At 66.6% G+C, this 53257-nt stretch carries 56 protein-coding genes (2 of these 56 cut by a window edge); 17 read left to right on the top strand and 39 right to left on the bottom strand.

Annotated features, from left to right (window positions below; genetic code table 11):
• Window positions 1–832 carry the 5' portion of a rhodanese-like domain-containing protein gene (locus ACTG4X_RS26060; protein WP_440532275.1) on the bottom strand. 749 nt of this gene lie to the left of the window's left edge, so 832 of the gene's 1581 nt are visible here — the first part of the coding sequence; it begins with the start codon at window positions 830–832; its stop codon lies off the left edge, out of view.
• Window positions 833–918: 86 nt separating this feature from the next.
• The gene (locus ACTG4X_RS26055) at window positions 919–1509 is read right to left on the bottom strand and encodes a cysteine dioxygenase family protein (protein ID WP_093058092.1); all 591 of its coding nucleotides are present in this window, start codon (window positions 1507–1509) and stop codon (window positions 919–921) included.
• A gap of 106 nt (window positions 1510–1615) precedes the next feature.
• Between ACTG4X_RS26055 and ACTG4X_RS26050 the strand changes: the two genes are divergently transcribed.
• Window positions 1616–2494, top strand: coding sequence for a LysR substrate-binding domain-containing protein (locus ACTG4X_RS26050; protein WP_093058093.1), 879 nt, complete (start codon window positions 1616–1618; stop codon window positions 2492–2494).
• 15 nt (window positions 2495–2509) lie between these two features.
• Here ACTG4X_RS26050 and ACTG4X_RS26045 read toward each other — a convergent pair whose 3' ends face one another.
• The 9 genes from ACTG4X_RS26045 to ACTG4X_RS26005 all read right to left on the bottom strand — a co-directional run bounded on the left by ACTG4X_RS26045 (window position 2510) and on the right by ACTG4X_RS26005 (window position 11622).
• Window positions 2510–4033 carry a diguanylate cyclase domain-containing protein gene (locus tag ACTG4X_RS26045; RefSeq protein WP_440532274.1) on the bottom strand — a complete coding sequence of 508 codons (1524 nt, stop codon included), beginning with the start codon at window positions 4031–4033 and terminating at the stop codon, window positions 2510–2512.
• A gap of 34 nt (window positions 4034–4067) precedes the next feature.
• Window positions 4068–5330 carry a lysophospholipid transporter LplT gene (lplT, locus tag ACTG4X_RS26040; protein WP_440532273.1) on the bottom strand — a complete coding sequence of 421 codons (1263 nt, stop codon included), beginning with the start codon at window positions 5328–5330 and terminating at the stop codon, window positions 4068–4070.
• Window positions 5327–6148, bottom strand: coding sequence for a GNAT family N-acetyltransferase (locus ACTG4X_RS26035; protein ID WP_440532272.1), 822 nt, complete (start codon window positions 6146–6148; stop codon window positions 5327–5329). Before ACTG4X_RS26035 ends, lplT begins: the two co-directional genes overlap by 4 nt.
• Window positions 6149–6166: 18 nt before the next feature.
• Window positions 6167–7261 (bottom strand): hypothetical protein, encoded by a 1095-nt coding sequence (locus tag ACTG4X_RS26030; RefSeq protein WP_440532271.1) that lies wholly within the window; start codon window positions 7259–7261, stop codon window positions 6167–6169.
• Window positions 7261–8205: a methyltransferase gene (locus ACTG4X_RS26025; protein WP_426389849.1), complete on the bottom strand. Its 945-nt coding sequence runs from the start codon at window positions 8203–8205 to the stop codon at window positions 7261–7263. The genes ACTG4X_RS26030 and ACTG4X_RS26025 overlap by 1 nt, the downstream gene beginning before the upstream one ends.
• A complete protein-coding gene (locus ACTG4X_RS26020) occupies window positions 8199–9092 on the bottom strand; it encodes an iron-containing redox enzyme family protein (RefSeq protein WP_093178062.1) in 894 nt (297 codons plus the stop codon). The genes ACTG4X_RS26025 and ACTG4X_RS26020 overlap by 7 nt, the downstream gene beginning before the upstream one ends.
• Before the next feature lie 117 nt (window positions 9093–9209).
• Complete coding sequence (locus ACTG4X_RS26015) at window positions 9210–10040, bottom strand: urease accessory protein UreD (RefSeq protein ID WP_440532270.1); 831 nt, start codon at window positions 10038–10040, stop codon at window positions 9210–9212.
• A 32-nt stretch (window positions 10041–10072) separates the two neighbouring features.
• Entirely contained in the window at window positions 10073–10597 is a 525-nt protein-coding gene (locus tag ACTG4X_RS26010; protein WP_440532269.1) for a nucleoside deaminase, read from the bottom strand.
• On the bottom strand, window positions 10594–11622 hold the full coding sequence (locus ACTG4X_RS26005) for an ABC transporter substrate-binding protein (protein WP_093080619.1): 1029 nt from the start codon (window positions 11620–11622) through the stop codon (window positions 10594–10596). Before ACTG4X_RS26005 ends, ACTG4X_RS26010 begins: the two co-directional genes overlap by 4 nt.
• A 345-nt stretch (window positions 11623–11967) precedes the next feature.
• Here ACTG4X_RS26005 and ACTG4X_RS26000 point away from each other — a divergent pair, with 345 nt between their 5' ends.
• The gene (locus ACTG4X_RS26000; RefSeq protein WP_093058101.1) at window positions 11968–13050 is read left to right on the top strand and encodes an aromatic ring-hydroxylating dioxygenase subunit alpha; all 1083 of its coding nucleotides are present in this window, start codon (window positions 11968–11970) and stop codon (window positions 13048–13050) included.
• Between the two features lie 12 nt (window positions 13051–13062).
• Here the strand turns inward: ACTG4X_RS26000 and ACTG4X_RS25995 are convergent, their stop codons facing one another.
• Complete coding sequence (locus tag ACTG4X_RS25995; protein ID WP_093080613.1) at window positions 13063–14364, bottom strand: D-amino acid dehydrogenase; 1302 nt, start codon at window positions 14362–14364, stop codon at window positions 13063–13065.
• Between the two features lie 128 nt (window positions 14365–14492).
• On the opposite strand from ACTG4X_RS25995, the gene ACTG4X_RS25990 reads away from it, so the two are divergent.
• The 3 genes from ACTG4X_RS25990 to ACTG4X_RS25980 are packed head-to-tail and all read left to right on the top strand — an operon-like array spanning window position 14493 to window position 15889.
• Complete coding sequence (locus ACTG4X_RS25990; protein ID WP_440532268.1) at window positions 14493–14960, top strand: winged helix-turn-helix transcriptional regulator; 468 nt, start codon at window positions 14493–14495, stop codon at window positions 14958–14960.
• Between the two features lie 4 nt (window positions 14961–14964).
• A complete protein-coding gene (locus ACTG4X_RS25985; protein WP_440532267.1) occupies window positions 14965–15459 on the top strand; it encodes a GNAT family N-acetyltransferase in 495 nt (164 codons plus the stop codon).
• A 28-nt stretch (window positions 15460–15487) separates the two neighbouring features.
• Window positions 15488–15889 carry an OsmC family protein gene (locus ACTG4X_RS25980; protein ID WP_093058105.1) on the top strand — a complete coding sequence of 134 codons (402 nt, stop codon included), beginning with the start codon at window positions 15488–15490 and terminating at the stop codon, window positions 15887–15889.
• Window positions 15890–15904: 15 nt separating this feature from the next.
• On the opposite strand, the gene ACTG4X_RS25975 is transcribed toward ACTG4X_RS25980, so the two are convergent.
• Both ACTG4X_RS25975 and ACTG4X_RS25970 read right to left on the bottom strand, forming a co-directional pair.
• Window positions 15905–17080: a serine hydrolase domain-containing protein gene (locus tag ACTG4X_RS25975; protein ID WP_440532266.1), complete on the bottom strand. Its 1176-nt coding sequence runs from the start codon at window positions 17078–17080 to the stop codon at window positions 15905–15907.
• Between the two features lie 22 nt (window positions 17081–17102).
• Window positions 17103–17456: a winged helix-turn-helix transcriptional regulator gene (locus ACTG4X_RS25970; protein WP_093058107.1), complete on the bottom strand. Its 354-nt coding sequence runs from the start codon at window positions 17454–17456 to the stop codon at window positions 17103–17105.
• A 136-nt stretch (window positions 17457–17592) separates the two neighbouring features.
• On the opposite strand from ACTG4X_RS25970, the gene ACTG4X_RS25965 reads away from it, so the two are divergent.
• On the top strand, window positions 17593–18465 hold the full coding sequence (locus ACTG4X_RS25965; protein WP_440532265.1) for an NAD(P)-dependent oxidoreductase: 873 nt from the start codon (window positions 17593–17595) through the stop codon (window positions 18463–18465).
• A 16-nt stretch (window positions 18466–18481) separates the two neighbouring features.
• On the opposite strand, the gene ACTG4X_RS25960 is transcribed toward ACTG4X_RS25965, so the two are convergent.
• Entirely contained in the window at window positions 18482–19642 is a 1161-nt protein-coding gene (locus tag ACTG4X_RS25960) for an alpha/beta fold hydrolase (RefSeq protein ID WP_093058109.1), read from the bottom strand.
• A gap of 244 nt (window positions 19643–19886) precedes the next feature.
• On the opposite strand from ACTG4X_RS25960, the gene ACTG4X_RS25955 reads away from it, so the two are divergent.
• The 3 genes from ACTG4X_RS25955 (at window position 19887) to lpxO (ending at window position 22984) form a co-directional block, all read left to right on the top strand.
• A complete protein-coding gene (locus ACTG4X_RS25955; RefSeq protein ID WP_093058110.1) occupies window positions 19887–20570 on the top strand; it encodes a response regulator in 684 nt (227 codons plus the stop codon).
• Window positions 20567–21994 (top strand): sensor histidine kinase, encoded by a 1428-nt coding sequence (locus tag ACTG4X_RS25950; protein ID WP_440532264.1) that lies wholly within the window; start codon window positions 20567–20569, stop codon window positions 21992–21994. The genes ACTG4X_RS25955 and ACTG4X_RS25950 overlap by 4 nt, the downstream gene beginning before the upstream one ends.
• A 93-nt stretch (window positions 21995–22087) precedes the next feature.
• Window positions 22088–22984, top strand: coding sequence for a lipid A hydroxylase LpxO (lpxO, locus tag ACTG4X_RS25945; protein ID WP_093058112.1), 897 nt, complete (start codon window positions 22088–22090; stop codon window positions 22982–22984).
• Window positions 22985–22994: 10 nt separating this feature from the next.
• On the opposite strand, the gene ACTG4X_RS25940 is transcribed toward lpxO, so the two are convergent.
• Window positions 22995–23879: a LysR family transcriptional regulator gene (locus ACTG4X_RS25940; protein WP_307616532.1), complete on the bottom strand. Its 885-nt coding sequence runs from the start codon at window positions 23877–23879 to the stop codon at window positions 22995–22997.
• Between the two features lie 105 nt (window positions 23880–23984).
• Here ACTG4X_RS25940 and ACTG4X_RS25935 point away from each other — a divergent pair, with 105 nt between their 5' ends.
• Both ACTG4X_RS25935 and ACTG4X_RS25930 read left to right on the top strand, forming a co-directional pair.
• A complete protein-coding gene (locus tag ACTG4X_RS25935) occupies window positions 23985–24974 on the top strand; it encodes a Bug family tripartite tricarboxylate transporter substrate binding protein (protein ID WP_440532263.1) in 990 nt (329 codons plus the stop codon).
• Window positions 24971–26020, top strand: a complete 1050-nt coding sequence (locus ACTG4X_RS25930) for a threonine aldolase family protein (protein ID WP_440532262.1) — start codon at window positions 24971–24973, stop codon at window positions 26018–26020. The genes ACTG4X_RS25935 and ACTG4X_RS25930 overlap by 4 nt, the downstream gene beginning before the upstream one ends.
• Before the next feature lie 19 nt (window positions 26021–26039).
• On the opposite strand, the gene ACTG4X_RS25925 is transcribed toward ACTG4X_RS25930, so the two are convergent.
• The gene (locus ACTG4X_RS25925) at window positions 26040–26729 is read right to left on the bottom strand and encodes a phosphatase PAP2 family protein (protein WP_440532261.1); all 690 of its coding nucleotides are present in this window, start codon (window positions 26727–26729) and stop codon (window positions 26040–26042) included.
• 121 nt (window positions 26730–26850) lie between these two features.
• Between ACTG4X_RS25925 and ACTG4X_RS25920 the strand changes: the two genes are divergently transcribed.
• From ACTG4X_RS25920 to ACTG4X_RS25910, 3 genes are read left to right on the top strand one after another with little or no spacing between them, the layout of a single operon-like run.
• Window positions 26851–27534, top strand: a complete 684-nt coding sequence (locus ACTG4X_RS25920) for a response regulator (protein WP_093058116.1) — start codon at window positions 26851–26853, stop codon at window positions 27532–27534.
• 1 nt (window position 27535) lies between these two features.
• On the top strand, window positions 27536–28888 hold the full coding sequence (locus ACTG4X_RS25915) for a sensor histidine kinase (RefSeq protein WP_097198438.1): 1353 nt from the start codon (window positions 27536–27538) through the stop codon (window positions 28886–28888).
• Window positions 28889–28901: 13 nt separating this feature from the next.
• Window positions 28902–29123 (top strand): oxidoreductase-like domain-containing protein, encoded by a 222-nt coding sequence (locus tag ACTG4X_RS25910; protein WP_093058118.1) that lies wholly within the window; start codon window positions 28902–28904, stop codon window positions 29121–29123.
• A gap of 4 nt (window positions 29124–29127) precedes the next feature.
• Here ACTG4X_RS25910 and ACTG4X_RS25905 read toward each other — a convergent pair whose 3' ends face one another.
• Window positions 29128–29733 carry an isochorismatase family protein gene (locus tag ACTG4X_RS25905; RefSeq protein ID WP_093058119.1) on the bottom strand — a complete coding sequence of 202 codons (606 nt, stop codon included), beginning with the start codon at window positions 29731–29733 and terminating at the stop codon, window positions 29128–29130.
• A 26-nt stretch (window positions 29734–29759) separates the two neighbouring features.
• Complete coding sequence (locus ACTG4X_RS25900) at window positions 29760–30830, bottom strand: alkene reductase (RefSeq protein WP_440532260.1); 1071 nt, start codon at window positions 30828–30830, stop codon at window positions 29760–29762.
• 108 nt (window positions 30831–30938) lie between these two features.
• On the opposite strand from ACTG4X_RS25900, the gene ACTG4X_RS25895 reads away from it, so the two are divergent.
• On the top strand, window positions 30939–31829 hold the full coding sequence (locus ACTG4X_RS25895) for a LysR family transcriptional regulator (RefSeq protein ID WP_440532259.1): 891 nt from the start codon (window positions 30939–30941) through the stop codon (window positions 31827–31829).
• Window positions 31830–31845: 16 nt separating this feature from the next.
• Here the strand turns inward: ACTG4X_RS25895 and ACTG4X_RS25890 are convergent, their stop codons facing one another.
• The 13 genes from ACTG4X_RS25890 to ACTG4X_RS25830 form a co-directional block, all read right to left on the bottom strand.
• On the bottom strand, window positions 31846–32760 hold the full coding sequence (locus ACTG4X_RS25890; protein WP_440532258.1) for a LysR family transcriptional regulator: 915 nt from the start codon (window positions 32758–32760) through the stop codon (window positions 31846–31848).
• A gap of 90 nt (window positions 32761–32850) precedes the next feature.
• Window positions 32851–33804, bottom strand: coding sequence for a quinone oxidoreductase family protein (locus ACTG4X_RS25885; protein ID WP_093080574.1), 954 nt, complete (start codon window positions 33802–33804; stop codon window positions 32851–32853).
• A 14-nt stretch (window positions 33805–33818) separates the two neighbouring features.
• Window positions 33819–34592: an SDR family NAD(P)-dependent oxidoreductase gene (locus tag ACTG4X_RS25880; protein ID WP_440532257.1), complete on the bottom strand. Its 774-nt coding sequence runs from the start codon at window positions 34590–34592 to the stop codon at window positions 33819–33821.
• Window positions 34589–35035, bottom strand: coding sequence for an ester cyclase (locus tag ACTG4X_RS25875; RefSeq protein ID WP_440532256.1), 447 nt, complete (start codon window positions 35033–35035; stop codon window positions 34589–34591). Before ACTG4X_RS25875 ends, ACTG4X_RS25880 begins: the two co-directional genes overlap by 4 nt.
• A 28-nt stretch (window positions 35036–35063) precedes the next feature.
• Window positions 35064–35840 (bottom strand): SDR family NAD(P)-dependent oxidoreductase, encoded by a 777-nt coding sequence (locus ACTG4X_RS25870; protein ID WP_440532255.1) that lies wholly within the window; start codon window positions 35838–35840, stop codon window positions 35064–35066.
• Window positions 35841–35876: 36 nt separating this feature from the next.
• Window positions 35877–36476 (bottom strand): NAD(P)H:quinone oxidoreductase, encoded by a 600-nt coding sequence (gene wrbA / locus ACTG4X_RS25865; protein ID WP_440532254.1) that lies wholly within the window; start codon window positions 36474–36476, stop codon window positions 35877–35879.
• A 115-nt stretch (window positions 36477–36591) separates the two neighbouring features.
• On the bottom strand, window positions 36592–36795 hold the full coding sequence (locus ACTG4X_RS25860) for a hypothetical protein (RefSeq protein ID WP_440532253.1): 204 nt from the start codon (window positions 36793–36795) through the stop codon (window positions 36592–36594).
• A gap of 105 nt (window positions 36796–36900) precedes the next feature.
• Window positions 36901–37548 (bottom strand): hypothetical protein, encoded by a 648-nt coding sequence (locus tag ACTG4X_RS25855; RefSeq protein ID WP_440532252.1) that lies wholly within the window; start codon window positions 37546–37548, stop codon window positions 36901–36903.
• Between the two features lie 61 nt (window positions 37549–37609).
• Window positions 37610–37927 carry a toxin-antitoxin system YwqK family antitoxin gene (locus tag ACTG4X_RS25850; protein WP_307616528.1) on the bottom strand — a complete coding sequence of 106 codons (318 nt, stop codon included), beginning with the start codon at window positions 37925–37927 and terminating at the stop codon, window positions 37610–37612.
• A gap of 82 nt (window positions 37928–38009) precedes the next feature.
• The gene (locus ACTG4X_RS25845) at window positions 38010–38780 is read right to left on the bottom strand and encodes an ABC transporter permease (protein WP_093058140.1); all 771 of its coding nucleotides are present in this window, start codon (window positions 38778–38780) and stop codon (window positions 38010–38012) included.
• Window positions 38781–38791: 11 nt separating this feature from the next.
• Window positions 38792–39652 (bottom strand): ABC transporter ATP-binding protein, encoded by an 861-nt coding sequence (locus ACTG4X_RS25840; protein ID WP_440532251.1) that lies wholly within the window; start codon window positions 39650–39652, stop codon window positions 38792–38794.
• The gene (locus ACTG4X_RS25835; protein ID WP_426389810.1) at window positions 39652–40683 is read right to left on the bottom strand and encodes an ABC transporter substrate-binding protein; all 1032 of its coding nucleotides are present in this window, start codon (window positions 40681–40683) and stop codon (window positions 39652–39654) included. Before ACTG4X_RS25835 ends, ACTG4X_RS25840 begins: the two co-directional genes overlap by 1 nt.
• A 190-nt stretch (window positions 40684–40873) precedes the next feature.
• Entirely contained in the window at window positions 40874–43174 is a 2301-nt protein-coding gene (locus ACTG4X_RS25830; RefSeq protein WP_093058143.1) for an NADP-dependent malic enzyme, read from the bottom strand.
• 210 nt (window positions 43175–43384) lie between these two features.
• Between ACTG4X_RS25830 and ACTG4X_RS25825 the strand changes: the two genes are divergently transcribed.
• A complete protein-coding gene (locus ACTG4X_RS25825) occupies window positions 43385–44725 on the top strand; it encodes an NAD(P)/FAD-dependent oxidoreductase (protein ID WP_093058144.1) in 1341 nt (446 codons plus the stop codon).
• Between the two features lie 3 nt (window positions 44726–44728).
• Here ACTG4X_RS25825 and ACTG4X_RS25820 read toward each other — a convergent pair whose 3' ends face one another.
• From ACTG4X_RS25820 to gcl, 3 genes are read right to left on the bottom strand one after another with little or no spacing between them, the layout of a single operon-like run.
• Entirely contained in the window at window positions 44729–45637 is a 909-nt protein-coding gene (locus tag ACTG4X_RS25820; RefSeq protein ID WP_093058145.1) for a 2-hydroxy-3-oxopropionate reductase, read from the bottom strand.
• Between the two features lie 42 nt (window positions 45638–45679).
• Entirely contained in the window at window positions 45680–46465 is a 786-nt protein-coding gene (gene hyi, locus ACTG4X_RS25815; RefSeq protein ID WP_097198456.1) for a hydroxypyruvate isomerase, read from the bottom strand.
• Between the two features lie 22 nt (window positions 46466–46487).
• Entirely contained in the window at window positions 46488–48278 is a 1791-nt protein-coding gene (gene gcl / locus ACTG4X_RS25810; RefSeq protein ID WP_435461264.1) for a glyoxylate carboligase, read from the bottom strand.
• Window positions 48279–48388: 110 nt separating this feature from the next.
• Here gcl and ACTG4X_RS25805 point away from each other — a divergent pair, with 110 nt between their 5' ends.
• A complete protein-coding gene (locus ACTG4X_RS25805; protein ID WP_440532250.1) occupies window positions 48389–49291 on the top strand; it encodes a LysR substrate-binding domain-containing protein in 903 nt (300 codons plus the stop codon).
• Between the two features lie 6 nt (window positions 49292–49297).
• Here ACTG4X_RS25805 and ACTG4X_RS25800 read toward each other — a convergent pair whose 3' ends face one another.
• The 4 genes from ACTG4X_RS25800 to ACTG4X_RS25785 form a co-directional block, all read right to left on the bottom strand.
• A complete protein-coding gene (locus tag ACTG4X_RS25800) occupies window positions 49298–50794 on the bottom strand; it encodes a carotenoid oxygenase family protein (RefSeq protein ID WP_097198458.1) in 1497 nt (498 codons plus the stop codon).
• 13 nt (window positions 50795–50807) lie between these two features.
• Entirely contained in the window at window positions 50808–51245 is a 438-nt protein-coding gene (locus ACTG4X_RS25795) for a DUF2141 domain-containing protein (protein WP_093058150.1), read from the bottom strand.
• 138 nt (window positions 51246–51383) lie between these two features.
• Window positions 51384–52490: an AI-2E family transporter gene (locus tag ACTG4X_RS25790; protein ID WP_097198459.1), complete on the bottom strand. Its 1107-nt coding sequence runs from the start codon at window positions 52488–52490 to the stop codon at window positions 51384–51386.
• Between the two features lie 161 nt (window positions 52491–52651).
• Window positions 52652–53257, bottom strand: partial view of a GntR family transcriptional regulator gene (locus ACTG4X_RS25785; protein WP_093058152.1) — the 3' portion only. It continues 99 nt past the right edge of the window; 606 of the gene's 705 nt are visible here — the last part of the coding sequence; its start codon lies beyond the right edge, outside the window; its stop codon occupies window positions 52652–52654.

Raw genomic sequence — 53257 nt, 5'->3', positions numbered from 1 at the left:
GGCTGCGGCTCGTGTCGGCGGCCCATTGCTGCACGGTCTGCGCATTCACCGCCGGCACATCGAAGCGGGCGGCCAGCGCTTTCGCGGCGGGGCGCAGGTCGGTGTTGCCGCTGTCGCCCGCATAGCGCCGCGTGCCGCCATGCTCCAGCGTGTGGTCGCCCAGGTACCAGCCCTGCGTGCCGTTCTCCAGCGCATAGACGGGGTTGGGCAGCCCGAGGTTGATGAGCGTCTGCGCGCCGATGATGCTGCGCGTGCGGCCCGCGCAGTTGATGACGATGGGCGTGGTGGTGTCGGGCACCAGCTGGCGCACGCGGTAGGCCAGCTCGCCGTTGGGGCAGCAGGTGGCGCTGGGGATGTTCATCTTGTGGAACTCGCTGACGGGGCGGCCGTCGAGCACCACGACCTTGTCCTTGCGCGCCAGCATCTCGGCGAGCTGGTCGGCGCTGACGCGGGGCGTGTGATAGACCTCTTCGGCCAGCTCGCCGAAAGTCTTCGAAGGCAGGTTGACGCCCGCGAACAGCACGTAGCCCGCGGCCTTCCATGCGCGGGCGCCGCCTTGCAGCACGTGCACGTCGGTGTAGCCCAGCACGGCCAGCCGCGCGGCGGCGCGTTCGGCCACGTCGGCATCGCCTTCGTCGTACACCACCACCCGCACGCCGCGGCGCGGCACGAGGCGCGGCGCATCGATTTCCAGCCGGCTGAAGGGCAGGGGAACGCCGTAGAACAGATGCGCCTCGCCGTACTGGCCGTGCTCGCGCACGTCGAGCAGCGCGATCTCGCCGCCGTCGTGCAGCCAGGATTTGAGGGTCTTCGGGTCGATGAAGGAGGTCATGAGAGCAAGTCGTTGGGACGAACGAAGTCCTGCGAGGCCGCAGCGCGCGGCCCGCATGAGGAAAAGGAAAACCGGGAAGGGAGCGCTTAGCGGCGCGTCTGCACGCCGATGCCCATGGTCTGGTACGTGCCTGCTGCCAGGTCGTAGGCGGTGCGCTGGTTCAGCGTTTCGAGTGCGCGGCCGTACATGTGAAGGTGGCGAATCACTTGCTCGCCCTGGATCTCGACCGAATGGATGTCTTCAGGCATCAGCGCGATGCCCTTGCCCGGCGCGACGACGACCAGTTCGGTCTGCTTCAGTTTGCCCACGCCCGGCACGTTGCCGTCGTCGGTGCGCTCGTACACGCGGTTGTGCTCGGTGCCTTCCACGGCTGCGATGCAGGCCCAGGTCGTGTGGTTGTGCGGCACGATCTTCTTGCCCGGGCGCATCACGTTCAGGTACAGCGCGTAGCTCTGGTCCGGGTCTTCGGCGATCAGGTAGCGGGCCTGGTGCTCGCCGGCCTCTGGCGGCGGGAAGTCGGCGGCGCCCCAGTATTCGGTGTGCGCGGCCAGGTCTTGCAGCGAATCGAGCACCACATCGAGTTTTTCGCGGGTGGCTTCAGCGCCGCCGATGGCTTTCTTCATGTCGGCGATGGACGCCTCGACGGCCTGGCGGCGTTGCTCGGAAGGGGTGCTCATGCAGTTTCTCCAGTGGGGTTGCCTGTTTGGTGTGCATTCACTGTAGTGACGGGGGCGTGACGCAACAATCCAAGCAGAGCAGGAAACACATCAATAAAATTAATGTATGCCCACGCTCGATCTCGAACTGCTGCGCTCTTTTGCGGCCGTCGTCAGCCTCAACAGCTTTGCGGCGGCGGCCGTGCACCTGGGGCGCACGCAGTCGGCCATCACGCAGCAGATGCAGCGGCTGGAGGAGCAGATCGGTCATCCGCTGTTCGCCAAGCAGGGGCGGCAGAAGCGGCTCACGGAGCACGGCGAACGGCTGCTCACCTACGCGCATCACATGCTGGCGCTGAACGACGAGGCGCTGCGCAGCCTGCGGCAGGGGCAGCTCGAAGGCAACCTGCGCATCGGTGCGCCGCACGACGTGGCCGAGACCATGCTGCCGCTGCTGCTGACCGAGGTGGCGCGCACCTCGCCGCTGCTGCAGCTCGACATCCACATCGGCCGCAGCCCCTATCTCATGACATCGCTCAAGAGCGGCGAGGTCGACATGATCATCTCCAACCGCGCCGACGAGCAGTCGCAGTTCGAAGGCGTGGTGCTGCGCACTTCGCCCACCGTGTGGCTGTGCGCCGCGAGCTACGTGCACGACCCGACGAAGCCGGTGCCGCTCATCATGGCGGACGGGCCCAGCATCTTCCGCCGCATCGGCCACGAGGCGCTCGACGCGGCGGGCGTGGCCTGGACGCCGCGCTACACCTCGTCGAGCCTGATCGGCATCAAGGCCGCATTGCGCGCGGGGCTGGGCGTGACGGCGCGCGGCGTGGAGCAGCTCGACGCGGGCTTGCGCGTGCTGGGCGCGGGCGACGGCATGCCGCGGCTACCCGACCTGGCGTACTACCTCTATGTGCGCAGCCATGTGGTGAACCCGGTCACGCGGCAGGTGTTCGAGACGCTGAAGAAGCACCTGCGGCTGCCGCGTACCGATATGCCGGCGTAGGGCTCCTGCTGTCGCCTACATCATTGCGTAGCTGCCGCGCCCGCCCTGCTTGGCCCGGTACATGGCCTTGTCGGCCGTGGCGAGCAGGTCTTGCGGCGTTTCGCTGCCGCTGCCCAGGGCGATGCCTATCGACACGCCGATGACCATGCTTGAATGCTCCAGCTGCAGCGGTTGGGCAATCGCGTCGATGCATCGCCGTGCCAGCGTCAATGCGGCCTGTTCCGCGGGCTCTTCGAAGTCGGTGGCCAGCAGAACGAATTCGTCGCCGCCGATGCGCGCCACTGTGTCTGTGGGCCGCACCAGGGCCCGCAGCCGGTGTGCGATTTCCCCGAGGGCCTTGTCGCCCGCTTCGTGGCCGAAGGTGTCGTTGAGGTCCTTGAACCCGTCGAGGTCGAGGTAGAGCACGGCTACCTGCTGCGCGCGCTGCCTGGCATGGACCAGCGCCTGTTGCAGCCGCTCGTCCAGCAACTTGCGGTTGGGCAAGCCTGTCAATGTGTCGTGGTGGGCCAGGCGAGCCAGCGCCTCCTGGTTGTCGAGCAGCTTGGCCAGCAGCCGGTTGAAGGCTTGCGTCAGGTGCCCGATCTCGTCGTTGCGCACCACCTGCAGCGGCGTCAGCGCGAGTTCGCCGCGGGTCATGCGGTCGGCCTGGTCGGCGGCGCGCAGCAGTGGCCGCAGCAGCCACGCCATGATCAGGCCGATCACGACGAGCACCGCCGTCACGGCGGGCGCGCGTTGCTGCAGGATGAAGGTCTGCATGCGCGACACCGGGGCCAGCGCTTCTGAAACGGGCAGCCTCGCCACCACGAACCAGCCGCTGTTCGGCACCGAGGCAATGGCGGAGATTTCTTCGATGCCCTTGGCGTTGCGCGTCGTCCCACTGCCGCGAAAACCCGCCATGGCGCGGTCGTGCAATGGGTTCACGCCGTCGGGCGGGGTCGGCGTGAGGGACATCGAGACGTCCGTGGAGGCGACGAAGATGCGGTCGCGCGGCGAGATCACCAGGATGCCGCCGGCCTGGCCCACGCGCCCCTCTTGCAGGTGGTCGAGCAGGCCATCGGCCGAGAGGTCTGCCGTGCCGAGCAGCACGGCGACCACCTGGCCGGCACCGTTGCGGATGGGTGCGGCCATGGGCAGGGCCGAGTGCTGAGAAGCCGTGGACCGTGGGCGGCCTACCGCGCGCTTCCCGGCGGATGCGGCTGTGAATTCCGGACCGCCCGTTTCCAGCTGTACGGCGCTGTCGCGCCCGTCGAGTCGTTTGCCGGTGACATCGGTGACCACCAGGCCAAGGGGGAAGAGGGCGCTCAGCGCGCTGCGTTCCGCCAGCCATGCATGCAGCTGCTCGGGCTGCGCCAGGAGTTCCGGCGGCAGGGCGCCAGCCAGGCGCTCCAGGAACGACAGCCGTTCGTCCAGGTAGTTGTCGACATCGCGGGCCACGTAGGAGGCCAGCGCCATCTGCTGCGTCGCCACCGATTTCGTCAGGTCTTCCCGCAGGAAGCGGGTGAGCTGGATGTAGCTGGCGGCGGTGCCCACGACTGCCATCGCCAGACCCATCACGAGGAGACGAACGACCAGGCTATTGGCGGATTTTCGGAGATTCACTCTGGCTGCGGGTCGAGAGGCGGTTAGGTGCGGGACTGTATCCGAAGCGCTCCTGCGGCCGCTGACGGTGCGACCAGAGGAGGGCCGCACCCATGGCCAGCACCAGGAAGCCGCCGAAGCCTGCCAGCGTCGGCAGCAGCGGCGCATCGAAATACAGCAGCGCGCCGTACACCCCCAGCATCGCCAGCGAGGCCAGGCTCTCGTTGAAGTTCTGCACCGCGATCGACTGGCCCGGGTGCATGTACAGCAGCCCGCGGCTTTGCAGCAGCGCGTTCATCGGCACCAGCAGCAGGCCCGCGAGCGCGCCGATCACCACCAGCAGCGCGGCGGCCACGGCGGGCTGCGTCACCAGCGTCATGAGCAATATCACGGCGCCCAGCGCAATGCCGATCGGCAGCGCGCGCAACGCACGCCCGAGCGGGAACCAGCGCGAGGCACCGACGGCGCCAGCCGCCATGCCGATGGCCACCGCGATCTGCAGCAGTGCGCCCTGCGACAGGGTGAGCCCCAGCCGCTCGGCCGCCCAGCGCAGCACCAGAAACTGCAGCGTGGCCGACGCGGCCCAGAAAAGGCTGGTGACGGCCAGCGAGATGCGCGCATCGGCATCGCGCCACAGCAGCGCCAGCGAGCCCCCGAAATCCCGCAACAGCCGGCCCGGGTGCGCCAGCGCCGCGCGGTCGCGTGCCGGGCTGTGCGGAATCGCGAGCGTGCAGGCGGCGGCCAGCAGGTACGCCGCGCCGATGGCGGGCAGGGCAAGGCCCTTGCCGACCAGCGTGCTGCCCAGCGCCACGCCGAACAGGATCGACAGCACCGTGCCTGCCTCGATCCAGCCGTTGGCGGCGACCAGTTCTTCTTGCGGAATCAGCTCGGGCAGGATGCCGTACTTGGCCGGCGAGTAGGCCGCGGCGCCAAGGCCGACCAGCGCGTAGGCCACCAGCGGCTGCACCTGCCACAGCAGCAGGGCGCAGCCGCCCAGCTTGATGAGGTTGGTGGCCATCAGCACGCGGCCCTTCGGCGCCGCGTCGGCCACGGCGCCTGCGAAGGCGGCGAGCAGCACGTAGGAAAGATAGAAGAACAGCCGCAGCGCTGGCGTCATCCAGCCGGGCGCGTGGCGCTGCATGAGCAGGTCGATGGCGACGATCAGCAGCGCGTTGTCGGCCAGCGAACTGAAGAACTGCGCGGCAACCACCGAGCGCAGCGCGCGCTTGGACCGCGCGCGTGGGGCCGTCGCGCTCACGCGGTCATGCCGAAGAAGTGCTGGCGGTAGCGCGGCGACACGTCGTCCACGCGCAGCATCAGCGGCAGGTCGGCGGTGTTGAAGGCCACGTCGAGTGCGGGCGGGCCGAGCAGGCGTGCGCCGCAGCGCAGATAGCCCTTGATGAGCGGCGGGGCGGCAGGAGGCGCTGTGTCGCTGTCGGCATCGGCGTCTGCCCCGTTGTCCAGCGGCAGCGCGACGCGCGGCTCCACGCGCCAGCGCTGCTCGACCAGGTGCGTGCGGCACAGCCGGTGCCACAGCCGCGCGGCCATCGCGCCCTGGTCGTCGAGCCCGATGCTGGCGCAGCCGATCATGGTGTCGAGCGCGTGGTCGACCATGTACTGCCCCAGCGCAGCCCACAGCGCCATGATGACGCTGCCAGAGCGCCACTCGGCATCCACGCACGAGCGGCCCAGCTCCAGCGCGCGGCCGCGCAGCGGCGCGAGCGGCGACAGGTCGAACTCGGTGTCGGTGTAGAAGCCACCCGCGCGTAGCGCCGCTTCGGGCGTCAACACACGGTAGGTACCGATGAGCGGGCCGGGGCCGTGCAGCGGGTCGATGGCGCGCACCAGCAGGTGGTCGCAGAAGGCGTCGAAGCGGTCGACGTCGAGCCCGGGCGGCGTGCCTTCGGGTGGTGTGAGGCGCGCGCCCATCTCCTGCGCGAACACGCGAAAGCGCAGGCGCTGGGCGTCGCGCACGTCTTCTTCGCAATCGGCCCAGCGGGTTTCCAGCACGGGCGCAGCGGCCGCGAGTGGCGTGGGCGAACGGTGGGGCAGGGCGTGCGTGGCGGTGATGTCCATGTGCGTGCGGCAATTCACTCAGTTGGAGGGCGGATAGCGGTCGACCAGGCGGTTCTGCCGCCGGTTGAGCCGAGCGAGCGCGAGCAGGCCGATGGGCCGCACGCCGGCCTTGCGCTGCGCCGCGCCAATGGCGAACAGCAGCCGCTGCTTGGCGAAGACCATGCGAAAGCCTTGCACCAGGCCGGTGTCGGGGTCCCAGGCCTCGATGGCTTCGGAGCCCGCGCCGTTGATTTCCATGATGGTGAAGCCGCGCCCGGCGCCGAGTTCGCGCAGGCTCTGGTAGCGCACGTCGAAGCGCCCGAAACGGAAGTCGGGCATGTCGCGCGCGATGGCGTCGATGGCGCGCACGAGCTCGGGCGTGATGAGCGCGGCGCCGTCGCGGTAGAGGCCGCCCACGCGGGTCGAGCCGATGGTGGCCAGCCGCACCTGCTGGCCGGCGGCCGGCACGCTGTCGGGCGGCACGCTGCATTCGTGGCGCGGCGAGCGCGCGATGCGGCGGGCGCGCACGTCGGCCGCCACGAGCTGCGCCACGGTGCTGCGGCCGTCGCCCGTCACGCGCGGAAAGTAGCGCAGCGCCAGGCCGATGATGCGGCCTTCGCCGGTGTCGGGGTCGCGCGCATAGAAGATGCCGGCCTCGCCTTCCTGTGGCAGGTAGCGCTGCAGCACGACCGTTTCACCACGAGGAAAGACGGCCAGGTAGGCCAGCAGCGCTGCCATGTCGGGCAGCAAGCGCACGCCGTAGCCGCACAGGCCGAGGTCGGGCTTGGCGACCACGGGAAACGCGAGGCCGCCATTGGCCATGGTGTGCCGCAGCGAGTCTTCGGTTGCCGTGCCGTCGTTGAACACCGCGCAGTAATCGGCCGTGACCGAGCGCGCCAGCGGCCCCATGCCGCGGAAGTATTCGAGCTTGCCTTCGCCCACCAGCCCGCCGGAGGTGAGGTGCGGGTTGGCCGCTGAAGGCACGGTCGTGCCGCCGTAGCGCAAGGACAGCCACAGCCACTGCACCACCAGCGGCACGCAGATGAGCCACTTGGGCATGCGCTCCAGTACGCTGCATTCGCGCACCACGGCCAAGCGGCCGGTGTCCACGCCGAAGTCGAGCCCGGCGGCCATCACGCAGCCTCCGTTGCGCGGGTGGCAATGAGGCCGACTGCAGCGATGCGATCGATGTGCGCATACACCGGCCGCTCCAGCTCCTCGCCGAACACATCGGGGTCGATCTCGGCATACGACCAGTCGAAGCCGGGTGCTGCGAGCAGGGACTGCAGTTCGGCAAGGAACGGGTCTTCGCCATCGACCATGGCCACGCCTGTGTAGAGCAGCAGTTGCCCGCCCGGCGCCAGCCGCTTCAGCGACTCGGCCGCGATGCGCACGCTGAGTGCCCGCCCGAGCCGCGTGCCGCCGTGGCGGTAGGCGCGCTGCGCGCCGTCGTCGAGGTAAGGCGGGTTCGACACGATGAGATCGAATTCGCCCTCGACCGCCGACAGCGCATCGCCTTGCGCGAGCGTGACGGCGATGCCGGCCACTTCCGCATTGATGGCCGTGTACTGCAGCGCAAGCGGGTTGATGTCGTTCATCACGACGGTCGCCTGCGTGCCCGTGGCGGCCAGCGCGCGTGCCACTGCGATGCCGCCCGCGCCGCTGCCGCAACCCACGTCCAGCACGCGCACATGAGGCTGTGCCTTGCGCCGGGCGAGCGCGTGGTGGAGAAAGCGCGCGAAGCGGCTGGTGTCGGGCCCGAAGAACACCGCGTTCTCCTCGACCGTCGGATAGGCCGAATGAAAGAACAGGTCGTCGCCCAGGCTGGCGATGCGCACGGTGCTGCGCAGCAGCGAGCCCGTGTGCCGCACGATGCCGGCACGCTCCATGTCGGCCAGCAATTCCGGCGGCACCGCGCGCGCTTCGAACGACAGGTTCCAGCCGAAGATGTCTCGCAGCGTCGCGCCCGGCTCGCGCCCGCGCCGCGCGAGCACGCGCTGGTGGGTCAGCGGGGTGACCGTGGTGAATCGGTAGCCCGTGGCCGCCACCTGGCGCAGCACGCCGGCCGCGTTCAGCATGCGGTGGCCTCCTCGGCGTGCCGCAGTTCGGCGGTGTAGCGCTCGAAGCAGCGTTCGCCGCAGACAAGGCGCATCAGCGCGCCTTCGGCGATGAACTGCCCGCAGGCCGGATCGGCCTCGACCAGCGGCCGGATCACTTCGCGGTTCCATGCGCGCGAATGCGACACGTCGAGCGCCGCATGCAGGTCGAAGTAGGAGCGCGCGCGGCCGCTCAGGCCCAGGCGGCGCATGCCGGCCGCCACCTGCTTCACGCGCCCGGGGGCCGTGAGCTCGATGACGCCGAGCGCGCCTATGGAGTGGTAGCCGTAGCGGCGCGTGGTTGCCAGCCCGACCATGGTGTTGGCGAGCGCGAGCGACTCCCACACGGTGGTGTCGATGGCCGGGTGCAGGTCGAGTTCGCGCACCATGTGCTCCAGCATCTGGCCGTGCATGGCGCTTTGCTTGCCGTGCCCCATCTCGTCCCAGAAGTTGCGCGCGCATTCCAGCTTGGGCTGTGGCGGCAGCTTGACCTGGGTGTAGGCCAGCAGGTCTTCGAAGCCGGCTTCGCCCGCGGCCTCCTGCGTGAGGAACCAGCGCATCTGCGGCAGCGTGGCCTCGTCGGCCAGCCAGTCGAACAGCGGGTGATGCTGGCCGGGGCCGGTGTGCGCCAGCGATTCGAACCAGCCGATGAAGTGGCTCGCATTGCCGGCCGATGCCGCTGCCGCAGTCTGAACAGTGGCGCGCAGGGCTTCGAGGTATTTGCCTTCGAGCAGCCGGCACGCATGCTCGCGGGCAAGGTCGTCCTGCCACTGGGGCGAGGGGCTGCCGAGCCTGAGTCGCTCGGCGTTGAACCGCGCCAGGTGCCGGTGAAGCTGCGTGTTCGCGTCGGGAGTGTCGTCAGGAGACATGGCCGATCCTCGTCATCCGCTGGGCAAAAGAGTCAGGTTGCGCCTTTGCAACGCGGCTGTCCGTCAGACAGTGCCTACAGATTCGCCCCTCGGCGCGGGGATCGGGGGAGATCGGCCTCAGGTCGCCCAGATGCGCGGCGTGGCCGCGGGCAGCTGCCACAGCTCGCTGCGCCATGCCTGCCAGACCTGCCGCAGCAGCTGCATCGCGGGCTCGACCACGGGTGCCAGAACCCGCAGCATGACCACTTCGGGGTGCGGGCTGGTGGCGCCGGCGCTGTCGAACAGCGGGCTTGCTTCGAGCAGCGTGCGGGCTTGTGCAAGCAAGGCATCGCGCCGGGCGCGCGCCACCGGCGAGCCCGCCACGAAGAACAGCGAGGCCATGCAGCGGTGGCCGCCGAGGCCGATGGGGCTTTGCAGCAGCCGGTGGTCGGCCGCGTCGATGCGCCCGCGCTCCAGCCACACGCCGGGCACCTCGATGTGCTGCAGGTAGGTGCCACGCTCGAAGGGCTGGTTGGCGTTCGGCAGGCCGAGCGCGGTAACGTCCCAGCCGATCAGCTCGGCGCCGGGCGCGATCTCGATGGAGAGCCGGTTCTCCGCCTGGCAGCCGCTGTAGCAGATGGCTTCGAGCGGCAGCCATTCGAGCCGCGCGCCGGCCGCGAGGCGGATGCGCGTGCGCTGCAGCGCCAGCTCGCCTTCGGAGCGGTAGAAGCGCGAGGCGCCGGGCGTGGTGATCAGTCCGTGGCTGCCGTCGGCGGCCTCGATGTCGATGTCGAGCGTGTCGCCGCCCACCAGCCCGCCCGGCGGATGCACCAGCACGTTGTGGCAGACGGTGTCGCCCTCGGGGTACAGGCTTTGCAGGATGCGCAGCGGACCGTCATGGCGAAAGCGGGCGACGGTGCGGGCGGCTTCTTGTTGGTAAGCGAGATGGAGACGGGCGTGCCAGGGCATGCAGCGAGTCTAGTGCGCTCGCTTGCGGTGTCTCAGGTCTTCCAGGCGCCGTCGTGGGCCGCACTCGCTTCGTCGATCAGCGCCGGCCCGATGCATTCGATGGGATGCGGCGAGGCGCGGAACACGTCGCGGCACGACAGCTCGGCATCGCGCTGGTCCTGCCGCTCGCCACGGAACACGCGCAGCCGCTCGGCATCGATGCCGAACACCACGCGCCCGATGTTCGACCAGAAGATGGCGCCGGCGCACATCACGCAGGGCTCGCCCGATGCGTAGAGCGTGGCGCCCGCGAGTTCTTCGCGAGAGAGCTTGCGCCCGGCCAGCGCGCGCAGTGCGTTGACTTCGGCATGGGCGGTGCAGTCGCCGGTTTCGGCATTGCTGTTGCCGGCTTCGGCCAGTACTTCTCCGGCGGCGGAGACGATGACCGAGCCGAAGGGCCGGTTGCCCCGGCGGCGCGCCGCATGCGACCAGACGATGGCCTTGCGCAGGTAGCGCCCGTCGCGTTCGTCGAGCGTGGTTTCGGCGGGATAGGTGGTGGTGTCGCTGTTGGAGTTCATGCCTTGGGGAGGGAGCGTTCGCTGCGCGATGGAAGCATTGAAGTGTTGAAGATGGCGTCGGACGCGGGCTTGACCTTGAGGCCGAAGACATCGGCCACTTCGTCGACCTGCTGTTCGAGCGTGAGTTTCTTTATATCGCCAAGACCGTGGCCGCGCGTGTCGGCCGCGCCCACGTATTGCGCGGTGATGCCCCAGCGCTCGAGTTCGATCTTCTCGTCGAGGATGGGCTCGCGCTGGCGCATGGCCGCGATGCTAGGCGCCGGATTGGCAAAGGTCTCGACGATGGCGCGGTTGCTCGCGCGCAGAAAGGCCGCCACTACCTTCGGGTTCTGCGCGATGAGGTTGCTGCTCGCGAGGATGGCGTTGCCGTACAGGTTGACGCCCGCGTCGGCGTACTTGAGCACCGACAACTCCTCGGGCTTCATGCGCGCGAACAACGACACGGCCGAGTCGTGGAAGTAGGTGGCGGCATCGACGTCGCCGCGCACCATGACGTTGTCGCGCGCGCTGAAGTCGGTGGTCTGCCACTGGAAAGCGTCGCCGCGCATGCCTTGCTTGCGCGCGACCATCGGCCAGGCGCGGCGTGTCGATTCGACGGCCGCCGCCGCGACCTTCTTGCCCGCGAGGCTCTTGAAGTCGCCGGTCACGCCGCGGTCCTTGCGGCCGATGATCACGAACGGTGCACGGTTGTAGTACTGGTACACGGCCTGCACCATCGGCGTGCCGGGGTTCTGCGCGTTGAACTCGACCAGCGAGCTGATGTCGCCCAGCCCCAGCTGGTAGACGCCGCTGGCAATGCGAGTGATGGAGGCGACCGAGCCGGCGCCGGTGTCGATGCTCACGTCGAGCCCCTCGTCCTTGTAGTAGCCCTTGGCCAGCGCCAGGAAGAAGGGAGAGGTCTGCCCGTTGATGCGGAAGTCGAGCGTGAACTTTAGCGGGGTGAGCTTGCCGTTGCTGCCTTGAGCGAAGACGGCAGGGGCGGCAAGGGTGGCGGCACTGGCCGCGAGGAAGGATCGACGTTGCATGTGGGGCCTCGGAAGCTTCGGGTCTTGAATCCCCCTGCGCAGGGCAGAAGGCGTTTCAAGAGCAATTTCCGGGCGGGCGCACGTTCGTGGTGCGTGCGCTGCTGAACGCTTCTACTCTTGCAGCAGGTCATGCACGACGCATGCCAAGGGCCCTTTCGAGCATTTTGCTCGGGCATTGAGGGTGAGGGCTTGGAGGGGCAGCCTGGCCGGGCGCACAATCCGGGCGCGCAATTTGCAAGGCATGTTGCGCAGAGTAGAAGCGTTCAGCCGCGCGATGCCCCACGCATCCAGGCAGGAAATTGCTCTTTCACGTTCGTCCCCACGCAACAAAGAAGGAGTCCGCGCATGCTCGTTACCCAACAACCCGTCTTCCGCAAGTTCTGGCATGCCGTCATGCCGCTCACCGAACTGGCACAGGGCCCGAAGCCTTTCAGGCTGCTGGGCGAAGACATCGTTCTCTTCATCGATGCCGACGGCCAGCCCGCTGCGCTGCGCGACCGCTGCTGCCACCGCACCGCGAAGCTGTCGAAGGGCTGGTGCGTGGACAGCGAAGGCCAGGCCTGCGGCACCGGCGCCATCCAGTGCGGCTACCACGGCTGGACGTACGACCGCAGTGGGCAGGTCATCCGCATTCCGCAGTACGAAGCAGATCGCAAGATCTCGCCCGAGTACCGCACCGCTGCCTACCGCTGCACCGCGCGTTATGGCTACGCATGGGTGGCACTCGAAGAGCCCATTGCAGACATTCCCGCCATTCCCGAGTTCGACGACCCGGGCTACCGCACCATCTTCCAGTTCTACGAAGAGTGGCAGACCAGCCCGATGCGCGCGCTCGAAAACTCTTTCGACAACTCGCACTTCAGCTTCGTGCACCGCGCCACCTTCGGCGTGGCCGCGAGCCCGAAGCCGAGCAAGTACGAGCTGGTGGAAAACGAATCGGGCTTCTATGCCGAGACGGTCATCGAAGCGACCAACCCGGTGAAGTTCCATGCGATCAGCGGCGTGACCGACCCGATCACCACGCGCCACATGCGCAACGCCTACTTCCTGCCGTTCTCGCGCCGGCTCGACATCGAGTACCCGAGCGGCGTGCGCCACATCATCATCAACTGCTTCACGCCCATCGACGATGGTCGCATGCAGCTGTGCCAATGGCTGTTCCGCAACGACACCGAGGCCGATTGCACCGCGCAGATGCTGATCGACTTCGACGATGCTGTGACGCGCGAGGACAAAGACATCCTGGAATCGACCGACCCCGATGCGCTGGTCGATACGCGCCGGCGCGGCGTGGAGTACTCGATGGAGTCGGACCGGCCCGGCATGCTGATTCGCAAGCACCTGATGCAGTTGCTGGCGAAGCATGGCGAGGCGGAGGTTTATCGCGGCATGAGCAGTGCCGTGATTCCGATTGCAAAGGCCGCCTGAGCGGCCTCCGCATCAAGCCGGAGCCGTCGCCGGGTTCGGGCGCGTTGCGCGCGACGAGCCCTGTTCGTAGCGGTCCATCGCAAGACCGTCGGTGCGGATCTCCGGCCGCTGCCCCATCACCATGTCGGAGATCAGCTTGCCCGAGCCGCAGGCCATGGTCCAGCCCAGTGTGCCGTGGCCCGTGTTGAGGAACAGGTTGCCGTAGCGCGTGCCGCCGACGATGGGCGTGCTGTCGGGCGTCATCGGGCGCAGGCCGGTCCAGAAGGTGGCGCGCGGCACGTCGCCGCCGGGGAACAGGTCGGTCACGACCTTCTCGAGCGTGGCGCGGCGGTTGGGGTTCAGGCGCAGGTCGAAGCCGCCGAGTTCGGCCATGCCGCCCACGCGGATGCGGTTGTCGAAGCGCGTGACCGCGACTTTGTAGGTCTCGTCGAGCACGGTCGATTGCGGCGCGAGCGATTCGTCGAGCAGCGGCACGGTCAGCGAGTAGCCCTTGACCGGGTACACCGGGATGTCGAGGCCCAGCGAGGCGATGGCGGCGCGCGAGTAGCTGCCGAAGGCCATCACGTAGCGGTCGGCCGTAAGGATCTTGCCGGTGGTGGTGCGTACGCCGGTGATGCGATTGCCGTCGGTTTCCAGTCCGTCGATGGTCTGGCCGAAGCGGAAATCCACGCCCAGGCCGCGCGCGATTTCGGCAAGGCCGCGCGTGAACAGGTGGCAGTCGCCGGTTTCGTCGTTGGGCAGGCGCAGGCCGCCTGTGAGGCGGTCGCGCGCGCCGGCCAGCGCGGGCTCGACGCCGGCGAGCGCATCGCGGTCGAGCAGTTCGTAAGGCACGCCGCATTCTTCGAGCACCGCGATGTCGCGCTGCACCGCGTCGAGCTGCGCCTGCGTGCGAAACAGCTGCAGCGTGCCGCCGGTGCGCTGCTCGTACTGCAGGCCGGTGTCGGCGCGCAGCTGCTGCAGGCAGCCGCGGCTGTACTCGGCCACGCGCATCATGCGTTCCTTGTTCACCGCGTAGGCCTCGGGCGAGCAGTTGCGCAGCATCGCGGCCATCCAGCGCAGCTGGAACATCGTGCCGTCGGGGCGGATGGACAGCGGCGCGTGCTTCTTGAACATCCACTTGATCGCCTTCAGCGGAATGCCCGGCGCAGCCCACGGCGTGGAGTAGCCCGGCGACACCTGGCCGGCATTGCCGAAGCTGGTTTCCTCGGCGGGGCCGGCCTGCCGGTCGAGCAGGATGACCTCGGCGCCGGAGCGCGCGAGATAGTAGGCCGTGGTGGTGCCGATCACGCCGCCGCCGAGAACGATGACTTTCATGGTGTATTCACTGATTCAGATGGAATGAGTGGAATCTAAAGTGCGCAATGCAGTGGATTCCATTGTATTCAGCGATTTGGCAGTGAAATACACTGCCGCCAATCGTCCAAAGCCGCGCGCGAAGTGAAATGCCCGAACTCGACCGAATCGACCGCAAGATCCTCGACCTGCTTCAGCGCCAGGGCCGTGTTTCCATGACCGAGCTGGCCGAGCACATCGGCCTGTCGGCCTCGCCCTGCGCCGAGCGTGTGAAGCGCATGGAGCGCGACGGCATCATCACCGGCTACCACGCGCATGTGTCGCCCGAGGCGCTGGGCAAGACGCTGCTGGTGTTCGTCGAGATCAAGCTCTCGGCCAAGTCCGGCGACGTGTTCGACAAGGTGCGCAAGGAACTGCTGCACATGCCCGAGGTGCTCGAATGCCACCTGGTGTCAGGCAGCTTCGACTACCTCGTGAAGGCGCGGCTCAGCGGCATGAGCGAGTACCGGCACCTGCTGGGCGACATCCTGAAGAAGCTGCCGGTGGCGGCCGAGTCGCACAGCTACGTGGTGATGGAAGAAATCAAGGAAACGCTGATGCTGGCCGTCGACCGCTGAACCGATGAGCACGACCCACGACATTCCCGACATCGCCATCCGGCCCTGGCGCCTTGATGATTTCGACGCGGTGAAGGCCATCCTCGACGACACCTTTGCCGGCACCTGGCTGCCGCAGCTCACGCCCGAGGCCGCGAAGGCCTACAAGGAGAGCGGCGAGCCCGTGGGCTACATCGACGAGATGGGCCCGGCCTTCTTCGTGGCGGAGATCGACGGCGAGGTGGTCGGCATGGTCCATTGGGAGCACGACTTCGTGCACGCGCTGCACGTGCCGGCCGAGCACCAGCGCAAGGGCATCGCCCGCGCCCTGATGGCCTTCGCGGAAGACGGCATGCGCGCCGACGGCGTGGCACTCGCGCGGCTCGAAACCGACACCTTCAACACGCAGAGCCAGGGCTTCTACCTCGCGCTCGGTTACCGCGAGGCCGACCGCTACCCCGATCTCGAATGGCACAGCGGGTTCACGACCATCCTGTACGTGAAGACGCTTTCCTCCTGAACCGCAACTCCCTACCAAGGACACCTGCATGACGATCTCGATCCGCCGCGACGGCACCACCGGCACGCGCCACATCCTGAAGATCCGCAACCACGAGATTCCGGTCGATGCATCGCCCGCTGGCGGCGGCAGCGACGCCGGCCCCGAGCCGCATGACCTGTACGACGCATCGCTCGCGGCCTGCAAGGCGCTCACGGTGCTGATCTATGCGCGGCGCAAGGGCATTCCGGTGGAAGACATCGAGGTCGTGGTCGACCGCGACGACAGCGAGGAGCGCAAGGGCGTCTACCGCCTCAAGTCGGGCCTGCGGCTGAGCGGTGACCTGACGGAAGCGCAGCGCGACGAACTGTTGCGCGTGGCCGGCAAGTGCCCTGTGCACAAGCTCATGACCGAGGTGAAGACCGAGATCGAGACCGGCTGGGCGGACTGAGCTACCGCCGCATCGTCAATGCAGCACGCGGTAGGTGCGTACCGCGCGGAGCAGCGCCCACAGGCCGGCTTCGGCCGGCACCTTCTTCTCGTTGAACGACACGGCGATGTACACATCGTCGGCCGGCACGTAGGCCACGATGCTCGTGAAGCCCTCGATGCCGCCGCTGTGCCCGAGCATCAACCCGGGACCGTCGGGCACGTCGTAGAGCTGCACGCCCATGCCATAGAACGCGTTGCTCCCGACATAGGGGCCGAGCATGGCGGGCATGCCGGTGAACATGCGGTGTACCGCTTCGCCGGGCAGCACCTTGCCCGCGAGCAATGCGTGCCAGAACACCGCGAGATCGCCTGCGGTCGATGCCAGCGCGCCCGCGGCGTAGGGCGTGGCGTACTGGTCCGGCGCGTCGACTGGTCGGCCGGCTGCATGGCCCGTGGCGACGGGCAGTTCGACGCCCGGCTTGCGCATGGCCGTGTGCTTCAGCGCTAGGGGCTTGATGAGCCGCTTCGTGAGCACGTCTGCGAACGGCGCGCCGTCCACCTTCTCGACGATCACTCCGAGCATTGCGTAGCCGGTGTTGGTGTAGCTCCAATTCGTGCCGGGGCAGAACTGCGGCTTTTGCGACATGCCGAGTGCGATGACGTCGGCGGGCGTGCGGTAGGCCGCTCCCAGCGACGGTAGCGCGTTGAAGCTCACGAGGCCGCTGGTGTGGCGCAGCAGTTGCTCGATGGTTGTGAGCTTCGCATTCGGCGCGTCGGGAAACCACTTGTCTATGGTGTCGTCGAGCCTGAGCTTGCCTTCCTCGACGAGCTGCAGCACGACGGCGGCCGTGAAGGTCTTGGCGGTGCTCGCGACCTGAAAGGGCTGGTCGGGCACGACGGATTGCGGTGACTCCTTGCGCGCCAGGCCGCGCGTGGCGGACCAGATGCCTTCGCCGGGAATCGCGACCGCCACGCTGGCAGCGGGAACGTGCGCGAGCATCTTGTCGAGCGCGTCGCCGAGTGCCTTCTGCAGCTCGACAGGTAACTCGCCGTCGATGGAGCGCTTGAAGTCCTTCTGCCATACAGCTTCGGGCGCCGAGCGCATCGGCGGGCCGGCGTAGATGGGCGAGGGCGCGCACTGCGCCTGCGCGAGGCCCCACGCCACCGACGTGGCCAGCAGAACGGCCGATGAAATTTTCCGCAACGACATTCGGTGCTCCCGGTGTGCCGGCCTACTTGGCCGCTTCGGCTTTCGCGCGTGCGGTTTCAATGCGCTTGGCATTGCGGTCGCCCCAATCGGCCAGCGGCCCGAGCGCCGCATTGAGCGTGGCGCCCAGCTTGGTTGCCGAGTACTCCACGCGCGGCGGCACTTCGTGGAACACCTCGCGATGGACGATGCCGTCGGTTTCGAGTTCGCGCAGCTGCTGGATCAGCATCTTCTCGCTGATGTCGGGCAGCAGCCGCTTGAGCTCGCCGAAGCGATAGGCCTGCGCGTTCAGCTCCCAGAGGATGACGGCCTTCCATTTGCCGCCGATGACGTCGAACGCAGGCCCGATGCCGCAGTTGTAGGGTTTCTTCGATTTCATTTCTTATCCGTGGGATGCCCCGTAAATACCCAATACATACGTTTTGGTAAGTACCTGACTTTATTGTAAGTACTTGACCATATGGAAGCGAAATTTCTACGATTCGACCATCTTCACAAACAGCAATCGAATCGTCATGAACAACAAGCGAGTTTCCGTTCTGGGCCTGGGCTCGATGGGTTTCACCATTGCTCAGCTCTATCTCGATCAGGGCTACGAAGTCACGGTGTGGAACCGCACGCCCGGCAAGGCCGATGCGCTGGTCGCGAAGGGCGCCGTGCTGGCGTGCGACGCAAGCGAGGCGTTGCGCGCGAGCCGCGTTGCGGTGATGTGCGTCTACGACTACCGCGCCGCCGATGCGATCCTGTCGGAGCAAGGCACGGCCGCCGCGATGGATGGCCGCCTGCTGGTGCAGCTGACCACCGGCAGCCCGCAGGACGCACGCGACGCGCAGGTATGGGCGCACACGCACGGCGCCGCGTACCTCGAAGGCGCGATCCAGGCCGCGCCGGACCAGATGGGCCGGCCCGATACGCCGCTGCTGGTGTCTGGCGAACAGCACGTATTCGACGAGGCCGAGCCGTGGCTGAAGGTGCTGGCCGGCGGCATCGTCTACCTGGGCGAGAAGGCGAGCGCCGCGGCGGCCATGGACCTCGCTACGCTCTCCACCATCTACGGCACGATGCTGGGTTTCATCCACGGCGCGCGCATTGCCGAGCACGAAGGCTTCGACGTGGCCGAGTACGGTCGCATCGTCGCGGGCATCATGCCGACCTTCGCGGGCTTTCTTCAGCACGAGGGCTCCGTCATCCAGTCGGGCGATTTCAGCATCTCGCAGAGCCCGATGCGCATCTCGGTCGAGGCAACGCAGCGCATCCTGCAGGCGGCGCAGGCGTCGGGCATCAACACCGAGTTTCCGGCCTTCGCCGCGGGACTCTTCCAGCGGGCCGATGCGGCAGGGCTCGGCGGGGAGGAGCTCGCTGCGTTGATCAAGCTGCTGCGCGCTTGAAAGGCATCGGCATGGCTCAAGCCCATGTCATGAACTGGATGGCACGCAGCACATCGGCCTCGCGCTCCATGAAGAAGTCGGTGTGGTTGCTGTTGTCGAGGGTCAGCCGGTTCGGGGTGTTGAGCGCCGCCACGAGCTGGTTCGAATTCGTGATGGCCGCGCTACGGATCATGCGCACGTAGTCCGAGGCATCTTTCTGCGTCTTGGCATCGAGCGGCAGTTCCAGCCACGGGAACATGTCGCGGGTGTCCGCAGGCAGGGCGGTCACGACCAGCGAAGGTGCGCGCACGGCCTTGTAGTCGGGCGAGAACGAGTGGGCGGCTGTTTCCATGGCGTCATTCACTTCGCTGGGTGTGTTGAGACTCACGCTTCCGTCGGCATGGATGTCGAGGCTGTCGCGCAGGTTCGCTTCCAGCACAGGCCACCAGTTCTTCGAATTGCGGCGGGAGAAGGCGATGGCAGCCTGCAGCGAGCGGCCGTTCTCCGGCTTCGGTTTGGGTTCTTCGAGCAGTGAGTTCGTCGGTACGTCCTCGCCGCCACTGTCTGCGCCCACCGTGTAATCGAAGGTCGTGTCGAGATAGATCAGGCCCTGCGTCCGTTCGGGATACAGGCCCGCGAAGCGCGTGAGCTCGTTGCCTGCGATCGAATGGCCGCCCAGCACCGCGCGCCGTACGCCGAGGGCGTCAAGCACGGCCTTCAGGTCGGCCACGAGCGTGTCCACCTCGTAGTACTGCGTGGCGGTCTTCACGGGCAGCGGCTTGTCCGAGAGGCCGTAGCCGCGGCGGCTGATCGCGATCACGCGCGACTTGGCGGCCAGTGCGGGTGCGAGGCCGTCGAAGCTGCGCGCGTTGGCGCCAAGCCCGGGCAGAAATACAAAGACCGGGCCGGTGCTGCGGGGCGGCTGCCAGTCGCGCACCTGCAGCGAGACTTCGGGCGAGCTCGAGACCTTGATACGGCGGTCGATGACGGAGACTTTGCCTTCGCCACTGTCGTTCCTTGGGCTTCCATCGCCAACACCCGGGTTGGTGTTCGGGGGGGCATCCGGGTTGGCACCTGGGCCGGCAGCGGCGGGAGCAGCAGGACTGGCATCCGTGCCAATGCCGGGCCCGATGCCAACGCCGCCGCGGCCGCCGCCACCACCGCAGGCGGCGAGCCCTGCAGCACTGGTCAGTGCCATGGCATGGAGGATGTCCCGCCGCCGGAGGCGGTTGCGATCCGGCTGGTCGCGAGGGGCCAGGAGGGTGGGCGATCGATTCACGTCGGTGTTCCGTTTCTGTGTGGTGAGGAGTCGCTCCAGTGTCCGGGCCCCACCTGAAGGGCTGCTTCGGCATTCATGAAGATTTCCTGAAGTGCTTCACCGGCGTGTCGCTGATACTCCGGCCACATTCCGGAAACGGAGTGGTTCGTTCACGTGGAGGCTCATGAATCTCTTGCTTGTTGAGGACGACCTTGACCTGGGCAACGGCGTGCGCATCGCGCTGGCCAATCAAGGCATGGATGTGGTGTGGGTCCGCAGACTCGACGACGCCTTGCGCACCCTCGACGGCGGCACCTTCGACATGGTGCTGCTCGACCTCGGCCTGCCCGACGGCGATGGGCTCGACCTGCTGTTCCGCCTGCGCCGCGACCGGCAGATATTGCCGGTGCTGGTGCTGAGCGCTCGCGACGCGCTGACCGACCGGCTGCGCAGCCTGGACGACGGCGCGGACGACTATCTCGTCAAGCCCTTCGCGCTGGCCGAGCTGCTGTCGCGCGTGCGGGCGCTCGCGCGGCGCAGCTACGGCTTCAACGACGAGACCATCCGCATGCGCGGCCTGGCGCTGCACGAGCCCACGCGCGGCGTGATCGTCGATGGCGAGCCGGTGGAGCTTTCGCGCTGCGAGTTCGACCTGCTGGCCTTGCTGCTCAAGCGCACCGGCCGCGTGGTCACGCGCCGCGTGATGGAAGAGCAGGTGCTGCCCGGTGGCCAGGCCAACGGCAGCAATTCGCTCGAAGTGCACATCTCCAACCTGCGCAAGAAGATCGGCCAGGGCTACATCCGCACGGTGCGCGGCATCGGCTACGTGATCGACGTGCAGTCGCTCGTGCGGAGCACGCAAAAATGATGCAGGCGCTGGCGCAGCGCTGGAAGAACTGGAAACAACCTTCCCTGATGCGGCGCCTGCTGCTGGCGCAGATGGGCGTGGTCGCCTTGCTGTGGACCATGGCCATCGCGCTGCTGCTGTACGACTCCTACGACGACCCCGAGCTGCTGAAGTTCGACAAGATCTTCCAGTCGGTGATTGCAATCGCGAAGAACACGGCCGACCAGCCCGACAAGCAACAGGAAACCCTGGCCGCCTTCGAGGCTGCGCTGCTCGAAACCATGGGCGACGGCGACGCCGCTTCGGACACCTCGCCGGTGCTGCAGGTCTGGCAGGGCGACAAATTGATCTATCGCTCGACGGCGGCCGTGCCTGTCATTCTGAATACCGTGCCGAACCGCGTCGAGACCGTGAAGGCGGGCAACCGCGAGTGGCGCGCGCGCACGCTGGCCTCGCCCACCTCGGACGTTCGCGTGATGCTGGCCGAGCCCAGCGTCTGGCGGTTGACGGTCACCGTGATGTACCGCGGCTACTACCTGCTGCCGCTGGTCATCAGCTTGCCTTTTCTGGTGTTTCCCGCGTGGCTGTCGGTGCGCCTTGCGCTGCGGCCGTGGCGCCGGGTGAGCCAGGAAACCGCAGAGCGCGGGCCGGCCGACCTCACGCCGCTGTCGTACGCGCCGCCGCACAAGGAACTGCAGCCGCTGGTGCAGAGCATCAACAGCCTGCTGCAGCGGGTGCGCGACAGCACTTCGCGCGAGCGCAGCCTGATCGCCGATGCCGCGCACGAGCTGCGCACCCCGCTGGCGGCCATGCGAGTGAATGTGGAGGCGCTGAAAGAGCAGAGCACCGACGAACAGCAGCGCGAGCTCATGGGCAATCTGCTGCGCAGCAACGACCGCGCGGCGCGGCTGGTGGGGCAGCTGCTGCAGCTCATGCGCAGCGACGCGGTTTCGGACAACGCGCTACCCGTGATGCTGTCGCTCGACGCGCTGGTGCAAGACCGGCTGGCCATGATCGAAGGGCTGGCCAGCGCCCGCAACGTCGAGCTGGAACTGGTGAGCGAAGACCGCGTGCCGGTGCTCGGCGAGCGCGAAAGCCTGGTCTCGATGATCGACAACCTCATCAACAACGCCATCAAGTACAGCCCGCCGGGGAGTACGGTGGTCGTGCACGTGGCGCGCGAAGGCACGCAGGCGCTGCTGACGGTGGCGGACCAGGGCCCCGGCATTCCGCCTGCCTTGCGCGAGCGGGTGTTCGACCGTTTCTTCCGCAACCCCGACCAGAACCAGAGCGGCAGCGGGCTGGGGCTGGCCATCGTCAAATCGGTGGTCGACCGGCACGGCGGCGAGGTCGCGCTTGGTGAAACCGCGAACGGCGGCCTGCTGGCCACCGTGCGGCTGCCGCTGGCCATGGCCGATACGCCGCAGCCAATGCTCTGCAGCTGAAACCTCGCCCGGCGCACGGCCAAAGGACCAGGGCAGGGCCAATTTGGTGCAAAGAATTACACTACCCGGTGCTGTTTACAGGACACTTTCCAAATGAAGTGGGTCATTCTTGCCATCTTCGCGCTCAGTGCGCTCTACGTTCATTTCCGCGGCCAGGTGCGGCATCGCTTCTTCAGACAGCTCTCTGATCACTCGACCTTCCTGGCCCCGCTGAACGTCTTCATGTACCTTTTCTCGAAGGTGCCGGGTACGCCGTACCTGTCGCCCGCGCAGTTCCCCGAGATGCGCGTGCTCGAAGAAAACTGGGAAGTCATCCGCGAAGAAGCGCTGGCCATGCGCAATGGCGGCAGCATCAAGGCGTCGAGCCAGTTCAACGACGTGGGCTTCAACTCCTTCTTCAAGAGCGGCTGGAAGCGCTTCTACCTGAAGTGGTACGACGAGGCGCATCCCTCGGCCGCGGTGCTGTGCCCGCGCACCACAGAGCTGCTCAAGGGCATCGGCACCATCAAGGCCGCGATGTTCGCCGAGCTGCCACCGGGCAGCCGCCTCGTGCGCCACCGCGACCCCTTCGCCGGTTCGTTGCGCTACCACCTGGGCCTGTGGACGCCGGGTGTCGAAGGCTGCTACATCGACGTGGACGGCCAGCGCTATCACTGGCGCGACGGCGAAGCCGTGGTGTTCGACGAAACCTTCATCCACTACGCCGAGAACACGACCGACCACGACCGCGTGATCCTGTTCTGCGACATCGAGCGCCCGCTGAAGTACCGCTGGGCCAGCGCCGTGAACCGCTGGTTCGCGAAGAACCTGCTGGCCGCCGCCAGCTCGCCCAACGACGCGGGCGACAAGACGGGCGGCATCAACCGCGCCTTCAAGTACATCTACCAGATCCGCGTGATCGGCAAGCGCCTGAAGGCTTGGGACAAGCGCGTGTACTACCTCGTGAAGTGGGCCATCTTCGGTGGCTTGGCCCTCTGGATCTTCTGGTAATGCCGGCTTTTCACGGCTTTCGCTGAAGGCCGAAGGCGGTTGCGAAGGCCTCTGCAACCGCCTCGACATTGCGGCTGCCTTCGTCCGAGTTTCGCCAGACCAGCGAGAGCTTGCGAAACGGAGCACGACTTCCCAGGCCCACTTCGCGCACCGCATAGGCATCGACCAGCGGACGCCTGGGCTGCGGGACGACGGAAACCCCCAGGCCCTGGGCGACCATTGCAACGATGGCGTCCATCGAGCGCAGCTCCATCACACAGCGCGCATCGGGTTTCAGGCTGCGCACGTATCGCGCGGCGACGCGCCCTCCCGAAAGAGACAGGTCGTAGCCGATCCAGTCGTAGGCTTCCAGCAGTTGCCTGACGGTTTTACCGGAGGCATTCGGCGGCGCCAGCAACACGTAGGGCTGGCGGTGCAGCTCCCGCCAGACCAGCCGGCGCGAGCCGCCGGCTTCCGGCCTGACGAGCAACGCGACGTCGAGCCGCGCCGCCTTGAGCTCCGAGATCATTTCGTCGCTGTCGTTCAGCGGGGGAACCACCACATCCAGCGACGGATGCTTCCGGCGAAGCTCATGCAGCGCCTGCGGCAGCACGTCGCTCTGCATGCTGGTGATCACGCCGACCCTGATGCGGCCCGCCACTTCCACCACCGGGCGGGAGCGAAGCATCTGCAGCCGGTGGGAGAAGTCGCCCACCGCGCTCACTACCTCATGGGCAAAGGCCGTTGGCGCCACCACGCGGGTGGAGCGGTCGAACAGCGGCTTGCCGAAATACTGCTCCAGCTGCTTGACCTGCAGGCTCACCGCGCTCGGGCTGCAGCCCACGACGCCGGCCGCGGCGGTGAAGCTGCCCTGTTCGAGGATGGTGCGCAGGGTGACCAGCATCGTGAGATTCATGAGAAATCCTCACAGTTGATATTTGTATATCTCGCTTTACTCATTTTATGGCGGGCCTAGGATTCGCTGAATTCATTCAACCTGCCCGATCGGAACCACCCGCTCATGAACGACATCCGACGCCATCGTCTCGCGCGCGCCAGGAGCCTGGCATGCACCTTGGGGCTCGCGCTCGCCGCAGCTCATGCGACCGCCGCGGCGTGGGTGCCCGAGCGTCCCATTCACCTGGTCTCGCCGAGTCCCCCGGGTGGGGGCACGGATGCCGTCTGCCGCCTGCTTGCGGCCAAACTGGGCGAGCAGGCCAAGTGGCAGGTCGTCGTCGACACCAAGCCCGGTGCCGGCAACAACATCGGCCTGGAGTTCGGCGCGAAGTCGCCGCCCGACGGCTACACCGCCGTGCTGGGCGAAACCAGCAACCTTACGGTCAACCAGTTTCTCTACAAGAAGCTCAGCTTCGATCCCTCGAAGGACCTCGCGCCGGTTGCGCTGGTCGGCACGGGCGTGTCGGTGCTGGTGGTGAATGCCTCCAGTCCGTACGACAGCCTTGCTTCGCTGCTGGCGGGCTCGAAGAAGAAGCAACTTGCGTACGCATCGTCCGGCAACGGAACCGTCGGGCATCTGGTGGCCGAGAACCTGCGCGTGACGGCGGGAGCCAACGTTTTGCATGTGCCTTACAAGGGCGGTGGCCCGGCCATGACGGACATGCTGGGCGGGCAGGTCGACTTCTACATCTCTTCCCTCGTTTCGGCGCTGCCGCTCATCAAGGACCACAAGCTGCGGGCGCTCGCCGTGACTTCGGGAGCGCGGGATCCATCGCTGCCTGACGTTCCCACCTTCATCGAGAGCGGCTTCAAGGGCTTCGAGTACTACACGCTCTACGGCGTGGTGGTGCCCGCGAAGACGCCGGAGAACATCGTCCGGACCATGAACACGGAGATCAACCGGGTGCTCGATTCGGCGGATGTCCGGGCCAACCTCGCCGCGCGCGGCATCTACGTGCGGACCGGAACGCCGGAAGCGTTCAATACATTCCTGAACAGCGAGAGAAAAAAATGGGCGGAGGTCGTGAAGGCGACCGGCGCAACTGCCGAATGACCCCAGACAGCATGTATCCGCCGGTGGACCTTCGCAGCGACACGGTGACGCTGCCCACAGAGCAGATGTATGACCGCATCGCCTCTGCTCCTCTCGGCGACGACGGGCTCGACGGTGACCCGACCGCGCTGGAGCTGGAGGCCGAGGCCGCCCGACTGCTGGGCAAGGAGGCCGCGCTGTATGTCCCGAGCGCAACGATGGCCAACCTCCTTGCCATCCTCGCCCAGGCCGGGCGGCAGGAAGTCGTGCTTGCCGAAGCGGCATCGCACATCTACGTGACCGAGCGCGGCGCGGCCGCGCTGACCGGGTCGTTCTATCAGGGCATTGCCGGCGTCGACGGCGCCATGGACCTGGGCTTGCTCGCGCAGGCCTTGGGGCCGGGCCGCAACAAGCTGCGCACCGGGCTCGTCTGTCTGGAAACTTCCCACAACAACGCCGGCGGGGCGGTGCTGCCGCTCACCCACATGCAGGCGGTGTTTGCAGTGGCCAGGGATGCGGGCGCTGCGGTCCACCTGGACGGCGCACGTTTGATGAACGCGGCAGTGGCACTGGGCGTGCCAGCTGCGGAGATCACGGCCTTTGCCGATACCGTTTCGCTGTGCCTGTCCAAGGGCCTGAGCGCGCCCATGGGGGCCGTGCTTGCCGGGCCGGCGGACACCATTCAGCGTGCCAGGTGGCACAGAAAGCTGCTCGGGGGCAGCCAGCGCCAGGTCGGGATCGCCGCGGCCGCGGGGCTGGTTGCCATCACCACCATGGTGGGCCGGCTTGCGGACGATCATGCGGTCGCGCGCCGCCTCGCTCACAGAATCGGCCAGCTCCGTGGGCTTTCCGCCAACGAGCCGCAGACCAATATCGTGCAGGTCGACGTGAGCGCCACCGGGCTCGACGCGGCTCAGTGGGAAGCCGCGCTGCGCAAGCTGGGCGTGCTGGCCCGGACTTGGGGCAGGCACAAGCTGCGCTGCGTCACCCATCGTCATACGGGCGAGCGCGAGATCGATCTGGCGCTGGAGGTTTTCAGGGCCGTCGCCGCGAGCGCTGCTGCTTGACTGTCTGGTGTGCTGGGGCTCAGGCCTCGGTCCACACCAGCCAGTCGCGTGTGGTACCGGCCCAGCTCACGGCGGCCGCGAGCAGCGTGCCGCCGAGCACGTCGAGCAGCACGTGCTGTCGCGTTGCCAACGTCGAGTAGACGATGCCGAAGGCCCACAGCAGGTTCAGTACGCGCAGCCATGTGGGCGCTTGCACGCTGCGCAGCTGGCGCTCCAGCAGCACGGCCGTGAGCACCGCGAACGCGACGTGCAGCGATGGAAACGCATTGCCACCCACGTCGGTGGCCTTGAGAAACTGCAGAGCCGGGTACTGCGCCCAGTCGACCGCAAACACCGGCACCGTCGTAGGAAAGAGCCAGAACACCACGAGGCCGACGGCGGCCATGATGGCGGCGTCGCGCGCACAGGCCCAGAGCTCTGCCTTGTCCTTCGCGAAGGCCGGCGCCAGCGAGATGTAGAACCACAGCGAGCCGTAGAGCACCATCGCGTCGTCGCTCACGTCCACCCAGTGGTCGAGCCGCGTGAGCGGCATCACCATCGGCTCCGATGGTGGGTTGTGCATCACCCAGAAGTACACGACGAAGAAGCCCGAGATGCCGACCGTGGTGCCGATCATCTTCACCACCCAGAGCGTGGCGATCCGCTGGCCCAATGCCACGTACCAGGGTACGAAAGGATGGGGGGAGGAAGTCGCCGGGCGGGAGGTCATGCAGTGCTCCAGCTTATGCAGCTGCATTGCGTGAACATTGCGCTTTCTGCAATGAGCTGCAATGAGGCCTCTCCTAGAATGGCCCGCTTCTTTTTTGCACACAGCCCTTGCTGCACCCCTCATGAGAATCCTGCTCGTCGAAGACGAAGTCGACCTGGCGCAAGCCCTGGCCTCGGCGCTGCGGCAGAACCAGGCGGTGGTTGACGTGGCGAGTTCGCTGCGCGAGGCCGAGGAGGCAGCGTTGTCGGCGCAGCACGACGTGATCGTGCTCGACCGTGGCCTGCCCGATGGCGATGGCCTTTCGCTCGTGGCCTTCCTGCGGCAGAACCACATCGCCACCGCGGTGCTGGTGCTCACGGCCATGACCGACGTGGCCGAGCGCGTGCTGAGCCTCGACGGCGGTGCGGACGACTATCTCGCCAAGCCCTTCTCGATGGACGAACTGATGGCGCGCGTGCGCGCACTGGCGCGACGCCCAGCAGTGCGCGCGAACCTCGTCATGACGCTTGGGCAGCTGCGCTTCGACCATCACACGCGGCAGGCCCATGTGGGCGATCTTTGCCTCACGCTGCCGCGACGCGAGCTGCTGGTGCTCGAGGCACTGCTCGAACACCGTGGTCGCACCGTGCTGCGCGAGGCCATGCAAGACCGTGTGTACGGGCACAAGGACGAGATCCAGTCGAACGCGCTCGACACGCATGTGTCGCGGCTGCGCTCCAAGCTCGACAAGGCCGGTGCGCAGGTGGAGATCCATGCAATTCGCGGTGTCGGCTACCTGATCTGCGCCGCCCGCATGGCGGCATGACATGACACTGAGCCTGCTCTCGCTGCGCTGGCGGCTGATCTGGAGCCTGATCCTGTTGCAGGTGGTGGTCGGCTCGCTGGTGATGGGCGGCTTTCTCGGGCTGGCCTGGGTGCTGGGCCGCGTGGTCGACGAGACCGGGCAGGAGACCGTCACCGTGATCCAGCGCGCGCTGGCGCGCGGCCCCGATGGGCAACTGGTGGTCGAGCCGACGGCGGAAGTGCAGCGCCTGCAGAAGGCCGATCCGCCGTTCTGGTTCATCGCGCGCGATGCCCACGGCTCGGAAGTGCGCAGCGGCGACGTGCCGCCTGCCTATTCCGCGCTTTTCAACGCGCTCGGCGACATGGAGCGCATGGCCCTCAACCCCGAGGACGACAACACCCGGCCCAAGGCCCGCTTCGAGCGCGCGGAAACGCGTGCGGGCCTGGTGGCCGTGATGGTGCAGACCGGCGGCCCGCTGACGGTGAGGAACACGCTCAAGGGCACGGGCATCGCCTTTCTCTTTCTGGTGGCGCCGATGGCGCTGGTGACCTGCCTCGGCGTGATCCTGGCCACGCCCTTCGTGGTGAAGCGCGGCCTCAAGGGCGTGGTGGCTACGGCCGAGCATGCCGAGAGCATCGACGTGCACGAGCGCACCACGCGCTTGCCGCTGGCCAACGTGGCCAGCGAAATCCGCCCGCTGGTCAACGCCGTGAACCGTGCCTTCGACCGGCTCAACGAAGGCTACGACCGGCAGGAGCGCTTCCTCGCTGACGCCGCACACGAGCTGCGCACGCCGATCACCACGCTGCAGATCCATCTCGAAGGACTGCAGGACGGCCCGCTCAAGGTGAAGCTGATGCAAGCCTCGGCGCGGCTCGCCACGCTGGCCGAGCAACTGCTCGACCTCCAGCGGCTGGACCACGTCGCGGTGCACGACCAGCAGCAGGTCGACCTGAAGGCGCTGTGCGAGCGCGTGGCGGGCGACATCGCGCCGCTGGCGATCATGAATCGTTGCACGCTGTCGGTCGATGCGCCGCAACCGTTGTGGGTGCGCGGCGATGCGCCCTCGCTCGAACGCGCGCTGAGCAACCTGATCCAGAACGCCATCGAGCATGGAGGGCAGGGCTGCGACATCCAGGTGCGGCTGTGGGAGCCATCGGGCTTCGAGGTGCTCGACTCCGGACCCGGCATTCCGGCAGCGGACCGCGAGCGCGTGGTGGCGCCGTTTCACAGGCTCGTGCCGCGCGGGCGCGGCGCGGGGCTCGGGCTGCATCTCGTGGCCGAGGTTGCGCGCCTGCACGGCGGGCAACTCACGATCGGGTCGAGCGAGTCGGGCGGGGCGAAGATGCGGCTGGAGCTGAACCTCGACGCATGAAGATCTGCCCGCCATGAACGCCATCGACCGGCTGCCCGAACCCACGAACCTTGCCGGCGCGCAAGCGCTCATCGCGCGCGTGCAGGCATTGCTCGATGCCGCAGGGCTTGCGATGCGCGCACCGCCGCCCGAGCCCACAACCTGCTGCGGTCGCGGCTGCAACGGCTGCGTGTGGGAAGGCTGGCTCGCTGCAGTAGCCTACTGGCGCGACGAGGCTTCGCTGCTGCTCGGTTGATGGCTCAAACGATGCCGGCACCAAGGGCCGGAAACACATCGCTGAACAACAAGCCGATCAGCTGCTGCCCGGCGGGCGTGGACCAGTCTTGCGCGATTTCCGCCATCAGCGTGTTGGTGGCGGTGAGCACCACGCCCGCGTCGTGCATGCGCTGGCGGGAAAACTCTTCGGACAGATCGCTGGGCGAGCCCGATGCATCCATCACGGCCTGCACGGCAAAGCCTTCGACTGCGGCGTCGATGGCCGGGAAGATCAGGCAAACGTCGGTGGTGACGCCCGCCATGATCAGCTGCTTGCGCCCGGTTGCGAGCACTGCGTTGCGGAAGTCGGGATAGGCCCAGGCATTGACCACGCCAGGGCGCTTGATGCGTGCAGCGTGCGCTTCGGGCAGGATCTCGGCGATCTTCGGAAGGATCGGGCCCTGGGCGTGGTCTTCCTGGCTGGACGTGATCACGGTCGGGATGTTGAGGATCTTTGCCATCTTGGCCAGCGCAATCGACTGCTTGGCCGCGAGTTCGCTGTCGATGTTCTTGATCAGTTGCATCGTGCCGACCTGATGGTCTATCAGCAGCAAGGCGGTGTTGTCGGCGGTGAATCGTTCGATCTTCATGGTGTAGCTCCAGTTCGGCTTCTGCCTCAGGCAGCCTCGGCCGCAGCCAGCGCCGGATAGTCGATGTATCCCTTGGCGGTCGGCGGTGCGAAGAAGGTGCTGCGGTCGGCTGCGTTGAGCGCGGCGCCCACGCGGAAGCGCTCCGGCAGGTCGGGGTTCGCAAGGAAAGCGCTGCCGAACACTGTTGCGTCGGCCTTGCCTTCGTACAGTGCGCTTTCGGCGCTGTCCTGGGTGAGGCCGCCGCCGATCAGGTATGCGCCTTCGAAGCGCGGGCGCAGGAGGGCGTGGTAGTCGAACTGCGCACCGAAGAGGGTGACATGCAGATAGGCCAGACCCCAGCCGCGCAGTTGTTCGACCAGGTAGGCGTAGGTCTCCTGAGGCGCAGCATCCGTGATGCTGTTGTAGTTCATCTCCGGCGAAATCTTGATGCCGACGCGGTCGGCGCCGGCCTCTGCGGCCATCGCATCCAGCACATCCAGCGCAAAGCGGGCGCGGCCCTCGACTGAACCGCCGTAGATGTCCTGGCGCTGGTTGCTGCCGGAAGAGAGGAACTGCTCAGGCAGGTAGCCGGAGGCTGCGTGCAGCTCTACACCGTCGAAGCCGGCCTCAAGCGCGCGGCGGGTGGCCTGGCGATAGTCTTCGATGACGTCGGCGATCTCGAGCAGGCTCAGCTCGCGGGGCGTGACGAAGTCGACCTGACCGGCAGGCGTCCACGCCTGGCCCTCGGGCTTGATGGCCGAAGGCGCCACGGGCGTCGCGCCGTCGAGCAGCGAGGGGTGCGAGATCCGGTCGGTGTGCATCAGCTGCATGAAGATGCGGCCGCCGCGGGCGTGCACGGCCTCGGTCACCTTCTTCCAGGCTGCGACCTGTGCCTCGGTCTCGATGCCGGGCGTGTGCACGTAGCCCTTGCCCATTGCGGACGGGAACACGCCTTCGGAAATGATCAGGCCGGCGCTGGCGCGCTGGGCGTAGTAGGCGACCGTCAGGTCGCTCGGGACGCCGTCGCCGTCGGCGCGGGAGCGGGTCATCGGGGCCATGACGAGGCGGTTTGGCGCAATGTAGCGGCCGATGCGAACGGGGGTGAACAGCTGGCTCATGGTGAATTCCTTGGGTTGTGCGGTGCGATGGACGCATCTTTGATTAATCTGCTGAAGAGATAAATACGTCAAAATGGCTTTCATTGATCCATAAATGGCGCAATCAAGATGGAACTGTTGAACGACATGGCCTTGTTCGTGGAGGTCGCCCACGCGAGGAGCTTTCGCCGCGCGGCCGATGCCTCGGGCGTGCCGAGTTCGACGCTGTCCAGGCGAATCAACGGACTGGAGAAAGCCATCGGCCTGCGGCTCTTGCATCGCACGACACGCAAGGTCGAGCTGACGGAGGCGGGGCAGCTCTACTTCGAGCGCTGCTGGCGCATCGTCGAAGAAGCGCGCATCGCTCACGAGCAACTGGGCGAGATGCTGGCGCAGCCCAGCGGCGTGCTGCGCGCGTCGCTGCCGGTGGACTTCGCCACCATCTACATGGCACCCCTGGTCGCGGAGTTCGCTCGTCGCTACCCCGGCATCAGCTTCGAGTTCGATCTCACGCCGAGGCGGGTGGACCTGGTCACCGAGCCTTTCGACGTGGCCATCCGCATGGGCGAACTCGCGGACTCGAACCTGATCGCCCGGTTGCTCGCGCGGCTACCCGTTCAGGTTTATGCCTCGCCCCGCTACCTCGAGCTGTCCGGCGAGCCAATGCACCCGAGCGATCTGGCGCGACACGAGTGCCTGGGCCTTCCCAAGGCAAACAAGTGGACGCTGCAGCGCGAAGGAGAGGTCGTCGAGGTCGAGGTGGGAGGACGGTTTCAGGTGAACAGCGTCGGCATGTTCCGGCGCCTGGCGACCCTCGACCTGGGCGTGATCCTGCTTCCGCAGGAGATCGCTTCCGAAGATGTCGCGGCAGGTCGCCTGCGACCGGTGTTGCCGCAGTGGCACGGCACCCCGACTTCCGTCTATGCGCTCACTGAAACCCGCCTGCTGCCCGCAAAGACTCAGCGCTTCGTCGAGTTCCTGCATGAGCATCTGGGGCAGCGGCCTCGCGGGGCCGAGTGAGCAAGGGGCACTCGCGTTACTTCGGTGAATCTCCCGTTGGCGCCGTGTCCTTCAGGTGCTCCAGGAACCATCGCCCGGCTGGTCCTGGCGGCAGGTCTTTGCGGTACACGGCAAACATGGCAATCGGCGGTGTGGTGGGTTGAAAGGCCTTCAGCTGCAACCGGGTCAGGAGCCCTGACTCGATGTCGCTGCGCACCATGGCAAGCGGCATGTGCCCCCAGCCAAAACCCGCGCGAAGAAACGCATGCTTTGCGCCCAGGTCTGCGAGCCGCCATATCGATGAAGTGAACACGCCGAAGGTCTTGCCGCTGGTCAGCGAGGTGCGGTCCGTCAGGACGAGTTGAACGTGCTGCTCCAATTCCCGCGACGCGATGACGCGTTTCTGTGCGGCCAGCGGGTGAGAGGAGGCAGTCACCGTCACCATCGGAACGTCGAGCAGTTTCTCGGCATCGAGCTCCTCCGGAACGAGGGGCATGGACCCCATGATGCCGATCCTGCAGCCGCGCTGGAGCACCGGTTGCGCCACGGCGCCCAGTGCCTCGACATAGAGGCGCAGCGGCGTGTGCGGAAACGCGGCCCGAAAGAGACCGACCGCCACCGTCAGCGAGTCCATGGGGTACATGACGTCGACCACCACCGACAACTCGGGTTCGAGCCCTTCGGAGATCGTGCGCGCAGTGGCCTTGAAGCCGTCCATGCCGTGGACCACGGAGCGGGCCTGCGCAAGCAGAGCGGTGCCTTCCTCGGTGAGCTTCGGATAGCGCCCGCTACGGTCGAAGAGCTGCACATCGATCTGCCCTTCGAGGTTGGCCAGCGTCTGGCTCACCACCGACTGGGCCCGGCGCAGCCTGCGCCCGGCGGCCGAGAAGCTGCCCTCATCGGCGGCCGCAATGAAGGTGCGCAGTTGATCCATTGAAACGCCGTCCAGCATCTATCGCTCCCATCGATGAAACTCCCGGGAAAATATCTGCTTCCCCGTTGGGTGTCCAGCCGGGTTGCCAGGATCGATGCGTTCACAGGATCAAGGCACGAGGATGATCGCCCCCGACTTGCGCCGGGCCGCGATGTCCTCGTGCGCCCGCGCCGCTTCGACGAGCGGATAGCGGGCCACGTCGAGCGTGCCGAAGACACCCTTGCGGTACGCGTCGAACACCTCGCCGGTCGCCTGGGCCACGGCACCTTGCACGTGCTGCGCCATCGGCCCGCCCACGATGCGAACGCCGCGAGCGGCAAGGCCCGCCCGGTCGATGTCTGGCGCCCCGGAAGCCGCGCCGATGGTGACGATGGTTCCGCCATCGCGCACGGCCGCTGCCGATGCTGCAAAAGTGGCCTTGCCGACGAACTCGTAGACCACGTCGACGCCTTCGGGCGCGATGCTGCGGATCTGTGCGGCAAGATCGGCGTCGCCAGAGAGCAATACGTGATCGATGGTGCCCTCGAGCGCTGCTCGCTTCGACTGCGAGCCCACCGTTCCGATGACGGTGGCGCCTTTTGCCTTGGCCCAGCGCGAGATCATGGTGCCCACGCTGCTCGAAGCGCCTTGCACCAACACCTTCTCTCCTGCCTTGAGCTGATGGAAGCCATTCAGCCCGGCCCAGGCAGTCAGGCCCTTGGTCAGCACCGTGACGGTCTGTTCCGAAGAGAGATCGTCAGGCACCTTGAGTAGCGCGGCTGCATCGACCAGGCGCACCTGTGCGTAGCTGCCCGGCGCGAGGAAGTAAGCCATGCGATCGCCGACCTTGACGTCTGTGACGTCCGGCCCGATGGCCTCGACGATGCCGGCGCCCTCGACCCCAGGCACCGAGGGCAGCGAGACGGGCATCACGCCCTGGCGAAAAGCCGTGTCGATGAAGTTGACGCCGATGGCCTCGTGGCGCAGGCGAACCTGTCCGGGCCCCGGCATGCCGACGTTGTCGTCCTCGACTTGGAGGACTTCGGGAGAACCGTATTGATGGAAGCGGATGGTGGTGGTCATGTCTTTCTTTCGGGTCAAATCACGGCGAGCAGGCCGCCATCGACGAGCAGCGCAGTGCCCGTCACATAGCTCGACAGGTCCGAGCCCAACCACGCGACGGCGTCGCCGATCTCGGAAGGTTTGCCAAGGCGCCGCAGTGGCGTGCGCAGGCGAAAGCCTTCTGCAGCCTCTGCAATGCCGGGGCTCGTTCGCAGCAGGTGCGTGTCGATGGTTCCCGGGGCGACTGCATTCACACGGATGCCATCCGGCCCCAATGCATCGGCCAGCGACTTGGCCATCAGGACCACGCCGCCCTTGCTGGTGGAGTAAGCCACCGTCATGCCCGCGCCCGAGATGCCGCCCATGCTGGCCATGAGAACGATGCTCCCGGCCTTGCCCCGTGCCTTCAGGCTGCGGGCTGCCGCCTGCGCGCTGAACAGCGTTCCGTCGAGGTTGATGCCCATGAGCCGGCGGTAGTCCGCCTCTGCAACGTCGAACCCGTCGGCGCGCAGCGTGATGCCCGCATTGGCGACCATCACATCGACGCCGCTGAACTCGTCTGCTGCTTTCAGAAGATCGTCGACCTGTGCCCGCTGGCTGACGTCTGCGCGATGAAAGCGCGCCGGCACGCCCAGCTCCTCGATCTCCTCCATCGTGGTGCGGCCTCCTTCGCGGGGCTCTGGCGTCACGTCCGAAACGATCACCGCCTTGGCTCCGTGCTTCGCGGCCTGCACGGCCACAGCCTTGCCAATGCCGCTGGCAGCGCCGGTCACGACGACCACCTTGTCCTGAAGAATGTTGGTGTTCATGACTTGTCTCCTGCGGCGCGGGGCCATGCATCCAGCTGTTGAAGCACGGAGAAGAGATTGGCAACACCCCAGTGCTCCGTGATCTTTCCGTTCTGCACGCGCATCGCGTCCACGGTTTCGAAATGGATCGCGCGGCCGGTCGGCGCAATGCCGAGGAAGGTTCCCTGCTGCGTGCCGTGATAGGTCTTGTAGGTGGTGACGACATCGCCATCGGCGCGTTGCCAATGGATTTCGGCGTGAAAGTCGGGGAACGCCTCCCGCAGGATGCGATACAGGCCCAGCGCACCGGCCTTGTCGGGCGTGCAGTTCGGCTGTGGTGTGTGGTCGAGGAAGTCGTCCGAGAAAAGCTCGTTGAACAAGGCCCAGTTGCCGCGCCCTTGCACTTCTTCGGTATTGCGGCGAACGACGGCCTTTGCCATCTCGCCTGCATTCAAATTGCTCATGGTGTTGCTCCTTGTCGGTTCGGTTTGTTCAAAGTTCGAAGCCGCCGATGGTCATTCCACCGTCGACGACCAGCATCTGGCCCATCACATAGCTCGCGGCATCAGAAGCCAGCCACACGGCGGCGGCTGCCACCTCCGCGGGATGGCCGCCTCGCTTGGCAGGAATCGCGGTGGAAACCAGCTTCGCGAAGGCCGGGTTCTGGTCGCTCGCGACCTTCACCATCGGCGTTTCCGTCCATCCGGGGGCGAGGGCATTGACCCGCACGTTGTGGGCGGCGTTTTCCATCGCGGCAACGCGCGTGAGGCCGTGCACGCCGTGCTTGGAGGCCGCATAGGCGCTCATCCCGCCGGGGCCCGTCAATGCGGCCACGGAGGCCGTGTTCACGATGGCGCCGCCGCCACTTTTCTTGATGAGCGGCAACTCATGCTTCATGCCGAGAAAGACGCTGCGCAGGTTGACGGCGATCACCCGGTCGAAGTCTTCGGTCGGGTAGTCCTCGATGCGTTGCGCCTTGCCGGTGATGCCGGCGTTGTTGAAGGCCACGTCGAGCCGGCCGGCCTCGCGTTCGATGCGTGCGATGGCGTTGGCCACTTCTTGCTCGACGGCCACATTGGCGATGAGCGCGCGGGCCTTCCCGCCGATCTCGGTGATGAGATCGACGGTTTCGGCAAGGCCGTGCTCGTTCAGGTCGGCGGCATACACAAGACCCCCTCGTGCCGCGAAGGCCTTGGCAGCCTCCCGGCCGATGCCGGAGCCCGCACCCGTGACGAGTACGACCCGTCCTGCAAAGTCGTTGGAGACCATGTCTTTCTCGCTTCTACAGATGGAGGGTGCGGGTGCTCAGGCAAAGAGCTTCGCGGCGGTCTTGGCCACCAGCTCGCCCTGATGGCGCGCGCCGGCCAGATCGATCGCCGTCGGTTGCCGCGAGCCATCGCCGCCTGCGACGGTGGTGGCACCGTAGGGCGCGCCGCCGACGATCTCGTCGACGCTCATCTGGCCCTGGTGGCTGTACGGCAGGCCCACGATGGTCATGCCGAAATGCAGCAGGTTGGTGATGATCGAGAAGAGCGTGGTCTCCTGGCCGCCGTGCTGGGTGGCCGACGACGAGAAGGCCGCACCGACCTTGCCGTTGAGTGCGCCGCGGGCCCACAGCCCACCGGCCTGGTCGAGAAAGGCGGCCATCTGGGAAGACATCCGGCCGAAGCGGGTGCCGGTGCCTACGACGATGGCGTCGTAGTTCTCCAGATCGGCAACGCTCGCGACGGGCGCTGCCTGATCGAGCTTGAAATGCGCAGACTTTGCGACCGTTTCGGGAACCGTCTCGGGGACGCGTTTCACGTCGACCTGGGCGCCGGCTTCACGCGCACCAGCGGCAATGGCCTCGGCCATCTTTTCGATGTGGCCGTACGACGAGTAATACAGAACGAGGACTTTGGGCATCTCTGAATCTCCTGGTTGGACAGCTCGGCGAGCTGCATGACCTGAAGATTAGGGATGCGCGACCTATCCAGGAAGCCTGTTTGTTTCGATGGAATGCATCGTCAGGACAGATGGGTCAGACGGCGAGTGCCGTCAACCACGGGGCTGGAGCTTCGCAAATATCGGGACCGGGATCGGGCAGGACATTTCGCAGAAACAGTTGATCAGGTCGCTTGACCACCACCTGGGCCATGGGGCATTCGTCGTGCGGCAGCGGAGTTCCATCAAGAAGGTACATCTGATGAGAGTCGCAGAATTTCTCGTCGGTGTCGCCGAGCACGGGTTCTCTGCCCCATGGCTTTGCGCTTCTGCGAGCCTCAGTGCGATTTCTCGGATGGGGCAGTCCGAGTCGTGCAGATCCTCGTTCCGGACAGGTCAACACAGCCTACAACTCGAGCCGCTCCCAGTGCTTGTAAGCCCATTCGTATTTTCCGCATGCGTAGGACACCAGGGTGTCGACGGCCTGATCGGCGCTGACGGGCTCGGTGCTGCGGTAGTGCGCCCCGGTGGTGACCAGCTGGTGCTCCAGATGAAAGCCCTTGGGATCGGCGAACACCTGCATGTATGTGCCGCCACGCAGTTCGATGACTGCGAACGCGTCTGCATTGTCTTGCAGCAAGGGGACCCAGTGACGGATGTTGGCTTCGTTCGCCGCCTCCGCCACGCCGAAATCGGGGCAATCCAGCATGGGCTGCTGGTACTCCGCGCCGATGTCGAAAAGAAGGTAGTCCTGCGCGGCGGCCGAACCGTTCCTGAATATGGCGATGAAGAAGCAATCGGGGATGCCGAGCGGAACATGAACCAGCAGTGCATCGTCCGCCTTGGAGCGGCGGGCGAAGACCTGCGCCAGCTCAGGGACAGTCCATGCGTTCAATCGCAGGGGTTCACGAAGGCCATGCACAAGCTCCAAGGCACTGCGCTTGACCGCATCGCCTACGGCGTGATCCTCGGTGCCTCCCTCGAGAATGCCCAGGTACTCGTGGAGTTGAATGAGCCTCGAAGGAGGCAGCTTCGGTTTGCGAGAAAAGAACATGTGGATGTGGCTCCCATCGATCCTGGATTCTGTCGCAAGGCTGGGCAACCGCCGTTGGCCGTCAGTTGTCGTAGTTCGTGCCCGGCTCTTCGGTTCCGTCGAGATTCCAGAATCGCCACACGCCGACCTCCTGGCCCTCGCGATAGCGGCCCTCGGCTGCAGGCCGTCCGTCCGGATGGAAGTCGCGCCAAAGCCCATCCTCCTTGCCGTCGACGTACTGCCCTTCGGATGCAACCGTGCCATTCTCGTGATAAGCAACGAAGAGGCCGTGCCGAACCCATCGGGTCTTGTCGGGCGACAGCACCCTCGCGTAGCGGAACTTGATCGCTCCCGATTCGTAGGGAATCTCGGCGATGTTGAGGTCGGCTTCGGGGCTCATTCCTTGGTGTTGACGGGCGAATTTGCGAACATGCTGGTGCCCACCTGCGTGTTTCGCCTCGGACCACGGTTCGCTTCAGGGCCTACTGATTCTGCGAACCCCGGTGCGCCCAACCCGTGGTGTGCTTCTCGATCACGCTGAAGAGCTCGTACATCAGCATGGCCATTGCGCCCACCACCATCAGGCCCGCGAAGGCCAGGCCCATCTGCATGGCCGAGCCGGCGGAGATCAGCAGGTAGCCGATGCCTTCGTTGGCGGCGGTCATCTCGCTCACCGTGGTGCCGACAAAAGCCAGCGTGATCGCCACCTTCAGCGAGCCGAAGAAGTAGGGCATGGAGCGCGGCAAGCCGATCTTCATGAGCACGTCCCAGCGCTTGGCGCCGAGCACGCGCAGCACGTCTTCAAGCTCCGGCTCCAGCGTGGCCAAGCCGGTCGCGATGTTGACCATGATCGGGAAGAAGCTGATCAGAAAGGCCGTGAGAATCGCCGGCCCCACGCCGATGCCGAACCACACCACGAGGATAGGCACGAAGGCCGCCTTGGGCAGTGCGTTGAAGGCGGTCATCAGCGGGTAGATCGCCGCGTACGCGATGCGCGAGCTGCCGATCACGAAGCCCAGCAGAACGCCCACCACGATCGCCAGGCCGAAGCCGGCCATCGTGACCCAGAAGGTGCGCCACGCGTGGCCCGCGATGATTTCCTTGTATTCCCAGAACTGCGTCCAGATGCGCCAGGGGCTAGGGAAGATGAAGTCCGAAACCTCGAAGCCCGCACAGATGACCTGCCACAGGATGAGCACCGCGACCAGCAGCAGCCATGGCGACCAGCGTTCGATTTGCTTGGTGTTCTTCATGGTGCGCCCGCTCAGTGAGACACGGCCGCGGCCGTCTGCGCCGCGCTGATGCCGGTATTGCGGATGGCACCGATGTGCCCGCGCAGCTCCAGCACGATGTCGGTGAACTCCTTCGTGTAGGTGAGCTCGAGTTCGCGCGGACGCGGCAGGTCGATCTCGCGCTTGACCACGAAGCGCCCCGGGCTCTTGCTCATCACGTACACCGTGTCGGCGAGGAACACCGATTCGCGCAGGTCGTGCGTCACCAGGATCACGTTGAACTGCTGCTCGGTCCAGAGGTCGCGCAGGATGCACCACAGCTCTTCGCGTGTGAATGCGTCGAGAGCGCCGAAGGGCTCGTCGAGCAGCAGCATCTTGGGCTCGTGGATGAGCGCGCGGCAGATGCTCGCGCGCTGCTGCATGCCGCCCGAGAGCTGCCACGGAAACTTGTCTTCATAGCCCGCAAGGCCCACCTTCTGCAGCAGCTTGCGTGCGCGCTCGACGTATTCCTTGCGCTTGGCCTTGAAGTTCGAGCGGTAGGGCTCGACGATTTCCAGCGGCAGCAGCACGTTGTCGACCGTGGTGCGCCACGGCAGCAGCGACGGCGCCTGAAAGGCCATGCCCGATATCTTGAGCGGCCCGGTCACCGGCTGGCCGTCGATGCGGATGCGGCCCATCGACGGCATCTTCAGCCCGGTGGTGAGCTTCATGAAGGTCGACTTGCCGCAGCCCGAGGGGCCGACGATGGCGATGAATTCGCCGCGCTTGACCTTCAGGTCGATGGCCTCGACCGCGAAGTGGTTGGCGCGCAGCAGCTCTTCGTTGTAGGCGAGCCAGACGTCCTGGAAGTCGACGAAAGGGGCTGCAGCCGCGTCTTGCGATGCGTCCGCCATCACTTCTTCAGGATGTTCAGTTCAGCGGCGGGCGGTAGCAGAGCGGCGGTCCACACCGCGTCGGGGCTCACGCGCGTCTTGGTGTTGAAGGCGTCCGACACCTGCGAGGCCATCAGCGACATGCGGCCTGCGTTGACCGCGCCGAAGCCTTCGGCGCGTGCGTCAGGGCTGTTGATGACGGTGTCGATGGCCAGTTGCAGGCGGCGGGTTTCGAGCTTGCTGTCGATGATGCCGTCGCGCGCCTTCACCGATTCGATGGCCACGGCCGGGTTGGCAATGACTTCCTTCGCGCCCTTGGCAAAGGCCGAGAGGAATTTCTTCACCGCGGCCGGGTTCTCCTTGATGAGCTTGGGCGAGGCGATGATGACGTTGCCATACAGCTTCACGCCGTAGTCGGGGTAGGGCAGCACCACCACGTCGGCCGTCTTGGCGCCGCGCGCCTCGAGGTTGAGCAGCGAGGTGAAGGTGAAGCCGGTGATGGCGTCGATGTCGCCGCGCATCAGCATGGTTTCGCGCAGCGTCGGGTCCATGGCGGTCCAGTTGACGGCGCCGATGTTGTTGGCCTTGGCGAAGATCGGGAACGCGCGGCGGCCCGCGTCGAACACCGGCGCGCCCAGCTTCTTGCCGGCAAGGTCGGCCGGCTTGGTGATGCCGCTCTTCTTGAGCGCCATGACCGAGGCCGGCGTGTTGTTGTAGACCATCATCACCGCGACCGGCTTGTTGGGGCTGTCGGGGTTGTTGGCGTGAAATTCCATCAGCGCCGCGAGGTCGGCAAAGCCCATGTCGTAGGCGCCCGAGGCCACGCGCGTGACGGTGCCGCCCGAGCCGTTGCCCGCGTCGATGGTCACGTCGAGCCCGGCCGCCTTGAAGTAGCCCTTGGCCGCGGGGTGCAGGAACAGCGCGGCCGGTCCTTCGAAGCGCCAGTCGAGCTGGAACTTGATCGGCGTCGGGCTCTGTGCAAGGGCCGGTGTGAGGCCGAAGCAGATGGCCGAGGCGGCGAGGAAGGACTGGAGCAGTTGGCGCTTGTTCATGCGGAGATCGATCCGTTAGGGGAAGGTGAATGCTTCGGCATTCAAGCAAAAACGGTGCCCGCACGCGATTGGTGCGAACCCTTCCAGTGGATCGAGACGGTGCGCCTTTGCACCCCTCAAATGCAAAAACGCGGCGAGGCCGCGTTTTTGGCACCGAAGGCGGGCAAAAACACCCATCGACTGAAGGCTCTTACTTGTCGACCGTGACCTTCGCCACCGCCAGCGCCGTCATGTTGATGATGCGGCGCACCGTCGACGACGGCGTCAGCACGTGCGCCGAGCTTGCGGCGCCCAGCAGCACCGGGCCGACGGTGATGCCGTTGGCACCCGTCATCTTCAGCACGTTGTAGAGGATGTGCGCCGAATCGAGGTTCGGGCACACGAGCAGGTTGGCTTCGCCGCTCAGCGTGGTCTCGGGCAGGGCGGTGCGGCGGATTTCTTCCGACAGCGCCGCGTCGCCGTGCATTTCGCCGTCGCATTCGATGTCGGGCGCCATCTGCGCGAACAGGTCGCGCGCCAGCCGCATCTTGCGGGCCGAACCGCGGCTGGAGGTGCCGTAGTTCGAGTGCGACAGGAAGGCCACCTTCGGCGGCAAGCCGAAGCGGCGCACTTCCTCGGCGGCCATCAGCGCGATGCTTGCCAGCAGCTCGGCGCTCGGGTCTTCGTTCACGTTGGTGTCGGTGATGAACACCGTGCGCTTGTCGAGCGTGAGCGCGTTCAGCGTTGCGAAGCCGGGCGCGCCGCGCTTCAGGCCGATCAGGTTGCGGATGTGCTCCAGGTGCACGTCGAAGCGCCCGACCAGGCCGCAGATCATGGCGTCGGCGTCGCCCAGGTGCATCATCAGCGCGGCGATGGTGGTGTTCGAGCGGCGCACCATCGTCTTGGCGGCCTCCGGCGTCACGCCGCGGCGGCCCATGAGCTTGTGGAAGCTTTCCCAGTAGATGCGGAAGCGCGGATCGTCCTCGGGGTCGACGATCTCGAAGTCGATGCCCGTACGGATGTGCAGGCCGGCCTTCTTGATGCGCGCCTCGATCACTGCGGGGCGCCCCACCAGGATGGGCTTGGCCAGGCCTTCGTCCACGGCCCACTGGGCGGCGCGCAGCACGCGCTCGTCTTCGCCTTCGGCGTAGGCCACGCGCTTGGCGGTGGCGATCTTGGCGGCGCTGAACACCGGGCGCATGAACATGCCGGTCTGGTAGACGAAGCGCGTCAGGTGCTGGCGGTATGCGTCCATGTCTTCGATCGGGCGCGAGGCCACGCCCGAGGCGGCGGCAGCCTTGGCCACGGCCGGGGCGATGCGCAGGATCAGGCGCGAGTCGAAGGGCTTCGGAATGATGTAGTCGGGGCCGAAGGCCAGCTCCTGGCCGGCGTAGGCGGTGGCCACCTCTTCGCTGATGTCGGCCTTGGTGAGGTCGGCGATCTCGCGAACGCAGGCCAGCTTCATTTCTTCGGTGATCTTGCTGGCGCCGCAATCGAGCGCGCCGCGGAAGATGTACGGGAAGCACAGCACGTTGTTGACCTGGTTCGGATAGTCCGAACGGCCCGTGGCAATGATGCAGTCCGGCCGCACGGCCTTGGCCAGCTCGGGGCGGATTTCAGGCTCGGGGTTGGCCAGCGCCAGGATGATGGGCTGCGTGCCCATGGTCTTGACCATCTCGGCCGTCATCACGCCCGGGGCCGAGCAGCCCAGGAACACATCGGCGTCCTTCACCACGTCGGCCAGGGTGCGGGCGCCGGTGTCTTTCTGGGCGTAGCGTGCCTTGGATTCGTCGAAGCCGCCCGCGCGGCCCATGTAGATCAGGCCCTTGGAGTCGCAGGCGTAGATGTTGGCGGGCTTGGCGCCCAGGCCCACCATCACGTCGAGGCAGGCGATGGCGGCGGCGCCGGCGCCCGAGACTGCGATCTTCACGTCCTCGATCTTCTTGCCGACCAGCTCCAGGCCGTTGAGCAGCGCGGCGGCCGAGATGATGGCCGTGCCGTGCTGGTCGTCGTGGAACACCGGAATGTTCATGCGCTCGCGCAGCTTCTTCTCGATGTAGAAGCACTCGGGCGCCTTGATGTCTTCGAGGTTGATGCCGCCCAGCGTGGGCTCCAGCGCCGCGATGATGTCGACCAGCTTGTCGGGGTCGTTCTCGGCCAGCTCGATGTCGAACACGTCGATGCCGGCGAATTTCTTGAACAGGCAGCCCTTGCCTTCCATCACCGGCTTGGCGGCCAGCGGGCCGATGTTGCCCAGGCCGAGCACGGCCGTGCCGTTGGTGATGACGCCCACGAGATTGCCGCGCGCGGTGTATTCGGAGGCCGTGGCCGGATCCGCGGCGATGTCGAGACAGGGGTACGCCACGCCCGGCGAATAGGCCAGCGACAGGTCGCGCTGGTTCAGCAGGGGCTTGGTCGGGGTGATCGAGATCTTGCCCTTGACGGGCGAGCGGTGGTATTCGCGCGCTGCCTCGCGAAGTGCTTCTTCTGCAGGGGAAAGGGGTGCAGCCATGAAAGTCTCCTTGTTTCTGACGGGCAATGAGGCTACCGCAAAAGCGTGACCTCTTCTTACAGGGTGAATGCCGAAAACGCCTGGATCTATATCTTTAGCTTGATAAGTAGGGCTGGCCGGTTCGCTAAACTGCAGATCGTTACCTACGGTTAACAGGGTATTGGCCGGGGAATCTCCAACAACGACAAAACCAATGAGGGGCAACAGCGCATGACATCCGGACCTTTCACCAGCAACGACCCCGATGTCGTGGTCATCGGCGGCGGCCCTTCGGGCTCCACGGTGGCCGCGCTGCTCGCGGACAAGGGGCACGACGTGGTGCTGATCGAGAAGGCGCAGCATCCGCGCTTTCACATCGGCGAATCGCTGCTGCCGATGAACATGCCGCTGTTCGACCGGCTGGGCGTGCGCACCGAGGTCGAGGCCATCGGCATCCGCAAGCACGGCGCCGAGTTCGTCTCGCCCTGGCATGACCACACCAGCCACTTTCACTTCGCCGAGGCGATGGACAAGAGCTTTCCGTACGCGGTGCACGTGCGCCGCTCGGAGTTCGACGAACTGCTGTTCCGCCATGCCGGCAATCGCGGCGCGCGCACCTTCGAGGGCCAGCGCGTCACAGGCGTGGACATGGAGGCCGGCAAGGGCACGCCAGACAACCGCCCGCTGGTCAAGGTCAAGGCCGACGACGGCGCCGAGACCACCTGGCGCCCGCGCTTCGTGATCGACGCGAGCGGACGCGACACCCTGCTGTCGAACCAGTTCGACGCCAAGCGCCGCAACCGCAAGCACGCCAGCGCCGCGCTGTTCGGCCACTTCGCCAACGCCGAGCGCCGGCCGGGCCGCTTCGAGGGCAACATCACGCTGTTCTGGTTCGACCACGGCTGGTTCTGGTACATCCCGCTGAAGGACGGCACCGTGAGCGTCGGCGCGGTGGCTTCGCCCGCGTACTTCAAGAACCGCAAGGGCACGCTCGAAGAATTCCTGATGGAAACCATTGCGCTCGCGCCCAAGCTGGCCGAGCGCCTGAAGAACGCCACGCTGATGGAAGGCGCCACCTCCACCGGCAACTACGCCTACGACTCCGCGTTCTGCCGCGGCGACCGCTTCATGATGGTGGGCGACGCCTACGCCTTCGTCGACCCGATGTTTTCCTCGGGCGTGTACCTGGCGATGAACAGCGGCTTCGAGGCCGCCACCGCGGCCGACCACTGGCTCAAGGGCGAGGCGAAGGAAGCCGAAAAGGCCTTCCGCCATTACGAGAAGGTGATGAAGCGCGGGCCGCAGATGTTCTCGTGGTTCATCTACCGCATCACCTCGCCGGCCATCCGCCGGCTGTTCATGAACCCGCGCAACATCTGGCGGATGCAGGAGGCGCTGCTGTCCATCCTGGCCGGCGACCTGTTCCGCAACACTCCCATCGGCCCGCGTTTCTGGGGCTTCAAGGTGACGTACTACGCGTCGTGCCTGGGCATCCTGCCGCAGGCCATCAAGACCTGGGCATGGCGTCGGCGCAACCTCAAAGAGTCTCTAGAGGCTGCTGCGAAAACCTGAGGCTCAGTCAGGAGTGACGGTGTGCTGGGCGAGCGCTTCGAGCGCGCGCACCAGCGCCGAGTGGTCGAGCTGCCCGTAGCCCAGCGCCGCACACGCATTCATCAGCTGCGCGGCTCCCGCTGTCTGCGGCAGCGCCACGCCCAGCGAGCGCGCGCTCTGCATCGCGAGGTTCAGGTCCTTCTGGTGCAGCGCGATGCGGAAGCCCGGCGCGAAGGTGCGCTTGATCATCCGCTCGCCATGCACTTCGAGGATGCGCGAGCTGGCAAAGCCGCCCATCAGCGCCTGGCGCACCTTGGCCGGATCGGCACCGGCCTTGGAGGCGAACACCAGCGCCTCGCCCACGGCCGCGATGTTCAGCGCCACGATGATCTGGTTGGCCACCTTGCAGACTTGGCCGTCGCCAGCACCGCCCACCAGCGTCACGTTCTTGCCCATCTTGTCGAGCAGCGGCTTCACGCGCTCGAAGGTGCCTTCGTCGCCGCCGCACATGATCGTGAGGCTGGCGGCCTTGGCGCCCACTTCGCCGCCGGAGACCGGCGCGTCGATGTAGCCGGCGCCGAGCGCGATGATGCGCTTGGCGAAGCCCTTGGTGGCAATCGGGTCGATGGAGCTGCAGTCCACCACGATCTTGCCGCGCGAATCCTTCAGGCCTTCGGCCACGCCTTGCGTGCCCGGCTCGCCGAACAGCACCTTTTCGACGTCGGGCGTGTCCGGCACCATGATGAAGATGATGTCGGCCTGGCGCGCCACCTCGGCGGCCGAGGCGCAGATCGTGGCCTTCGAGATGAAGGGCTCGGGCGTGTTGCCCTGCGTGTTCACGAAGAGCTGGTGGCCTGCGTCGAGCAGGTGGCCCGCCATGGGAGCGCCCATGATGCCGAGGCCGATGAATCCGATTTTTTGTTGGGTCGTCATGTCTCTGGTTTCCTTATCCGATGTTCTCGAGGTTCGCGATATTCATTGCTTCTGCGTGAGCGCCTGGCGCCAGCCGAGGCCTTCCACGGTGGTCGCGCGGGGCTTGTATTCGCAGCCGATCCAGCCGTCGTAGCCGAGCGAATCGATGTGCTTGAACAGCCATGGGTAGTTGATTTCGCCCGTGCCCGGCTCGCCGCGGCCCGGGTTGTCGGCCAGCTGGATGTGGCCGATCTGCGCGAGGTGCTTCGTGAGCGTGTTGCCCAGCTCGCCTTCCATGCGCTGCGCGTGGTAGATGTCGTATTGCACGCGCAGGTTGGCCGAGCCGACTTCTTCGATCAGCACCAGCGCCTGATCGGTGCGCGTGAGAAAGAAGCCCGGAATGTCGAAGGTGTTGATGGGCTCGATCAGCAGGCGCAAACCTGCCGCTTCGAGTTCGCGCGCGGCAAGGCGGAGGTTGTCGACAACCGTCTTGTGCGCAAGCTCCCTGCTCACGCCGGCAGGCACCTTGCCCACGAGGCAATTGACCTGCGGGCAGCCGAGCGCCGTCGCGTAGTCGATTGCCACGCCGATGCCTTCGGCGAACTCGCCCGTGCGGTCGGGGTGGCAGGCGATGCCGCGCTCGCCCTTGTCCCAGTCGCCGGCCGGCAGGTTGTGCAGCACCTGCTGCAGGCCGTTGTCGCGCAGGGCGGCGGCGAGCTCCTTCTTCTCGAAGGGGTAGGGGAAGAGGTACTCCACCCCTTCGAAGCCCGCCTTGGCGGCAGCCTCGAAGCGCTGCATGAACGGCAGCTCGGTGAAGAGCATCGTGAGATTGGCTGCGAACTTTGGCATGTCGTTTTTCTTTCTTGCAGTCTCAATCCAGCATGGCCGCGACGGCGGTCGGCGCATCGGCGATGGTCTCGGCCAGCGGCTCGAACTCGGTGATGTTGTCGATCTCGGTGCCCATCGCGATGTTGGTCACGCGCTCGAGCATCACTTCGATCACCACCGGCACGCTGAACTCCGACATCAGCGCCTCGGCGCGGCGGATGGCCGGCGCGATCTCTTCCTGCTTGTTCACACGGATCGCCTTGCAGCCCAGGCCCTCGACCACTTTCAGGTGGTCCACGCCGTAGCTGCTCTCGATGCCTGCATCGGGGCCCGCGTTGATGTTGTCGAAGGCGAGCTGCACGCAGTAGTCCATCTCGAAGCCGCGCTGCGCCTGGCGGATCAGGCCGAGGTAGGAGTTGTTCACCACGATGTGGATGTACGGCAGCTTGAACTGCGCGCCCACGGCCAGCTCTTCGATCATGAACTGGAAGTCGTAGTCGCCCGAGAGCGCGACGATCTTGCGCGTCGGGTCGGCGGCACGCACGCCCAGCGCGGCGGGAATGGTCCAGCCCAGCGGGCCGGCCTGCCCGCAGTTGATCCAGTGGCGCGGGTTGTACACGTGCAGGAACTGCGCGGCCGCGATCTGCGAGAGCCCGATGGTGCTCACGTAGCAGGTGTCGTTGCTGAAGTTGTTGTTCATGCACTGGTACACGCGCTGCGGCTTCATCGGCACGTCGTCGAAATTGGTCTTGCGCAGCATGGTCTTCTTGCGCTCGATGCATTGCTTGGCCCAGCCGCGGCGGTCGGGCAGGCGGCCTGAAGCCTTCATTTCCTCCGCCACTTCGACGAAGAGTTCGAGCGCGGCCTTGGCGTCCGAGACGATGCCGAAGTCCGGCGTGAACACGCGGCCGATCTGCGTGGGTTCGATGTCCACGTGCACGAAGGTTCGGCCCTTGGTGTACACATCGACCGAGCCCGTGTGGCGGTTGGCCCAACGGTTGCCGATGCCAAGCACGAAGTCGCTCGCCAGCATCGTTGCGTTGCCGTAGCGGTGGCTGGTCTGCAGTCCGCACATGCCGGCCATCAGCGGATGGTCGTCGGGAATCGCGCCCCAGCCCATCAGCGTGGGAATCACCGGCACGCCGGTGGCTTCGGCAAAGCGCACCAGCAGGTCGGCCGCATCTGCGTTGATGACGCCGCCGCCGGCCACGATCAGCGGGCGCTCGGCCGCATTCAGCATGCCGATGGCTTTTTCGATCTGGGCGCGCGTGGCGGCCGGCTTGTAGGGCTTGAGCGGTTCGTAGCTGTCGATGTCGAATTCGATCTGCGCCATCTGCACGTCGAAGGGCAGGTCGATCAGCACCGGGCCCGGGCGGCCCGAGCGCATCAGGTGAAAGGCCTGCTGGAACACCTGCGGCACCTGGCCCGGCTCGCGCACCGTGACCGACCACTTGGTAACGGGCTTGGAGATCGACTCGATGTCGACCGCCTGGAAGTCTTCCTTGTAGAGCCGCGCGCGCGGCGCCTGGCCGGTGATGCAGAGAATGGGGATCGAATCGGCCCAGGCCGAATACAGGCCCGTGATCATGTCCGTGCCCGCCGGGCCCGAGGTGCCTATGCACACGCCGATGTTGCCGGCGATGGCACGGGTGTAGCCCTCTGCCATGTGCGAGGCGCCCTCGACGTGGCGCGCGAGGATGTGCGAGATGCTGCCGCGCTGGCGCAGCGCCGAATACATCGGGTTGATTGCCGCGCCTGGAACGCCGAAGGCCTGCGTCACGCCTTCTTTTTCCATCACCAGAACCGCGGCTTGCACCGCTGTCATCTTTGCCATTTGAGTCTCCTTGAGGTGGTCCCACTGTAGGAAGCGGGGGGCATTCGAAGAAGACGGCTGGGGACCATAAAACCTATTCCATGGCGGAATAAGTGACTACCATCCGGCCCATGGACAGATTGTTGGCAATGGAAATGTTCGTGCGCGTGGTCGAGACAGGCAGCTTCTCGAAGGCGGCGCGCGAGTTCAACACCACGCAGCCCACCGTGACCAAGCAGATCGCGGCCACCGAGGAGCGGCTGAAGGTGCGCCTGCTCAACCGCAACACGCGCGGCGTGAGCCTCACCGAGCCGGGCGCGCTGTACTACGAGAAGTGCAAGACCATCGTGCGCGAGGCCGAGGAGGCCGACAGCATCGTGCAGCTGCGGCAGAACCAGGCTCAGGGGCTGCTGCGCGTGGGCACCTCGGTGGCATTCGGGCGGCGCGTGGTGGTGCCGCTGGCGCTCGAATACATGCGCCGGCATTCGCAGGTGCAGCTCGACCTGAGCTTCGAGGACCGCTACGTGGATCTGATCGCGCAGGGCATCGACGTGGCGATCCGCATGGGCAAGCTGGCTGATTCTTCGCTGGGTGCGCGCTACCTGGGTGTCAACCCGTGGGCGATGGTCGCGTCACCGGCCTACCTTAAGAAACACGGTACGCCGAAGCGGGCGCAGGACCTGAGCGCGCACGTGGCGCTCATCTACAGCAGCGTGGTGGGCGACGAGTTCTGGCGCATGCACACGCCCAAGGGCGAGCCGGTGACGGTGCCTGTGTCGGGCCGCTTCCGCTCGAACAACCTTTCCGCCGTGCTGGCCGCAGCACGCGACGGGCTGGGCATTGCGCTGATGCCGCGCTACGTGGCCAGCGACTCGCTGGCCACGGGCAAGGTGCGCGAAGTGCTCGGCGACCACGCGCTGCCCGAGCAGGAGATCCACGCCGTCTTTCCCTCGCCCAAGCTGGTGCCGGGCAAGGTGTCGGGCTTCGTGGCCTTCCTGCAGGGGCGCTTCGACGAAGGCTGGTGGGCGGCCTGAGCTTCTTCAGGCCGCAACGAATGCGCCGTGCAGGCCCAGCGGCAACGCGTAAGGCAGCGTGGCCTGCGCCACCGGCCCCGCCGCCAGGTGGTCGGCCGCGAAGCACGACAGCACCGTCTTCTGCCGGCCGAAGTCGAGCACCGTGCCCAGCACCCAGCCCGGCTTCGAGCCGTCTGGCACGAAGACATGCTCTTCCACCATGGCCTGCGCGCCATAGTTGAAGCGCTGGCTGCGGCCGGTTTCGACGTCGGTGCGCGCGATGGAGCCGAAGCCCGGAATATCAGGGCGGATCTGCGTGGCATGAACCACGTTGCGGTGGCGCATGCCCACGCGGCGCGGGTCGATGCGCGGAAACTCGGCCTCCAGCGGCAGGGCCTTCTGCGTGGCCTCCCCAGTGCCGAGATTCAGCGTGGCGACGGTCAGGTGTGGATGGGTGCTTCTCACAATGCGCACGCGCATCACTTCGCGGTTGGTCGTGAACACCGAGTCGGCGTTGTCCGAACGCACGTAGTCGATGTGGATCTGCGTGCCGCGCGGCGTGTCTTCTTCCCAGGCATTGCCGACGTGAAAGAGGAAGCCGGCCGGCAGCGTGAGCATCTGGCGCTTCTCCCAGTTCTGCTTGTCGACCACCAGCGCGCGCATGCCGAGCTCGGGCCGCCAGACGTGTGCGTCGAGAAAGCTCGCGCCAGCCTCCTTGCGCTTGCCGTCGTAGACCAGCGGCGGCATCAGGAACACCAGGTGCCGCTCGGTCACGGCGAAGTCGTGGACCATCGGCATGTCAGCCACCGGCACCACGGCGGCGCGCCGCAGCGTGCCTTCGGGCGCGATCTCGTACAGCGCCAGCAGGCCCTGGCCGGAGCTCACGCCGAAGTTCCAGATCGTGCCGTCCGGGTCGACCTTCGGGTGGGCCGAGAACGGCATGCCCGCGAGGTCGGCGCGCCAGGTCTTCACGCCCAGCGTGTCCAGCGTGCGCGCATCGATGCGCGTGGCCGAGCCGCCTTCCCACAGCGCCAGCACCTCGCCGCGCATCGGCAGCACGCTGGTGTTGGCGACGTTGATGCTGTCGGCCGAGGTTGGCGGTTCCACGCCCGGCGGCATGGTGCCGAAGGCCTCGAACAAGCGGCGGCCGGCCTTCGCCTCGGCCACGCGCTTGGGCGTGGCGACGTAGCGGCCCTGGTGGCGCACGTCGGCGCCGTCGATCATGAAGCTGTGCACCATGCCGTCACCGTCGAACCAGTGGTGGTAGCGCTCGCCGCCCAGGTCGTGGCCGGCCGGGCCGATGCGAAACAGCGTGCCGGCAACGGCATCGGGAAAGCGCCCGCGCACCGTGGCGCGGGTCAGCGGCAGGTCGCCCGGGGGCGTGGCGAAGCCGGTCTTCCAGGGCGCGCTGGCGGCTTCGAACTGGGCTTGCCAGTCGTCGGTGCCGGCGGCGCGCGCCAGCGGTGCCAGCAAGGGCAGGGCGCCGGCCGAAACCAGCAGGCGCAGGAGTTCGCGTCGTTCCATGGCGGTCTACTCCTCAGTGCAGGTGAATGACGGTCTGCAGGTCGGCGTCGACGCTGATCGCCGCGGCTTCGAAGGAGGGCGGGGCGCGGTTGCCCTTGGCGTCGTTCGAGAAGCCGTAGCGCTCGGTCGGCATGCCCATGAGGTTGGTGTCGAGCTTGCCGTTGCCGTTCTCGTCGGCAAACACCCGCAGCGCGTAGCGCCCTGGCGCCAGCCCCGCGAACACGAGCCGGGCCTTGCCTTCGCGCATCGGCGCGGTCTGCGAGGCCACGGCCTTGCTGTCGGCGTAGCCGGCGGCGTCGTTGTACAGCGCGACGTAGAGCGTGGCTTCGGCGGTGGGGCCGTCGGCGACGCTCAGGCTCAGGTCGGCGGCAAGGGCGCCGAAAGGCGCGAGGGCCACGGCGGTGCACAGGGCGCGCACGACCGGGCGGGACAGGAGGGCGGGAAGTTGCATGGCAGGCCTCGTTGGAAGTTGGAGGCCCGACGATCTCGCAGGCTGGGCGCGGTGCCCAGCGCCATGTGACGAAACGCAGGTTTGCGCGCGTGAAATGCGCGCGGGCGGGGACAGAACGGGCCGGCGCCCGTGCCTGCCTCAGCCCTTTTTCTTGTCTCCGGCGCCTTCCGCGCCTTCAGCCGCCTCGTGCCCGGTGCCCACATGCCCCGAATCCGCGAACAGGCTCCACGCAGCCATGAACAGCGCCGCGATCACCGGCCCGATCACGAAGCCGTTGATGCCGAAGATCGCCATGCCGCCGATGGTCGACATCAGCACGATGTAGTCGGGCATCTGCGTGTCCTTGCCCACCAGCACGGGGCGCAGGATGTTGTCGACCAGGCCGATCACGAACACGCCCACGAAGATCAGCACGCCGCCCTGCCAGAAATGCCCCGTGGCCAGGAAGTAGATGGCCACCGGCCCCCAGATCAGCGCGGCACCCACGGCGGGCAGCAGCGAGAGGAATGCCATCAGCACCGCCCACAGCAGCGCGCCCTGCACGCCGAGGAACCAGAAGGCCAGCCCGCCGATGGTGCCCTGCGCAATGGCCACCGCCACGTTGCCCTTCACAGTGGCGCGGATCACGGTGGTGAACTTGTTGAGCAGGTAGTGCGTGTGCGGCTTGGCCAGCGGCACGGCATCGCGCATCGTCTTCGACAGCGTCGCGCCGTCGCGCACCAGGAAGTACAGCAGGTACAGCATCACGAAGAAGCTCACGACAAAGTCGAAGGTGTTCTGCCCGATGGTGAGCGCCTGGCTCGCGATGATCTGGCTGGCCTGCCCGGCGATGGCCGACACGCGCGCCTGCCAGGCTGCCATGTCGCCGAGGTTGAAGCGCTCCACCAGGTTCAGCAGCCATTGCGGCGAGGCATCGAGGATCTGCTGGAAGTAGGCCGCGAAGTTGATCTGGCCCGAGCGGATGTTCTGCGTGACCAGCGCGATCTCTTGCACCAGCGACACGCCCACCATCGCCAGCGGCAGGATCACGATGAACAGGCAGATCGCCAGCGTCGACAGTGCCGCGGCATTGGGCTTGCCGCGCATTTTCTTCAGCAGCCACTTGTAGAGCGGCGTGAACAGGATCGCCAGCGCCACCCCCCACAGCACTGCGCCGAAGAACGGCATCAGCACCCAGAGGAAGGCGGCGGTCACGGCGGCGAGAAGGGCGAGGAACACGCCGCGCTGGAGTTGGGGTGAGTTCATAGTTGTCTCGGACTGTAGCCGAGCCGGAACCCATGGCCGTGTCAGCGGGCGCGCCCTTGTGCGGCGCAACAGGACTGGGGAGGAAATCCGCCGGAAGCGATGGCCCGGCGGGCTATGCCTGCTATCGAACAGATAGCTACCACCGGTATTAATGCACGGCTTCAGCGCTTGGCGCGCGGCAACGCCACAGGCGCCAGCGTGGCGCGCAGCCGGCTCGGCGCGTCCGGCTCGGCGGCAGCATCGACCTCGAGCGAGCGCTCGACATTGCCGATGTGATCGAGCATCAGCCGGCGCGCCCTGGCCGTGTCGCCGGCTTCGAGCGCCGCGACGATGGCGCCATGTTCCGAGCAAGACTGCCCCGCCTCGTGCTTCGACTGGTAGAGCGTGGCCGCCAGCGTGGTGCGCGCCGTGAGGTCGCGCAGCACGTCGACCAGCAGCTGGTGCCCCATCTGCTCGGCCAGGCACACGTGGAAGTCGGCCAGCAGGAAGGCGCGCGTGGCGGCATCGGCGCCTTCGATGGCGCGCTGCTCGTCGGCGATGTGGTCACGCAGCTTGCGGATCACCTGCGACAGCGGCCGTCCCTCGCTCGCTTCGAGGATGCCGGCCTCGACGATGCGCCGTGCGGAGAAAGCATCGCGCGCCTCTTCGGCCGAAGGCTCCACCACGTACCAGCCGCGGCGCGATTGCACTTCGACAAAACCGCGCGCCTGCAGCTGCATCAGCGCCTCGCGCACCATCGTGCGGCTCACCGAGAAGTTCTCGGCCAG

Source organism: Variovorax sp. YR566 (assembly GCF_051992195.1).
GTDB lineage: Bacteria > Pseudomonadota > Gammaproteobacteria > Burkholderiales > Burkholderiaceae_C > Variovorax.
Note: the sequence above shows the minus strand (reverse complement) of the source record. Positions and strands in the feature narration are given on the sequence as shown.

What these genes read in the sequence shown, in the direction of transcription:
- ACTG4X_RS25790 (WP_097198459.1), bottom strand. Translation starts at nt 52,490, where the DNA reads ATGAACTCACCCCAACTCCAGCGCGGCGTGTTCCTCGCCCTTCTCGCC.
- wrbA (WP_440532254.1), bottom strand. Translation starts at nt 36,476, where the DNA reads ATGCCCAAAGTCCTCGTTCTGTATTACTCGTCGTACGGCCACATCGAA.
- ACTG4X_RS25890 (WP_440532258.1), bottom strand. Translation starts at nt 32,760, where the DNA reads ATGCTGGACGGCGTTTCAATGGATCAACTGCGCACCTTCATTGCGGCC.
- ACTG4X_RS25855 (WP_440532252.1), bottom strand. Translation starts at nt 37,548, where the DNA reads ATGTTCTTTTCTCGCAAACCGAAGCTGCCTCCTTCGAGGCTCATTCAA.
- ACTG4X_RS25895 (WP_440532259.1), top strand. Translation starts at nt 30,939, where the DNA reads ATGGAACTGTTGAACGACATGGCCTTGTTCGTGGAGGTCGCCCACGCG.
- ACTG4X_RS25885 (WP_093080574.1), bottom strand. Translation starts at nt 33,804, where the DNA reads ATGACCACCACCATCCGCTTCCATCAATACGGTTCTCCCGAAGTCCTC.
- ACTG4X_RS25905 (WP_093058119.1), bottom strand. Translation starts at nt 29,733, where the DNA reads ATGAAGATCGAACGATTCACCGCCGACAACACCGCCTTGCTGCTGATA.
- ACTG4X_RS25880 (WP_440532257.1), bottom strand. Translation starts at nt 34,592, where the DNA reads ATGAACACCAACATTCTTCAGGACAAGGTGGTCGTCGTGACCGGCGCT.
- ACTG4X_RS25840 (WP_440532251.1), bottom strand. Translation starts at nt 39,652, where the DNA reads ATGGCGGACGCATCGCAAGACGCGGCTGCAGCCCCTTTCGTCGACTTC.
- ACTG4X_RS26050 (WP_093058093.1), top strand. Translation starts at nt 1,616, where the DNA reads ATGCCCACGCTCGATCTCGAACTGCTGCGCTCTTTTGCGGCCGTCGTC.
- ACTG4X_RS25910 (WP_093058118.1), top strand. Translation starts at nt 28,902, where the DNA reads ATGAACGCCATCGACCGGCTGCCCGAACCCACGAACCTTGCCGGCGCG.
- ACTG4X_RS25800 (WP_097198458.1), bottom strand. Translation starts at nt 50,794, where the DNA reads ATGGAACGACGCGAACTCCTGCGCCTGCTGGTTTCGGCCGGCGCCCTG.
- ACTG4X_RS26045 (WP_440532274.1), bottom strand. Translation starts at nt 4,033, where the DNA reads ATGGCAGTCGTGGGCACCGCCGCCAGCTACATCCAGCTCACCCGCTTC.
- ACTG4X_RS25875 (WP_440532256.1), bottom strand. Translation starts at nt 35,035, where the DNA reads ATGAGCAATTTGAATGCAGGCGAGATGGCAAAGGCCGTCGTTCGCCGC.
- ACTG4X_RS25960 (WP_093058109.1), bottom strand. Translation starts at nt 19,642, where the DNA reads ATGGCACTGACCAGTGCTGCAGGGCTCGCCGCCTGCGGTGGTGGCGGC.
- ACTG4X_RS26005 (WP_093080619.1), bottom strand. Translation starts at nt 11,622, where the DNA reads ATGCAACGTCGATCCTTCCTCGCGGCCAGTGCCGCCACCCTTGCCGCC.
- ACTG4X_RS26015 (WP_440532270.1), bottom strand. Translation starts at nt 10,040, where the DNA reads ATGCCCTGGCACGCCCGTCTCCATCTCGCTTACCAACAAGAAGCCGCC.
- ACTG4X_RS25805 (WP_440532250.1), top strand. Translation starts at nt 48,389, where the DNA reads ATGGACAGATTGTTGGCAATGGAAATGTTCGTGCGCGTGGTCGAGACA.
- ACTG4X_RS25995 (WP_093080613.1), bottom strand. Translation starts at nt 14,364, where the DNA reads ATGAAAGTCATCGTTCTCGGCGGCGGCGTGATCGGCACCACCACGGCC.
- ACTG4X_RS25820 (WP_093058145.1), bottom strand. Translation starts at nt 45,637, where the DNA reads ATGACGACCCAACAAAAAATCGGATTCATCGGCCTCGGCATCATGGGC.
- ACTG4X_RS25965 (WP_440532265.1), top strand. Translation starts at nt 17,593, where the DNA reads ATGAACAACAAGCGAGTTTCCGTTCTGGGCCTGGGCTCGATGGGTTTC.
- ACTG4X_RS26010 (WP_440532269.1), bottom strand. Translation starts at nt 10,597, where the DNA reads ATGAACTCCAACAGCGACACCACCACCTATCCCGCCGAAACCACGCTC.
- ACTG4X_RS25845 (WP_093058140.1), bottom strand. Translation starts at nt 38,780, where the DNA reads ATGAAGAACACCAAGCAAATCGAACGCTGGTCGCCATGGCTGCTGCTG.
- ACTG4X_RS26020 (WP_093178062.1), bottom strand. Translation starts at nt 9,092, where the DNA reads ATGTCTCCTGACGACACTCCCGACGCGAACACGCAGCTTCACCGGCAC.
- ACTG4X_RS25940 (WP_307616532.1), bottom strand. Translation starts at nt 23,879, where the DNA reads ATGAATCTCACGATGCTGGTCACCCTGCGCACCATCCTCGAACAGGGC.
- ACTG4X_RS26035 (WP_440532272.1), bottom strand. Translation starts at nt 6,148, where the DNA reads ATGGACATCACCGCCACGCACGCCCTGCCCCACCGTTCGCCCACGCCA.
- lpxO (WP_093058112.1), top strand. Translation starts at nt 22,088, where the DNA reads ATGAAGTGGGTCATTCTTGCCATCTTCGCGCTCAGTGCGCTCTACGTT.
- ACTG4X_RS25935 (WP_440532263.1), top strand. Translation starts at nt 23,985, where the DNA reads ATGAACGACATCCGACGCCATCGTCTCGCGCGCGCCAGGAGCCTGGCA.
- ACTG4X_RS25830 (WP_093058143.1), bottom strand. Translation starts at nt 43,174, where the DNA reads ATGGCTGCACCCCTTTCCCCTGCAGAAGAAGCACTTCGCGAGGCAGCG.
- ACTG4X_RS25835 (WP_426389810.1), bottom strand. Translation starts at nt 40,683, where the DNA reads ATGAACAAGCGCCAACTGCTCCAGTCCTTCCTCGCCGCCTCGGCCATC.
- ACTG4X_RS25915 (WP_097198438.1), top strand. Translation starts at nt 27,536, where the DNA reads ATGACACTGAGCCTGCTCTCGCTGCGCTGGCGGCTGATCTGGAGCCTG.
- ACTG4X_RS25980 (WP_093058105.1), top strand. Translation starts at nt 15,488, where the DNA reads ATGACGATCTCGATCCGCCGCGACGGCACCACCGGCACGCGCCACATC.
- ACTG4X_RS25925 (WP_440532261.1), bottom strand. Translation starts at nt 26,729, where the DNA reads ATGACCTCCCGCCCGGCGACTTCCTCCCCCCATCCTTTCGTACCCTGG.
- ACTG4X_RS25950 (WP_440532264.1), top strand. Translation starts at nt 20,567, where the DNA reads ATGATGCAGGCGCTGGCGCAGCGCTGGAAGAACTGGAAACAACCTTCC.
- ACTG4X_RS25955 (WP_093058110.1), top strand. Translation starts at nt 19,887, where the DNA reads ATGAATCTCTTGCTTGTTGAGGACGACCTTGACCTGGGCAACGGCGTG.
- ACTG4X_RS26030 (WP_440532271.1), bottom strand. Translation starts at nt 7,261, where the DNA reads ATGGCCGCCGGGCTCGACTTCGGCGTGGACACCGGCCGCTTGGCCGTG.
- ACTG4X_RS25825 (WP_093058144.1), top strand. Translation starts at nt 43,385, where the DNA reads ATGACATCCGGACCTTTCACCAGCAACGACCCCGATGTCGTGGTCATC.
- ACTG4X_RS25985 (WP_440532267.1), top strand. Translation starts at nt 14,965, where the DNA reads ATGAGCACGACCCACGACATTCCCGACATCGCCATCCGGCCCTGGCGC.
- ACTG4X_RS25970 (WP_093058107.1), bottom strand. Translation starts at nt 17,456, where the DNA reads ATGAAATCGAAGAAACCCTACAACTGCGGCATCGGGCCTGCGTTCGAC.
- hyi (WP_097198456.1), bottom strand. Translation starts at nt 46,465, where the DNA reads ATGCCAAAGTTCGCAGCCAATCTCACGATGCTCTTCACCGAGCTGCCG.
- ACTG4X_RS25930 (WP_440532262.1), top strand. Translation starts at nt 24,971, where the DNA reads ATGACCCCAGACAGCATGTATCCGCCGGTGGACCTTCGCAGCGACACG.
- ACTG4X_RS25975 (WP_440532266.1), bottom strand. Translation starts at nt 17,080, where the DNA reads ATGTCGTTGCGGAAAATTTCATCGGCCGTTCTGCTGGCCACGTCGGTG.
- ACTG4X_RS26055 (WP_093058092.1), bottom strand. Translation starts at nt 1,509, where the DNA reads ATGAGCACCCCTTCCGAGCAACGCCGCCAGGCCGTCGAGGCGTCCATC.
- ACTG4X_RS26025 (WP_426389849.1), bottom strand. Translation starts at nt 8,205, where the DNA reads ATGCTGAACGCGGCCGGCGTGCTGCGCCAGGTGGCGGCCACGGGCTAC.
- ACTG4X_RS25795 (WP_093058150.1), bottom strand. Translation starts at nt 51,245, where the DNA reads ATGCAACTTCCCGCCCTCCTGTCCCGCCCGGTCGTGCGCGCCCTGTGC.
- gcl (WP_435461264.1), bottom strand. Translation starts at nt 48,278, where the DNA reads ATGGCAAAGATGACAGCGGTGCAAGCCGCGGTTCTGGTGATGGAAAAA.
- ACTG4X_RS26000 (WP_093058101.1), top strand. Translation starts at nt 11,968, where the DNA reads ATGCTCGTTACCCAACAACCCGTCTTCCGCAAGTTCTGGCATGCCGTC.
- ACTG4X_RS25850 (WP_307616528.1), bottom strand. Translation starts at nt 37,927, where the DNA reads ATGAGCCCCGAAGCCGACCTCAACATCGCCGAGATTCCCTACGAATCG.
- ACTG4X_RS25900 (WP_440532260.1), bottom strand. Translation starts at nt 30,830, where the DNA reads ATGAGCCAGCTGTTCACCCCCGTTCGCATCGGCCGCTACATTGCGCCA.
- ACTG4X_RS25920 (WP_093058116.1), top strand. Translation starts at nt 26,851, where the DNA reads ATGAGAATCCTGCTCGTCGAAGACGAAGTCGACCTGGCGCAAGCCCTG.
- ACTG4X_RS25990 (WP_440532268.1), top strand. Translation starts at nt 14,493, where the DNA reads ATGCCCGAACTCGACCGAATCGACCGCAAGATCCTCGACCTGCTTCAG.
- ACTG4X_RS25870 (WP_440532255.1), bottom strand. Translation starts at nt 35,840, where the DNA reads ATGGTCTCCAACGACTTTGCAGGACGGGTCGTACTCGTCACGGGTGCG.